General features: G+C 39.9%; 49 protein-coding genes and 1 riboswitch (2 of these 50 cut by a window edge). Of the genes, 30 read left to right on the plus strand and 19 right to left on the minus strand.

The features are described 5' to 3' along the window. Positions 1-422: the start of an NAD(P)-dependent oxidoreductase gene (locus ACRRSQ_RS16750; protein WP_440876920.1), read on the minus strand. 457 nt of this gene lie to the left of the window's left edge; only the first 422 of its 879 coding nucleotides appear in the window; its start codon is at positions 420-422; the stop codon falls past the left edge of the window. Positions 423-1,093: 671 nt separating this feature from the next. On the opposite strand from ACRRSQ_RS16750, the gene pgi reads away from it, so the two are divergent. Then, positions 1,094-2,746, plus strand: coding sequence for a glucose-6-phosphate isomerase (gene pgi, locus ACRRSQ_RS16755; RefSeq protein WP_440876921.1), 1,653 nt, complete (start codon positions 1,094-1,096; stop codon positions 2,744-2,746). 634 nt (positions 2,747-3,380) lie between these two features. After that, on the plus strand, positions 3,381-6,137 hold the full coding sequence (polA, locus tag ACRRSQ_RS16760) for a DNA polymerase I (RefSeq protein WP_440876922.1): 2,757 nt from the start codon (positions 3,381-3,383) through the stop codon (positions 6,135-6,137). Between the two features lie 480 nt (positions 6,138-6,617). On the opposite strand, the gene ACRRSQ_RS16765 is transcribed toward polA, so the two are convergent. After that, entirely contained in the window at positions 6,618-7,715 is a 1,098-nt protein-coding gene (locus tag ACRRSQ_RS16765) for an OmpA family protein (protein ID WP_440876923.1), read from the minus strand. A gap of 275 nt (positions 7,716-7,990) precedes the next feature. Between ACRRSQ_RS16765 and ACRRSQ_RS16770 the strand changes: the two genes are divergently transcribed. The 6 genes from ACRRSQ_RS16770 to ACRRSQ_RS16795 all read left to right on the plus strand — a co-directional run bounded on the left by ACRRSQ_RS16770 (position 7,991) and on the right by ACRRSQ_RS16795 (position 12,569). After that, positions 7,991-9,541, plus strand: a complete 1,551-nt coding sequence (locus ACRRSQ_RS16770) for a phospholipase D-like domain-containing protein (RefSeq protein ID WP_440876924.1) — start codon at positions 7,991-7,993, stop codon at positions 9,539-9,541. A gap of 264 nt (positions 9,542-9,805) precedes the next feature. Beyond that, a complete protein-coding gene (locus ACRRSQ_RS16775; protein ID WP_440876925.1) occupies positions 9,806-10,411 on the plus strand; it encodes an energy transducer TonB in 606 nt (201 codons plus the stop codon). A gap of 14 nt (positions 10,412-10,425) precedes the next feature. Beyond that, positions 10,426-10,989, plus strand: a complete 564-nt coding sequence (locus ACRRSQ_RS16780; RefSeq protein ID WP_440876926.1) for an RNA polymerase sigma factor — start codon at positions 10,426-10,428, stop codon at positions 10,987-10,989. After that, positions 10,986-11,711: an energy transducer TonB gene (locus ACRRSQ_RS16785; protein ID WP_440876927.1), complete on the plus strand. Its 726-nt coding sequence runs from the start codon at positions 10,986-10,988 to the stop codon at positions 11,709-11,711. The genes ACRRSQ_RS16780 and ACRRSQ_RS16785 overlap by 4 nt, the downstream gene beginning before the upstream one ends. Positions 11,712-11,743: 32 nt before the next feature. Beyond that, positions 11,744-12,049, plus strand: coding sequence for a DUF3630 family protein (locus ACRRSQ_RS16790; protein ID WP_440876928.1), 306 nt, complete (start codon positions 11,744-11,746; stop codon positions 12,047-12,049). Between the two features lie 49 nt (positions 12,050-12,098). Next, the gene (locus tag ACRRSQ_RS16795; protein ID WP_440876929.1) at positions 12,099-12,569 is read left to right on the plus strand and encodes a DUF523 domain-containing protein; all 471 of its coding nucleotides are present in this window, start codon (positions 12,099-12,101) and stop codon (positions 12,567-12,569) included. Positions 12,570-12,573: 4 nt separating this feature from the next. On the opposite strand, the gene ACRRSQ_RS16800 is transcribed toward ACRRSQ_RS16795, so the two are convergent. Next, entirely contained in the window at positions 12,574-13,563 is a 990-nt protein-coding gene (locus ACRRSQ_RS16800; RefSeq protein WP_440876930.1) for a GGDEF domain-containing protein, read from the minus strand. A gap of 239 nt (positions 13,564-13,802) precedes the next feature. After that, a riboswitch (cyclic di-GMP riboswitch) is annotated at positions 13,803-13,885 on the minus strand. A gap of 145 nt (positions 13,886-14,030) precedes the next feature. Between ACRRSQ_RS16800 and ACRRSQ_RS16805 the strand changes: the two genes are divergently transcribed. Continuing rightward, a complete protein-coding gene (locus ACRRSQ_RS16805) occupies positions 14,031-15,887 on the plus strand; it encodes a hypothetical protein (RefSeq protein WP_440876931.1) in 1,857 nt (618 codons plus the stop codon). Positions 15,888-15,902: 15 nt separating this feature from the next. Next, entirely contained in the window at positions 15,903-16,391 is a 489-nt protein-coding gene (locus tag ACRRSQ_RS16810; protein WP_440876932.1) for a hypothetical protein, read from the plus strand. A 17-nt stretch (positions 16,392-16,408) separates the two neighbouring features. On the opposite strand, the gene ACRRSQ_RS16815 is transcribed toward ACRRSQ_RS16810, so the two are convergent. Next, positions 16,409-16,663 (minus strand): hypothetical protein, encoded by a 255-nt coding sequence (locus tag ACRRSQ_RS16815; protein ID WP_440876933.1) that lies wholly within the window; start codon positions 16,661-16,663, stop codon positions 16,409-16,411. 158 nt (positions 16,664-16,821) lie between these two features. Between ACRRSQ_RS16815 and tesB the strand changes: the two genes are divergently transcribed. Further along, positions 16,822-17,679: an acyl-CoA thioesterase II gene (gene tesB / locus ACRRSQ_RS16820; RefSeq protein ID WP_440876934.1), complete on the plus strand. Its 858-nt coding sequence runs from the start codon at positions 16,822-16,824 to the stop codon at positions 17,677-17,679. A 294-nt stretch (positions 17,680-17,973) separates the two neighbouring features. Further along, positions 17,974-19,566: an AMP-binding protein gene (locus ACRRSQ_RS16825; RefSeq protein ID WP_440876935.1), complete on the plus strand. Its 1,593-nt coding sequence runs from the start codon at positions 17,974-17,976 to the stop codon at positions 19,564-19,566. Between the two features lie 134 nt (positions 19,567-19,700). Here the strand turns inward: ACRRSQ_RS16825 and ACRRSQ_RS16830 are convergent, their stop codons facing one another. Both ACRRSQ_RS16830 and ACRRSQ_RS16835 read right to left on the minus strand, forming a co-directional pair. Next, entirely contained in the window at positions 19,701-20,945 is a 1,245-nt protein-coding gene (locus tag ACRRSQ_RS16830) for a mechanosensitive ion channel family protein (protein ID WP_440876936.1), read from the minus strand. A 23-nt stretch (positions 20,946-20,968) separates the two neighbouring features. Continuing rightward, the gene (locus ACRRSQ_RS16835; RefSeq protein WP_440876937.1) at positions 20,969-21,865 is read right to left on the minus strand and encodes an acyltransferase; all 897 of its coding nucleotides are present in this window, start codon (positions 21,863-21,865) and stop codon (positions 20,969-20,971) included. Positions 21,866-22,205: 340 nt separating this feature from the next. On the opposite strand from ACRRSQ_RS16835, the gene proB reads away from it, so the two are divergent. From proB to ACRRSQ_RS16850, 3 genes are all read left to right on the plus strand, one after another. Next, positions 22,206-23,321 (plus strand): glutamate 5-kinase, encoded by a 1,116-nt coding sequence (gene proB / locus ACRRSQ_RS16840; RefSeq protein ID WP_440876938.1) that lies wholly within the window; start codon positions 22,206-22,208, stop codon positions 23,319-23,321. A gap of 5 nt (positions 23,322-23,326) precedes the next feature. Further along, positions 23,327-24,586 carry a glutamate-5-semialdehyde dehydrogenase gene (locus ACRRSQ_RS16845; protein ID WP_440876939.1) on the plus strand — a complete coding sequence of 420 codons (1,260 nt, stop codon included), beginning with the start codon at positions 23,327-23,329 and terminating at the stop codon, positions 24,584-24,586. 172 nt (positions 24,587-24,758) lie between these two features. Continuing rightward, complete coding sequence (locus ACRRSQ_RS16850) at positions 24,759-25,286, plus strand: DUF4234 domain-containing protein (protein ID WP_440876940.1); 528 nt, start codon at positions 24,759-24,761, stop codon at positions 25,284-25,286. A gap of 60 nt (positions 25,287-25,346) precedes the next feature. Here the strand turns inward: ACRRSQ_RS16850 and ACRRSQ_RS16855 are convergent, their stop codons facing one another. The 6 genes from ACRRSQ_RS16855 to ACRRSQ_RS16880 are packed head-to-tail and all read right to left on the minus strand — an operon-like array spanning position 25,347 to position 31,960. After that, the gene (locus ACRRSQ_RS16855; RefSeq protein ID WP_440876941.1) at positions 25,347-26,672 is read right to left on the minus strand and encodes a DUF58 domain-containing protein; all 1,326 of its coding nucleotides are present in this window, start codon (positions 26,670-26,672) and stop codon (positions 25,347-25,349) included. Then, positions 26,669-27,646 (minus strand): AAA family ATPase, encoded by a 978-nt coding sequence (locus ACRRSQ_RS16860; RefSeq protein ID WP_440876942.1) that lies wholly within the window; start codon positions 27,644-27,646, stop codon positions 26,669-26,671. Before ACRRSQ_RS16860 ends, ACRRSQ_RS16855 begins: the two co-directional genes overlap by 4 nt. After that, positions 27,643-28,794: a hypothetical protein gene (locus ACRRSQ_RS16865; RefSeq protein ID WP_440876943.1), complete on the minus strand. Its 1,152-nt coding sequence runs from the start codon at positions 28,792-28,794 to the stop codon at positions 27,643-27,645. The genes ACRRSQ_RS16860 and ACRRSQ_RS16865 overlap by 4 nt, the downstream gene beginning before the upstream one ends. Beyond that, positions 28,791-30,326: a hypothetical protein gene (locus ACRRSQ_RS16870; protein ID WP_440876944.1), complete on the minus strand. Its 1,536-nt coding sequence runs from the start codon at positions 30,324-30,326 to the stop codon at positions 28,791-28,793. Before ACRRSQ_RS16870 ends, ACRRSQ_RS16865 begins: the two co-directional genes overlap by 4 nt. Continuing rightward, positions 30,316-31,266: a stage II sporulation protein M gene (locus ACRRSQ_RS16875; protein ID WP_440876945.1), complete on the minus strand. Its 951-nt coding sequence runs from the start codon at positions 31,264-31,266 to the stop codon at positions 30,316-30,318. The genes ACRRSQ_RS16870 and ACRRSQ_RS16875 overlap by 11 nt, the downstream gene beginning before the upstream one ends. A gap of 1 nt (position 31,267) precedes the next feature. After that, a complete protein-coding gene (locus tag ACRRSQ_RS16880) occupies positions 31,268-31,960 on the minus strand; it encodes an RDD family protein (protein ID WP_440876946.1) in 693 nt (230 codons plus the stop codon). A 238-nt stretch (positions 31,961-32,198) separates the two neighbouring features. Between ACRRSQ_RS16880 and yegD the strand changes: the two genes are divergently transcribed. From yegD to ACRRSQ_RS16895, 3 genes are all read left to right on the plus strand, one after another. Then, the gene (gene yegD / locus ACRRSQ_RS16885; RefSeq protein ID WP_440876947.1) at positions 32,199-33,557 is read left to right on the plus strand and encodes a molecular chaperone; all 1,359 of its coding nucleotides are present in this window, start codon (positions 32,199-32,201) and stop codon (positions 33,555-33,557) included. A gap of 262 nt (positions 33,558-33,819) precedes the next feature. Then, positions 33,820-35,226, plus strand: a complete 1,407-nt coding sequence (locus ACRRSQ_RS16890) for a sulfatase (RefSeq protein ID WP_440876948.1) — start codon at positions 33,820-33,822, stop codon at positions 35,224-35,226. Positions 35,227-35,360: 134 nt separating this feature from the next. Further along, a complete protein-coding gene (locus tag ACRRSQ_RS16895) occupies positions 35,361-35,909 on the plus strand; it encodes a CC0125/CC1285 family lipoprotein (RefSeq protein WP_440876949.1) in 549 nt (182 codons plus the stop codon). Positions 35,910-35,984: 75 nt separating this feature from the next. On the opposite strand, the gene ACRRSQ_RS16900 is transcribed toward ACRRSQ_RS16895, so the two are convergent. From ACRRSQ_RS16900 to ilvC, 3 genes are all read right to left on the minus strand, one after another. Further along, complete coding sequence (locus ACRRSQ_RS16900; protein WP_440876950.1) at positions 35,985-36,302, minus strand: pyrimidine/purine nucleoside phosphorylase; 318 nt, start codon at positions 36,300-36,302, stop codon at positions 35,985-35,987. Between the two features lie 57 nt (positions 36,303-36,359). Beyond that, positions 36,360-37,118 (minus strand): sulfite exporter TauE/SafE family protein, encoded by a 759-nt coding sequence (locus ACRRSQ_RS16905; protein ID WP_440876951.1) that lies wholly within the window; start codon positions 37,116-37,118, stop codon positions 36,360-36,362. A gap of 110 nt (positions 37,119-37,228) precedes the next feature. Then, positions 37,229-38,707, minus strand: coding sequence for a ketol-acid reductoisomerase (gene ilvC / locus ACRRSQ_RS16910; protein ID WP_440876952.1), 1,479 nt, complete (start codon positions 38,705-38,707; stop codon positions 37,229-37,231). Positions 38,708-38,931: 224 nt separating this feature from the next. Here ilvC and ilvY point away from each other — a divergent pair, with 224 nt between their 5' ends. Beyond that, positions 38,932-39,810, plus strand: a complete 879-nt coding sequence (gene ilvY / locus ACRRSQ_RS16915) for an HTH-type transcriptional activator IlvY (protein ID WP_440876953.1) — start codon at positions 38,932-38,934, stop codon at positions 39,808-39,810. A 355-nt stretch (positions 39,811-40,165) separates the two neighbouring features. Here ilvY and ACRRSQ_RS16920 read toward each other — a convergent pair whose 3' ends face one another. Beyond that, entirely contained in the window at positions 40,166-41,089 is a 924-nt protein-coding gene (locus tag ACRRSQ_RS16920; RefSeq protein WP_440876954.1) for a hydrogen peroxide-inducible genes activator, read from the minus strand. Between the two features lie 202 nt (positions 41,090-41,291). Between ACRRSQ_RS16920 and ahpC the strand changes: the two genes are divergently transcribed. The 5 genes from ahpC (at position 41,292) to ACRRSQ_RS16945 (ending at position 45,808) form a co-directional block, all read left to right on the plus strand. Continuing rightward, positions 41,292-41,855 (plus strand): alkyl hydroperoxide reductase subunit C, encoded by a 564-nt coding sequence (gene ahpC, locus ACRRSQ_RS16925; protein WP_440876955.1) that lies wholly within the window; start codon positions 41,292-41,294, stop codon positions 41,853-41,855. A gap of 107 nt (positions 41,856-41,962) precedes the next feature. Further along, on the plus strand, positions 41,963-43,516 hold the full coding sequence (ahpF, locus tag ACRRSQ_RS16930; RefSeq protein WP_440876956.1) for an alkyl hydroperoxide reductase subunit F: 1,554 nt from the start codon (positions 41,963-41,965) through the stop codon (positions 43,514-43,516). A gap of 217 nt (positions 43,517-43,733) precedes the next feature. Further along, positions 43,734-44,672, plus strand: coding sequence for a prohibitin family protein (locus ACRRSQ_RS16935; RefSeq protein WP_440876957.1), 939 nt, complete (start codon positions 43,734-43,736; stop codon positions 44,670-44,672). An 80-nt stretch (positions 44,673-44,752) separates the two neighbouring features. Next, on the plus strand, positions 44,753-44,983 hold the full coding sequence (locus ACRRSQ_RS16940) for a DUF350 domain-containing protein (protein ID WP_440876958.1): 231 nt from the start codon (positions 44,753-44,755) through the stop codon (positions 44,981-44,983). A 6-nt stretch (positions 44,984-44,989) separates the two neighbouring features. After that, complete coding sequence (locus ACRRSQ_RS16945; protein ID WP_440876959.1) at positions 44,990-45,808, plus strand: hypothetical protein; 819 nt, start codon at positions 44,990-44,992, stop codon at positions 45,806-45,808. A 76-nt stretch (positions 45,809-45,884) separates the two neighbouring features. On the opposite strand, the gene ACRRSQ_RS16950 is transcribed toward ACRRSQ_RS16945, so the two are convergent. Both ACRRSQ_RS16950 and ACRRSQ_RS16955 read right to left on the minus strand, forming a co-directional pair. Continuing rightward, positions 45,885-47,411, minus strand: a complete 1,527-nt coding sequence (locus ACRRSQ_RS16950) for a di-heme oxidoreductase family protein (RefSeq protein WP_440876960.1) — start codon at positions 47,409-47,411, stop codon at positions 45,885-45,887. Between the two features lie 109 nt (positions 47,412-47,520). Beyond that, a complete protein-coding gene (locus tag ACRRSQ_RS16955) occupies positions 47,521-48,726 on the minus strand; it encodes an imelysin family protein (protein ID WP_440876961.1) in 1,206 nt (401 codons plus the stop codon). A gap of 202 nt (positions 48,727-48,928) precedes the next feature. Between ACRRSQ_RS16955 and ACRRSQ_RS16960 the strand changes: the two genes are divergently transcribed. Next, positions 48,929-49,849 (plus strand): sterol desaturase family protein, encoded by a 921-nt coding sequence (locus tag ACRRSQ_RS16960; RefSeq protein ID WP_440876962.1) that lies wholly within the window; start codon positions 48,929-48,931, stop codon positions 49,847-49,849. 43 nt (positions 49,850-49,892) lie between these two features. Here ACRRSQ_RS16960 and ACRRSQ_RS16965 read toward each other — a convergent pair whose 3' ends face one another. Further along, positions 49,893-51,416, minus strand: a complete 1,524-nt coding sequence (locus ACRRSQ_RS16965; protein ID WP_440876963.1) for a YifB family Mg chelatase-like AAA ATPase — start codon at positions 51,414-51,416, stop codon at positions 49,893-49,895. A gap of 440 nt (positions 51,417-51,856) precedes the next feature. Between ACRRSQ_RS16965 and ilvG the strand changes: the two genes are divergently transcribed. The 5 genes from ilvG to ACRRSQ_RS16990 all read left to right on the plus strand — a co-directional run. After that, positions 51,857-53,521, plus strand: coding sequence for an acetolactate synthase 2 catalytic subunit (gene ilvG / locus ACRRSQ_RS16970; protein WP_440876964.1), 1,665 nt, complete (start codon positions 51,857-51,859; stop codon positions 53,519-53,521). Further along, positions 53,522-53,767: an acetolactate synthase 2 small subunit gene (ilvM, locus tag ACRRSQ_RS16975; RefSeq protein WP_440876965.1), complete on the plus strand. Its 246-nt coding sequence runs from the start codon at positions 53,522-53,524 to the stop codon at positions 53,765-53,767. 132 nt (positions 53,768-53,899) lie between these two features. Beyond that, complete coding sequence (ilvD, locus tag ACRRSQ_RS16980) at positions 53,900-55,756, plus strand: dihydroxy-acid dehydratase (protein ID WP_440876966.1); 1,857 nt, start codon at positions 53,900-53,902, stop codon at positions 55,754-55,756. Between the two features lie 46 nt (positions 55,757-55,802). Beyond that, positions 55,803-57,368, plus strand: coding sequence for a threonine ammonia-lyase, biosynthetic (gene ilvA, locus ACRRSQ_RS16985; protein ID WP_440876967.1), 1,566 nt, complete (start codon positions 55,803-55,805; stop codon positions 57,366-57,368). Between the two features lie 229 nt (positions 57,369-57,597). Then, positions 57,598-57,671 carry the beginning of a peptidylprolyl isomerase gene (locus ACRRSQ_RS16990; protein WP_440876968.1) on the plus strand. The gene runs 592 nt beyond the window's last position, so 74 of the gene's 666 nt are visible here — the first part of the coding sequence; it begins with the start codon at positions 57,598-57,600; its stop codon lies beyond the right edge, outside the window.

Consider the following 57,671-nt stretch of genomic DNA (forward strand, 5'->3'; position numbering starts at 1 on the left):
CCAGAAGCCATAATATTAAGTAAACCGTCTTTTGCGTGAGCAGGAGTACGGCCTAATGGCGCGTCAATCATGCCAGCACCTTTTTTGGCAAGGTCGGCACCAATTTTACGGGTTGATGCTGGAATTGAGGTACCAAAATCAACTAATACTGCGCCTTCTTTAATACCGGCTAAAATGCCGTCTTCAGCATAAATAACTTTTTCTACAATGGCTGATGTAGTAAGGCAAAGCATCACGATATCACTTGCGGCTGCAAGTTCAGCTGCTGATTTTGCTTCAGTCGCACCACGTGCAACAACAGCAGCAACAGCATCTTTGTTAAGGTCCATTACAATTGGTTCAAAACCTTTCTTTTGCAGGTTTTCTACCATGTTGCTGCCCATAAGGCCAAGGCCAATGAAACCGATGACAGGTTTTGTCATATCTAACTCCTACACAATTGGTGTTTATTGTATCTGGCAGTGATTTTAATTCACTTGTTGCTCAGATTGATGCCTGATATAAGTAACCAGTTGAACTAAACCTTATAAATTTCCTTTCACAGGAAAGTCCAGTTCAACCAGCAACCCAATATCTTCAATGTTAATAAATGGATTACTCTATTTATTGGTTCTATTTTTATTAAGATAATTACCACGGTGCTGACCAATAATTTTTGAACTTAACCTTGATACGTATTGGTCAAACGATTTTTAATGAACCAGAAGAGCAATGTTTGACTAATTCTTGGTCTTGTTTTTCTGGTTTTACTAATCGAGTACTAATTATTCTTAATTTTAAGTAACGATTGAATACTAACCAGTGGTAATTGAATTGTCAACCAATTATCTGTAAATTATATTACCAATATGGTTTCTTGGTTATTTCAGTTGTAGAGACGATAAAACTGCGTGCGTAAAAAGCTAATGGTGAACGCTTAATTAAAGCGTCAATAAAGTAGGCTAAAATTTGCATAGATTAGTTTTTATACGCCGCAAAATAATTGGTAATTTGTAAGATATAAATGTTCTTAGTGCGCGCTTGGTTTTGCTATATAGTAAAACAGCTGCATCTTAACGTATGATTTTTAGTTAAATTCTTTTAAGGAAATTAAATGACTTCTCGAGTTTCTCTCCCTAGTTGGCAAGCATTACAAACACATGCTAAAGAAATGAAAAGTCAGCACATGAATGACTTATTTGCTGCTGACACCTCCCGGTTTGACAAGTTTTCTGTGCAGTTACCTGCGATGCTTTTAGATTACTCGAAGAATTTAGTCACTGCAGATACGATGGAAAAATTGATCACCTTGGCCAAAGAGTGCGATGTTGAATCATGGCGCGAGAAAATGTTTTCTGGTGAACAAATCAATAAGACTGAAGATCGTGCTGTATTGCATACTGCGTTGCGTAATCGTGAACAAACGCCTATTTACCTTGATGGTGAAAATATTAGTGACTGCGTTGAAGCGGCACTAACAAAAATGAAGGCTTTTACTGAGCAAGTTCGCCAAGGTAAGTGGAAAGGTTATTCAGGCAAGCGCATTACTGATATTGTTAATATTGGTGTTGGTGGCTCAAATTTAGGCCCGCAAATGGTGACCGAAGCATTAAAACCATACAGTGACGACAGTATTAATGTTCATTACGTTTCTAATGTTGACGGTACTCAAATTGCTAATGTATTGCGTCCGTTAAATCCTGAAAAAGTTCTTTTTATTGTTTCAAGTAAAACCTTTACCACCGCAGAAACCATGACCAATGCCAAAACTGCAGTGAAATGGTTAACGTCGGCGTCGTTTGACCAAACCTCAGTGGCCAAACATTTTGTTGCGGTTACCGCCAATAAAGAGAATGCCGTCGCATTTGGTATTGATGAAGACAATATTTTTGATATGTGGGATTGGGTTGGTGGTCGCTTCTCTTTATGGTCTGCTATTGGTTTGCCAATTGCGTTAGATCTGGGTTTTGAAAAATTTATTGAGTTGCTTGAAGGTGCTCATGATATTGACAAACATTTTTGTGAAACTGAATTAGAAAATAATGCGCCAGTGATTTTAGCGCTACTAAGCTTATGGAATTGCACCTTTTTAGGTGCGCAATCACAAGCTATTTTACCTTATGATCAGTCGTTACACATGTTGTCTGCCTATTTACAACAAGCCGAAATGGAAAGTAATGGTAAGTCGGTTTCATGGCATGGTGAGGAAATTTCGTATCCTACCGTTCCATCAATTTGGGGTGAACTTGGCATTAATGGTCAACATGCGTTTTATCAATATTTGCATCAGAGCAATAACGTTGTTCCAGCTGACTTTATTGGCTCAGTTGAAAGTGTTACACCGGTACAAGGTCACCATGAAACGTTAATGGCGAACTTTTTTGCGCAAACACAAGCATTAATGGCGGGTGTTAACGAAGAACAAGTGCGTGTTGATCTTACGGTAAAAGGGCGCAGTAAAAGCTATATTGACAAAGTGGCGCCACACAAAGTGCACAAAGGTAATCGGCCAACAAATTCAATATTAATGACCCGTATTTCACCTAGATCTATAGGCAGTTTGATTGCTTTATACGAGCACAAAATTTTTGTCCAAGGTGTGTTATTGCAAATTTGTTCATTTGATCAGTGGGGCGTTGAATTGGGCAAAGGCTTAGCCAATGAAATTCAGGCTGAGTTAGAGTCTGAAGAAAATATTCGACCGCACGATAGCTCTACGACAGGCTTAATCAATTTTTACAAGAGCACCTTAAATAAAGCCGATTAGTGCGCTTGTGTTAAACGGTGAAAACTCAACGCAAAGATAAAACGCTCTAGCATAAAAATCGCAATAGGCTGATTGATAATTAATATCAATCAGCCTATTTTTTTGTCATTTATTATCAGTTAAAAATATGAATTTTTTATGACCTAATGCGATGGAATTCTCGCTAGCCATTGCTTTTGCTCGCTTATGTTTTTTGGTTATTTGTAAGCGTAACTTAACTGTAAAAATATTTTAATAATTGTCTGGTAATGGGGGTGAAATCTGGTAATCTCTTAGCTCCAAATTTTTCAAAGACGAGCAATTCGTGATGAGAAAAGATTGGCTAGATAATTTAATTATCCACAAAAAATAAAAATAAAAATATTGTACGTTAAAAGGACTTTTGACTTACCTTTTGCAGTTATATCAATACTTTAAATATGGTTAGCTATATCGACAACTCTGTCTTTATGGCATATTTCTCGTGCTTGTGCACAAACTTATCCACAGAAAGCTGGCTATTTCTTGCTCATATTCTTCATTAACTAATTTTGCTGATGGAAAACTATCTGTCAAAGGAATACTAATACACAGTAGAGAGATGGCAGTGAATGTGGCATGCTTAGCCCACGTTAATTTTAGTTATAAAAACACCATGACAACTTCTGCTTTATCGCCACTCATTTTAGTTGATGGCTCATCATATCTTTTTCGCGCTTATCACGTTCCTTACTTACAAGCTTTGTCTACATCATCGGGGCAACCAACAGGGGCAATAACGGGTGTATTGAATATGATCCGAAGTCTTAAAAAAGACTATCCAAATGGCAATATCGTGGTGGTGTTTGATGCAAAAGGTAAAACTTTCCGCAACGATTTGTACCCAGAATACAAAGCTAATCGCCCACCAATGCCAGACGATTTACGCACGCAAATTGCTCCGCTTCACCAAATAATTGCTGCGATGGGCTTACCTTTATTGGTTATTGAAGGGGTTGAGGCAGACGATGTTATTGGAACGTTAGCAAAACAAGCAAGCGATAAAGGCATTGAAACGGTGATTTCAACCGGCGATAAAGATATGGCGCAGTTAGTTAATGAACATGTTCGACTAATTAATACCATGACCAATGTTGAATTAGACGAAGCAGGGGTTATTGAAAAGTTTGGTGTGCGCGCCGATCAAATTATCGACTATCTTGCCTTAATGGGTGACAAGGTTGATAACATTCCTGGCGTGGTTAAATGTGGACCTAAAACCGCTGTTAAATGGTTAACGGAACATGGCACTTTAGACGAGGTTATCGCCAATGCCGACAAAGTTAAAGGTAAAATTGGTGAAAATCTGCGTGAGGCACTTGAACAGTTACCCTTGTCGTATGAATTAGCAACCATAAAACTCGATGTTGAATTAGAACAAGAAGCTTGTCAGTTGCAACCTGCCGAACCCGATACAGACGCCCTAAAAGCGCTTTATCAAGAATACGAATTAAAACGTTTATTGGCAGACCTTAATAGCACGAAAGAAAGCAATACCAGTTCAGCAAGTGCAGATGTCAATCATGATGACGGTCAAATGGATGTGACAAAAAGCGATATTAGCGCAGAGTATCAAACCATTTTAGACAAAGAAGCGTTTGAGCAATTGTTAACACAGCTTAAAGAGGCAGAGTATTTTGCTTTTGATACGGAAACAACCAGCTTAGATTATAAAAAAGCTGAGCTTGTTGGTTTATCTTTTTGCGCTGAAGCCGGCAAAGCCAGTTATTTACCTGTCGCTCATGATTATGTTGGCGCGCCAGAGCAGCTTGACCGAGACTGGGTATTAACACAATTAAAGCCGATCCTTGAAAGTAAAAGCCAACATAAAGTAGGACAAAACCTTAAATATGACGCCAATGTGTTAGCCAACTATGATATTAAATTACAAGGTATTGCGTTTGATACTATGCTGGAGTCGTATTGTTTTAATAGTGTTGCGACGCGACATAATATGGACGCTTTGGCTGAAAAGTACTTAGATTATAAAACGGTACATTTTGAAGAAATCGCGGGCAAGGGCGCGAAACAATTAACCTTTGATCAAATTGAATTGGACAAGGCGAGCCATTATGCGGCAGAAGACGCTGATATCACCTTGCGCCTGCACCAAGCGATTTATCCGCAACTGGCTAAATTGTCAGGTCAATTATCGGTATTTAACGACATTGAGATGCCATTATTGTCGGTGCTTGCCCGCATGGAACAACATGGGGTTTTAATTGACAGCGACTTACTTGGCCAACAAAGCCAGTACATCGGCACACGTTTGTCTGAGTTAGAAATTGAAGCGCACAATATTGCCGGTCAAAGCTTTAATTTGTCGTCACCTAAACAGCTGCAAAAAATACTCTTTGAAGATCTTAAAATTCCGGTCATCAAAAAAACACCTAAAGGTGCTCCTTCTACCGCAGAAGAAGTATTGCAAGAGCTAGCGTTAGATTATCCACTGCCAAAAATCATTCTGGAAAATCGTGGCTTAAGTAAACTTAAGTCGACCTATACAGATAAATTGCCGCTAATGGTTAATGCCGACTCAGGGCGTGTACATACCTCTTATCATCAAGCCGTAACGGCGACTGGGCGATTATCATCAACGGATCCAAACTTACAGAATATCCCGATTCGCAGTGAAGAAGGGCGGAAAATTCGTGAAGCCTTTATTGCACCGCCTGAGCATAAAATAGTTGCCATTGATTATTCACAAATTGAACTACGCATTATGGCGCACCTGTCTGATGATGTTGGCCTAGTTAGCGCGTTTTCTGAAAATCGTGATATTCACCAAGCAACAGCAAGTGAAATTTTCTCGGTGTCGTTAGACGACGTGACCAGTGATCAACGTCGCAGTGCAAAAGCGATTAACTTCGGTTTGATTTATGGTATGTCAGCGTTTGGTTTAGCAAAACAATTAGGCATTGGCCGAGCCCAAGCGCAAGATTACATGAATAAGTATTTTGAACGTTATCCTGGCGTGCTTACTTACATGGAAGAAACGCGAGAAAAAGCTACCGAGCAAGGTTATGTCGAAACACTCTTTGGTCGTCGCTTATACTTACCTGATATCAAAGCTAAAAACCAAATGCGTAAAAAAGGCGCCGAGCGCGCTGCGATTAATGCACCTATGCAAGGCACTGCCGCAGACATCATCAAAAAAGCGATGTTGGCAGTGGATCAATGGTTAGTCGAAGAAAATGACCCGCGTATCAAAATGACCATGCAAGTGCACGATGAACTTATTTTTGAAATTCATCAAGACATTGCCGAACAAACTACGGCCAAGTTAGTTGAGATCATGAATAATGCCGTTGAGCTTAAAGTGCCATTAATTGCTGAAGCGGGTATTGGTGATAACTGGGAGCAGGCACATTAGTTTGGTCTGACCTCATAATTGAAATTTTAATTCATAAATTTGATTAAAATTATACGAAAAGGCTCTTTTTTGAGCCTTTTTTTATGAATATTTCAAATGATGTAATTTTAAAACGCATAAAACGTAATTTAATTACAAAAAGAGCTTTACTTTCTTAGAGTGGTTGCTCTATAATGAACTTGTTCCTAACGCGAACACTTGTTGTAATAATTTGTATATTCTAGCTCTCCTCATAGCTAATAGGCCGGTGATAATGTCATCGGCTTTTTTTTGTCTGAATTTTGTCTTCATGGAATTTTAGAACATTTGATTGAGTGGTTGACTCGAAGCCGAGTAAACAGGGGAAGTTGAATGGTTAGCCAGATTAGTGCGATAGCTAATCAATAAATGGCCGAGAGAAACGCACAAAAAAGCACTAATACTTAAAAGAATTAGTGCTTTGTTAGTTTATAAAAGAATTGAAGTAGCGTTAAGTATGAGTTAGCGTTTAACGGCTACTTTTTCTTTAACAACAACTTTTGCTTCAATTCTGCGGTTTTGGGCATGGGCTGCAGCAGTATTACTTTGATCAAGTAACTGCTCTTCACCTAAACCTTGCGCGGTTAAGCGATTACTCGCAATGCCAAACTCTTCAATTAAAATTGCCACAATAGCATCAGCACGTTTTTGTGATAACGACTTGTTGTACGCTGCACTACCTTGCGCAGACGTATGGCCTTTAATAATGAGATCTGTATGTGGGTATTGTTTTAAGAAATCAGCAGCTACTTTAATATCGTCAAAGTATTGTGGTTTAACTTCTGACTTATTGTTGTCAAAGTTAACTTGTAGGCTCATTTCTAAGTTCTTTTCGGTGAAAACAGTACAGCCATTTGCGTCAACTTTGTCAGACATTGGTGTATTGCGACAGTTATCTTTGCTGTCAATTATACCGTCTTTGTCACTATCTTTGACAACCGGTGCTGCGGCTACTGCAACTGGCGCAGCGGCTTTAGCTGGTTGAACAGGTTTTGCAGCAACAGGGGCTTTTTTTGCACTATCACCAAAGAAGTAAACAAAACCAAGTTGAGTGGTAAAATCGTCATAATGATCATCAAATTGCTTATGCCATTTACCTTCTAAGTAAACGGCTGATTTTTCGTTAAGGTAATAACGGTAACCGGCACCTAAGTTACTCGATAATTTTGCATCAACAATGTCTAAACGATTAGCACCGGCTAACAAGTAGAAATTTTCTTTGTTTGGAAAATACAGCATATCTAACGCTGTACTTGAACCTGACGGGCCGCTATATGCCGATAAATCAGCAACTAAGTTCATATGTGAGTAGGCAATACGAAATTCTGTTGTTTCAGAAAAACGGTAGCCTAATTCTGCACCAACGCCTGAAGCGTGATCTAAGTCAGATGCTGGGTCAGCGGTAAATTGACGATCATCGTCAATTTTTATGTGTAGAGCATGCAAACCGCCGTAGGTTTTACCGACAAGATCTGCCGCTACTGGTTGTTCACCAGCAAAGGTTGATACAGACAATAATGCACTGCTCACAGCGATTGAGAGTTTTGTTAAAGTACGCATAGTGTTATGTTCCATGTTTTTAGCTAAATTAAATAGGTTTTATTGTTTTAAAAAGGAAAAAGTAGCATGCTAATTATAGAGGCAAATATCCAAATTCACTGGAATAATTTCTTAGCAATCAGCGCGTTAATTGCGCTTATAAAATTGTGCAAGTTAAGCAAAAAACAAGCCTAAATATAGTTGTATGAATTATAAGGCTTTTTTAAATACTGATATTTTTTCCAAGCAAAACTGTAAAAATAACAGACACATTTTGAGACAAAAAAGGACAAAAGTTGAAGTATATACCAACAAAAAACGGACGATTAAGTGGCTTTCTACTGGCGCTATTACTTTGCTCTTTCAATAGCTTTGCAGTTGAGCCTAGGTTCGTCGAAAATGAAGTTGATCATTGCCAAAATGTCGCTCAACAACCTTATGGCAACTTAGCGGAGTTTTTAGCGCCTTATCAACAAAAAATGCAAAGCCATACTGGCGTGTATATTCTTGAGCAAGGTGCTGAGGCGATGATCTCGCGTGCTTGGTTAAGTGACCGCGCCAACAAAACCATCGATGTGCAATATTTTATTTTTTCTACCGATAATATTGGCTTAATTGCGGTCGACTATTTAATACGTGCGGCAGAGCGTGGCGTGAAAGTTAGAGTGCTGGTTGACGATATTATGATAGAAGCTCGTGGCGACGAGTTACTGTTGCTTGCTCAGCATGAAAACGTAGAGATCAAAATATATAATCCGCTGGCAAATGTTGGTAAAAATATTATTGAAAAGCTCTATCACTTAACGACCAAATTTCACCAATTTAATCAGCGCATGCATAACAAAACGTTCACTGTTGATGGCCAAGTTACCATTACCGGTGGTCGAAATGTCGCGGATGAGTACTATGGCTATGATCATCAGTATAACTTTCGTGATCGCGACGTATTATTAATTGGCGGCGAAACGGCTAGCGTTCAGCAATCTTTTCAACAGTTTTGGCAACATGCGTTGAGTGTGCCAGTGCAAAAATTGTTAGAGCAAAATGAAAACGCGACTAAGCCCGACTTTTCCGCGCTACATCAATATGCCTGTAACCCGAGTAATTTCCTACCCGTAATTCGCGATAAAATTAATAATTTAGCGCAAGAGTTTTCAATGATTGAACGAAGTGGTGATTTGCACTGGCTAGACAATGTGCAATATATTTCAGACCAACCCGGTAAAAACAACAAAGGGCAGTTTCTCGCAGGTGGCGGGATTTCCACCGATGCAATTATCGAGCTAGCCAAAAAAGCCAAACATTCCATTACAGTGCAAACCCCTTATTTAGTGACCACAGATTTTGCGCGCGCTATTTTAAAAGACCTCGTTGAGCGCGGTGTTGAGGTGAAAATTCTTACCAATAGTCTCGCTTCGAACGACAATTTAGAAGCCTTTAGTGGTTATCAGCGTGATCGCAAAGCGCTTTTAAAAACCGGCGTGAAACTTTATGAATTTAAGCCTGACGCAAAAATTCGTCAAAAGGTAATGTCAGAAGAATTACAGCAAACCCTTGCTCACGTGCCTATTTTTGGTTTGCATGCCAAAACGATGGTCATTGATGATGAAACGACCGTTATCGGTACCTATAATTTTGATCCGCGCAGCGCAAACTTAAATACTGAAAGCATAACCGTATTGCCTTCAAAAGCGATATCACTAAAAGTGAAACAAGGTATGCTAGAAGAAATGCAGCCAGAAAATGCGTGGCAAGTAACCGAAGATTGGAACCCTGATCATACGGTTGGCGTGATGAAGCGCTTTAAAGTAAAACTGCGCCGTATTGTGCCCAAAAATATTCTCTAGACGTTTATTTCACATTATTTTTAAATCTTTTAACCCCTTTTTAGTCTCCGACACGTTTTATCTATAAGCAAACATTGAATTGGCAATGTTTGCGGTGTGATCACACCAAAATACAATTTCAATATAAGGCAATAATTAGCGCTTGTGGTTTGCTTAATCACAGATAGTGCTTGTTATTTCTATAGGTCCTGTTGCTTGGCTTTTGTGGTTAGCAACGACTTAACTTATTGAAGTTTGAATTTTAATAATAAGTGAGGACACAAGATGAAAACAAGAATTTCGATAATTACCCTAGCGGCACTAATTACCTTGGCATTATTTTCGCTAATGGCATTTTTAGTGAAATTTGACCAAGTAGCGCCAATTGAAGTTAAGCCAGATGTTGTTGTTGATGTTATTGGTCGACAAGAAGAGAGCCAACATACCGAGATAGTGCGTACGTTAAAACTACCGCCAAAACTTGAGCCGCCACAAAGAGCGATTCCTGAGTCGATTGAACCTACAGATAATACTGTGGCGTACCAATATAAACCTGCGTCGCTAACACTTGATAATTCAACTGGGTTAAGCAATATGTTGAAAAATCATAATCAAGAAGCGCGTCCTATAGTGCGAATAAATCCGAGATATCCCGCCGATGCAGCTCGAAATGGTATCGAAGGTTGGGTAATATTAGCGTTTGATATTAATGCACTTGGCGAAGTTGTTAATATTAATATTGTTGATGCTAAGCCCAAACGCATTTTTGATAAAGCGGCGAGAAGGGCGCTAAGCCAATGGAAATATCAGGCTAAATCGGTTGCCGGTAAAATGGTGGCACAGCAAAATTTATCAGTACAGCTCGACTTTACTATCGATCAATCAATCTAGCTAGGGAAAAGCATTTGAAGTTACCATCAATGATCAAAGGTTGGTTTAATCCGCAGCTTGAACCAGAAACCGTATTTGCTAAATATTGTGCGACCGGTAAAGCGCAATATTTAAAGATGCTTGTTCAACAGTTTAATCATCCTTTGTATCATTATTTAGTTACCCAATCTGACGTTGCCACGGCACAAGATGCACTGCAACAAACCTGGTTGAAGGTGATAGAAAATCGTCACAAACAGGCAAGTCATAAGCAAGTTAAAAGTTGGTTATTTACTATTGCCAGAAATACGTTAATTGATGAACTACGCAGACAAAGACGCTGGCAAACAATTGAACTTGATACTGAGCACTTAGTCACTAACTCGCTTGAACATGTATTGGCAGAGTCTGATCAATTGCAGCTTTTTAATGATACCTTAGCTCAGTTGCCTTTTTACCAGCGCGAGGCATTTGTATTTCAGCAAGAAGGGTTTTCTGTTGCTGAAATTTGTCAACTGACACAAGCTAATTTTGAAACGGTGAAAAGCCGACTGCGCTATGCACGCAATACGTTTAAAACGGTATTTGGCGAACAATGATGACCACAGATAATTTTGATAAAAACATTAAGCAGTTGTATCAGCAACGTAAAGCTCAGCTGCATGCACCCGATATTAAGCTTGCAGATTCTTATTCGACTAAAAAAGATCATTCATGGTCGAGTCGAATAGCAATATTAATGATAGGCGGTGTTGCCTCTTTTGGCATTATGGCCTTGGTGAGTCATTTTGCAACTTTACCAGACGCAACAAAAAAGCCGACAACTGAAGTGCATCAGCCTATTGAAATTGCTGAAGTGGTTATTGCCAAGCCAACAGAAGACGCTATTGTTGTGGTGCCTAAACTGCCACCTACGCCACCACCACCAACTTCACCGCCAAGCCAACAAAGCTTATCAAATGGCGCTGAGCAAATTAATGTTAGTGCCGAGCATTTTACTTTTAACCTTGATGAAGCACATGTTGTGGTTTTGCCTGATATCAAACAAGTGAACATGGCGCCTAAATTAATACATAAGGTTGCCCCGATTTATCCGGTGAATGCGATTAAAAACAGACGCTTTGGCAGTATTAAACTGAGCTACAAAATAGATGATTTAGGTAAAGTAGACAATATCGCTGTGGTCGAGAGTAAGGTTAATAAGCAATTAGAAAAGGCCGCAATTAAAGCGTTAGCGCAATGGCAATATCAGGAGAGTGTTTCATCATCAGAAGTACATCACGTGGTTTTTGATTTTCAATTGCCTAAGGTAAAAGGTTAAACTACATACCTACTATTAGGATAGGAAATTAAATGCAAATCAGTGGTTTTACTTTGCTTGAGTCAGGCAGTATCAATATTGCGTTTTCAAGTGGGTGGTTTTTAGAACAAACACCAGAATTGGCTAAACTTGTATGGGATAAATTGCCCACCAGCCGTGTGGTCGAAAGTGTTAATGGCGCAGATCGCGAGTATTTTCGCTTTGAGTGGCAAGCGCAAATGTTTATTTTGCAGTTTGAATCTTATGGACAGTCTTCTTGGATAGAAAGTGAGTGTGGGCTAGGGCAAACATTAATGAAAGACTTACTGCTTACACTTGATGATAAATCGTTACTTTAAGTTTTACTTATCATTTCTATTATTACTGGTTTTGTGATTAGGGGAGGTTATGGAAAAAATACTCATTAGTAGCTGCTTTTTAGGCGCACGAGTACGCTATAACGCCGAGCTAAAGCCATTATTGCACCCGCTTATCGACAAGTGGCAAAAAGAAGGGCGCTTTGTCGCTATTTGCCCTGAAGTGAGCGGTGGTTTGCCAACGCCGCGTGCTCCGGCAGAAATGCAGCCACAAAGCCAATTAATTTTCACCAACAAAGGTGAAGATGTAACTGCTTATTTTAATCAAGGCGCACAATTAGCCTTGGACCTTTGTCGTCAGCATCATATTCGTTTTGCGCTGTTAAAAGAAAGTAGCCCGTCGTGTGGAAGTGGTAAAATTTATGATGGTAGCTTTAGCCAAAAAAAAATTGCGGGTCAGGGCGTCACGAGTGCTTTGTTACTTAAACATGGTATTGAAGTTTTTTCTGAGGAAACTATAGAAGAGTTATCTCGGCAGTTATCTAAACAGGCACTCGATTAAATCATTATTGGTTATCTGAAGATGGCATCTCGAGCAGTTTGCGCGCTTTTTTAATGAGGTTATTGGCTTCTTGATTTGTGCTAAATTGACCAACGCCAACAGAGACATCCAACTTAGGTAATCTAATACCAGACTTACTGCTAACAAATCGTAATTTTTCTACGCCATGGCTAATCTTCATTGCAACTTCTTGGGCGATATCAGTATTTAAATCAGGTAATAAAATTAGAAACTCATCTCCTCCTGATCTTACCGGCAAACCACTGTCATCGACATAACTACTGACTTTTTCTGCTACTTTAGCAAGTAAAACATCACTGATCAGCGGACCAAACCGTTGCGTAAATTGAGAGAAGTGATCAATATTGACCACGATAGCCGCCACCTGTTTATTTTCATCTTGTGCTGTCCAAGCCTCAAGGTGCTTCGATAAGGCTTTACGGTTATAAAAATGAGTGAGTGGATCGAGGAATATTTCTTTACGCGACTCTTCAAGTTCAGCTTTTAATTTACTGGTTAAGCTTTGTGAGTTTTTGAGTTGCTTCTGCAGAATAAGTTGCTGTTGTTTGAGTTTGTTTGATGCTTTTTTCAGTGACAATATTGCCGTTGCTACCACTTTTTTATCATGTGATTGAAAGTGCCCAATATTATTGTCTAAGGTATCAACAAAATAATTTAGGGTATTGGCAGAGTGCTTATTATTAAATTCCACTGCAGAAAGCACTTCTTCAACATCATCAATAATTTCATCTCTAAAATTTGATTGGCCAAGAATATGTTGGCGATAAAATTCTTCAACAGTGAAACTGTCGAGCTCTTTGCCGGTAGATAAGTATTGATCGATGCTTTTGTTGAGAGGCTTGTTTCTATTGCTAGTGTATTCGTAACTTAAGGTGTAGTTAATCGGAGAAGCAGGTAAATTCCAACTCCGCAATAGTTGTACAGATAAGGCCAAAGTTTTTTCGGCTTCTTGAATAGAATCATGATACTTCATTGATCCAATTATTCACCTTACGTTTTTTATTAGTTTTATCTTTCCATTCTCTAGTAAAAAAAATAAAACTACCAGTAAAAAATCGATTAAAAGTACAAAAATATTGACGAAATGTCGATAAATTGAGATTCAGTGAGAAATAGAAGAACTAACAGAGAAAGGCAAGGGAGGCCGCAAAGTGTACCGTGGAAAGCAGATAGCAAAAAAGCTAAAAAAGATAAGCCCCCACTATATCTAAATTTGGCAGTTCCGCTGTCGTAGGTTTCCCCTTAGACCGGTAACTTTGCGTCTCTGGCTTTCACCAGATTTGCCCTTGTCGAGCTTTAGAAGCTCTAAAATCATTATAGGGAGAAATACTTTGATGTAAAGTAAAATTTATAATTGTTCAAGTTGATATAATTTTTATCGAAATTCGGTTACTATTTTTCACTGGTATTTCAAAGGCATTCAAGTATTGGGAGGGTAAAATGAAGCGTATAATTTTTATGGTTTTAATAGCTGCTTTGTTTTGCTCAGTTTCCACTTGGGCACGAGTTACTTCAGCTAATACCAATGCTGACAATATTGCTGGGATTATTGAGCAAGTTGAAAAATATTATCAACTGGATAAAGAGCTAGTGCCCTATGATGAAGTACTTACTCTTTCAACCAAGGTATTGCCCGAACGACAACTTTTCACCACCGACACCATTGCTAAAACCTACTTCTTGTTAGCCGATGCCGCGACAAGAAAAGCTGATATTGCTAAAGCATTTCAATTTGCGACGTATGGCCTTGAGCTAGTCAATATTGACCACCTACTTCGGCTGAAATTTTTACAGAAATTGATGGAAGGCTATTATGTTAATGGCCAGTTTAAAAAAACATTAGATGTGAGTAGTCAAACCGCGGCTTTAGCAAAAAAACCAGAGCATATTCAATATTTACTGGTTGCTTTAGGCTACAGAGCTATGGCCAATGCCTTATTGGGCGATCGGGAAAATGCAAATAAGGATATAGATACCGTAACTGAGCTAATGCAGATTAATGACTTTAATGAAGATACCGATCTGTTGGCGGTATTGTCGTTAGCTTATTTTCATTTGGATCAGTTTGAAGCTGTAGTCGACATGCAAAGCCAACTCATTGGCATAAAGCTTAATAAGGCCAATAAATACAACATAGACCAGAATTACTTCACTTTGGCCAGAGCTTATGAAGCGTTAGGGCGTTTTGACGACGCTTACAATGCTTTTTGGAATGCGCAAAAAATTGCAGAAGAAAAGTCTGCTGTTGTCTTGCTCGGCTATATTGAATTAGGGCTTGGGAAAATGTTGATAAACCAAGAAAAATATCAACAAGCTTATGAAAGCCTTATTAAAGCTGAGCAATATTTTATTGGCCAGAATCAACGTAAGCCACACTTAAGTGTATTAATGTATTTAGCAAAAGTTAGCCAACTATTGGGGCGTGTTGAAGATAATCATGCGTTTTTAATTAAAGCCGAACAACTTGCTCAAGATATTGATGTAACTAAAGCACAAATACAGTTGTATCAACAATTACATGACTTTTATAAGGCTCAAAGCAACTATAAAAAAGCGCTGGCTTTACTCAACCAATATCATCAACTTTATTTGCGTTTTAACGTTAATGAGCCAGCCGATTCTGTTACTCAGCACGCTTTTACAGTAAATGAAGAAAAGCAAGTATTGGCCAGCCGTTTAGTTACTGATGGGCAACTAAAAACGAGTTTCGAACGCAAATACCACAAGCAATATAAGATCATTATCTTACTAACAATCATCGTATTATTGTTGGCATTAATGAGCGTTATGTTATGGCTTAAAACGAGAACACTGCGTTTGGTGACTCATTATAATGAAAATGAACGGCCGATAGATTTTATCTACAACCCCAATCAAACGAAAAACCTTTATCAATCAAATTATAAAAAAGCGCGCAAGTATAATTATTCCTTGGCGATTGGCTATATCACAGTAGATAATTGGAAAGAGCTTTCATTTCAAACTAATAAGAAAGTACTTAACGATGTCGCCCGTGCAATTGCAACCTTGATCAATCAGTCGGTTGGTGAATTTGATTACGTTGGTATGTTAAATGAAAGTGAGTATTTGTTGCTATGCCCTCATCAAAACAATGAAGACATACAAAAGAAACTAGAAAAATTAGTTGCTGCGCTTGAAGTTAATTATTTTGCTAACTTAGGTGGAAGCGCGGTTAGCATAGAATATTCGTTTGATACTCCAACTGTGCAGGACATTGATCCATATATCTTTTTATCGCGATTGAGTGAACGTGTTAGTGCGGAATTTGTAAATTAATAGGTTAATTTTAATATGATTTTTGTGGCATCTATTATTGGTGTTTTTGTTGCTGTCAGTATTTATTTTTTCTTTAGAGCAGAAACGCTACAACGAGAAGTAATACAGGCAAAGCGAGAGAGTAAACAAGCAGATAAAGAGAGCAAAATTTTAGTCGATTCTATGGCGATATTAACTAGTCGTTATGAAGAGTTTGCCAAAAGGCGACTTGATGTTTTGTTTGATAATAAATCGATACCACAAGAGCCATTATTAATTATTGCGCCACTTGTTAATAATTATTCAACCATAGTTAATGATTGTTTGAAGGGAAATGGCCAGCTTAGCAAAGTTGTGTCGAGTATTTATCAAAGCACAGGTGCTAAGGCCTATAGTGATTTTACCACTTTTATTGCTAGCCAAGACAAAAAAACACAGCGTTTATGGTCTAGCAATAAATTTAAAGGTTTTGTTTCTTTAGTGGAAGAGCTATTAACGACACAAGAAAAACAAATTAAGAAATAATTGGTTGTGTCGTATATTTAGTGGCGAATAATAATATCTGGTGACGTGTCTATTTCGCCGTCGTCTGTAATGGTGGCAACCTTGTCATCACATAATAAAATCGCGATACTTTTCGCTTGGCTGTTACGAATAAAGGCTAAATCATAACCAAATTGAGTTAAACTGCTGGCGGCAAATTTTTGAGCAAGCGATAACTTGTCCCATAAAGCTGTTTGTTCTGGAGAATAATGTCTTCGTTCTAATAAGACTTCTCTCTCTTGTAATGCTTGCATTATTTTATCGTCTAAAATTTATTCTAAATTGCACACTACCCTCTTTTTTTTGATAACTCAACAGTTGTGGTTAATTTTTATCACAATCTAATACTGGTTTTACCAGTTAACTATTGTTTATGATAGTATTTATGATTATTTGCTAAAAGAATATTGCCATGAGTAAAGTATTAGATGACCTATCTGCATTATTAAAATTAGAAGTTATTGAACAAGGTTTGTATCGAGGCCAGAGCCAAGATTTGGGCTTTCGCGCGCTATTTGGTGGGCAGGTTATGGGGCAAGCGGTTTCGGCAGCCCAAGAAACCATTGATGCTAGCCGGCACGTGCATTCTCTGCATTCGTACTTTCTTCGTCCGGGAGATGCTTCTAAGCCTGTAGTTTATGATGTTGAAAATATTCGCGATGGAAAGAGTTTTAGTACACGCCGGGTCAAAGCCATTCAAAATGGCAAAGCTATTTTTTACATGACCGCATCTTTTCAAAGTGTTGAACAAGGTGTTGAACATCAAGATACGATGCCCGATGTGCCACCACCGGAAGGTTTAACCTCTTTTAGTGACTTTGTTACTGAAAATCAGCAACATATTCCTTTAGAGATACGCGACAAATTTTTAGCGGAAAAGCCAATTGAAATTCGCCCTGTGCAAAGCTACAACTGGTTAAAGCCTGAAAAATCAGCGCCGGTGACTCAGTTTTGGATCAAGGCAAATGGTCAGCTGCCAAACGATTTGCGTATTCATACTTATATGTTGGCTTACACCTCAGATTTTCATTTTTTACCAACAGCGTTATTTCCACACGCGCTAAGTCATTGGCAACCGAACCTGCAAATTGCCACTATTGATCATGCGATGTGGTTTCATCGTCCATTTCGTTTTGATGATTGGTTGCTTTATTGTGTCGATAGTCCGACAGCTACGGGCGCGAGAGGCTTTGTTAAAGGACAAATCTATAATCGTCAAGGAGAGCTAGTTGCCTCTACTGCACAAGAAGGTGTGATCAGAAAACGTTAATTTTGGCGCGACGCACAGGCAAGCAACGGGTGTTTGCTTGTGAAAATTAATCTAGCTAAATGACTTAATAGGTTAAAAGTAGCGGCTTTAAAGGTAATTTTTTGGCGTAATAAGTCAAGAATGATGTTCAGATATTGCCTAAGATGAGCAATGCGTTTACGTTAAACAGGCTTTTAGTTAAAACATTGACCATGTTTAGTTAGCAAATAATGTGAGTAATACCATACATATAAACGATACCAATAACAAAAATGCAGCTCAGCATAACACCCGCACTTCGATCAAGGATATTCAATGCATACAACAACATCAAACCAATATAACCAAGCAATTAATTTAGCTTCACTTGTTGAGCAGGCAATGCAAAAGCATGGTCAGTCATCCGCATATCAATGCTTAGGGCAAACAACGTCTTTTGCTGAAATTGAGGAAAAGTCGACAAAAATAGCGGCGTACTTGTTAGATGTTGTTAAATTGCAAGCAGGTGATCGTGTTGCAATTCAATTACCTAATTTAGTTCAGTATCCAATTTTTGCATACGCGGTATTGCGGGCTGGTTTGGTTTTGGTCAATACCAATCCTTTATATACCGAGCGAGAAATGAAACATCAGTTTACTGACTCAGGCGCAAAAGTGGTTATTATCCTTACTGATTTATTGCCAAAGCTCGAAAGCTTTGTCGAGCAAACAGATGTTGAGTTAGTGATCACCACTAAAGCGACTGACATGCTATTTGCAGATAAAGAGCCTATTCCAACAGATAAACCTTATCAACTCACTACTTTTGGCGAGGTGCTAAGCCAGGCGGCGAATTTCGACACCATTAATCGCCAAGCTATCTCTGGCGAAGACATTGCGGCAATTCAATACACCGGCGGCACAACGGGCTTATCGAAGGGCGCGATTTTAACGCACAACAATTTATTAAGTAATACCGTACAAACAGCGCAACGTCTTAATACTGTCTTGGCATTAGGCGAAGAAACTTTTATTACGCCATTACCGCTTTATCACATTTATGCTTTCTTACTTAATCTTTGGTTGTTTTCCGATGGCAATAAAAATGTGCTGATCCCAAATCCGCGCGATATCGATGGCTTTGTTGACACCTTAATTACCACACCGCCAACAGGCTTCAGCGGCATTAATACGCTGTTTTTAGGTTTATGTATGCATCCTAAAATAAGTGAAGTGGATTTTAGTCAATTGAAGCTAACGGTCAGTGGTGGAGCGGCGTTAACCACTTCAGCGTCAGACAGCTGGCAAAACCTGACGGGGTGCACCATTTCTGAAGGTTACGGTTTATCTGAAACCTCGCCAGTGGTGAGTTTAAACCCTCCTGGTAACGAGCAAATTGGCACCATAGGTTTGCCTTTATTTGATACTCAAGTTGAAATTTGGGACGACAATAACCAAGAGGTTGCTCAAGGTGAAGCGGGTGAAATTGTCGTCAAAGGACCGCAAGTCATGCGTGGTTACTGGCAACAAGAACAAGAAACACGCACGGTACTCACCGAAGATGGTTGGTTTAAAACCGGCGATATTGCTATTGCACAAGCCGATGGCTATTTACGTATTGTTGACCGTAAAAAAGACATGATTATTGTTTCAGGCTTTAATGTTTACCCAAATGAAGTGGAAGATATTTTAATGTCACATGCTGCCATTTTAGAAGCGGCGGTGGTGGGTGAAAGTGATGCCAAAACCGGTGAGTTAGTTTCCGCATTTATTGTTAAAAAGCCAGATGTATCGCTGACTGAGCAAGAGATTATTGATCATTGTCGCAGCGATCTTACTGCTTATAAAGTGCCGAAAAAAATCACGTTTTTAGCTGAGCTGCCAAAATCGAATGTCGGTAAAATTTTACGTAAAGACTTACGAAAATAAGCCAAGAACATGACTTAATCAATAGCGAATAAAGCACGCTTTATTCGCTATTTTTGTGCCAATCGAAACTGGGTTTGAGTGTTGAAAAATGCGTAATTCAAATATCAAGGCACCATAGCAATAAGCGGTTAAACTTATTCGCTATTTTTGTGCCAATCGAAACCGGTTGGGTGTTGAAAAATGCGTAATTCAAATAATGGCGCCATGGCAAATAAATGGTCAAATATATCCGCTTGAATCCCTTCATAGTTAACCCAATTTTGATCATTGCTGAAAAAATAAAGTTCAAGCGGTAAGCCATTTTCTGTGGCGGGCAACTGCCTCACCATGCAAGTCATTTCTTTGTGCACTTTGTCGTGTTGTGTTAAATAAGCCTCAATATAGGCGCGAAATGTACCAACGTTAGTAAGCTGACGACGGTTTTTTTGATCAAGAAATACTTGCTCTAATTCACTTTCACCATCACTAATTTCTGCTACTTTGGTGGTTAAATAATCAGTAATTAATGCAAATTCTTGCAGGGCATTAATTTGCGCTAACGATAAAAATTTAATGCTGCTGATATCAATTATGATGCTGCGTTTAATACGACGACCACCAGAATTAAACATGTCACGCCAGTTTTTAAACGAATCGCTAATTAGCGCATAGGTTGGCACTGTGGTTACTGTACGGTCAAAATTTTGTACTTTTACGGTATTTAAACCAATTTCCAGCACATCACCATCGGCGCCATACTTAGGTATTTCAATCCAATCACCGGGCGCGACCATGCGATTAGCAGAGATTTGAATGCTCGCCACTAAGCCTTTTATCGTATCTTGAAAAATTAATAATAAAACGGCGGTCAGCGCACCTAAGCCACTGAGCAAATAAATTGGTGAGCGACCTAAAATAAAAGAAATAGCGAGTATCGTTGCCACCAAATAAACGGCTAATTTAATCACCTGAATAGTGGAGTTTAACGGCAAATAGCGCTGATGTGCCTTGTCACGATATAAGCTGTTAATCACGTTCAATGCTGCGCTAATACAGCGCGCGACTTGAAAGCTTATCGCAACTTTGGCAACCACAATGGCAATATTGGTGAGTGCTTTTTCAGGCGCTAAAATGAGTGGTGTCAGAAAAAGCAATAAAATGAACGGTAATAATAAGGCAAGGTGCACAAAGACATTATGCTGAAGAAATAAATCGTCCCATTTGTTTTTAGAGTTAGTGACAAACGCGTGTACAGCACCTAAAAACAAATGTTTAGCGATGTAATAGCTAAGGAACAATAAAACAAAAATAAAACATAAACCCACTAATTGGCTACTTACCGTTAAGTAGCTGCTTGGTATACCTTGTTCAGCTAACCAAGTGATTAACGCTTCATTCATTATTGCTCCTTAATAAAAACGGGCTATTCGCGGTTGTTGTGATAATGCTCAAGCACTTGATCTTTGTCTAACCAAAGTTCATTTAACCAAGTTTGAAAATTATTTTTATGAGTTTTGTCATTAAAATAATCGCCCGACATCGCATCGCTAACGGCAATAGTATTAATAGATACGTTAACACGTTTTACTCGTCCGCAAGCAAAATCTACAAAAGTAGGAATGCCATCTGGATAATGAATTGTCACATCGACTATGGTATTTACATGTTCTTTCATGGCATCTAAAGCAAAGGCTATACCGCCAGCTTTCGGACGTAAAAGGTGTTTGAATTTCGGTTTTTGTTTTTGGTACTTTTCCGCAGTAAAGCGTGTTCCTTCAATGAAATTCATGATGCTTACTGGCTTGTGTTTGAACTTAGCACAAGCTTTGCGCGTGGTTTCTAAATCTTTACCAATTAAATGCGGATTCTTTTTTAAATAAGCTTGGCTATAGCGTTTCATAAATGGGAAGTCGAGTGCCCACCACGCAATGCCTAAAAACGGCACATAAATAAGTTCTTTTTTGAGGAAAAATTTCAAAAATGGAATTTTTCCGTGCAATAAACGCTGCAATACTAAAATATCAACCCAACTCTGGTGGTTACTTACTACGATGTACCAATCGTTCATGCTGAGTTTTTCTAAGCCAGTGACTTGAAAATCAATGCGGCACAGCAACTTTTGAATGCCGGTATTAATTGCTACCCAGTTGCTCGCCATTTGGTCGAGTAAGTAGCTAAATATTTTTTGTGAGAATGCCACCGGAATAATTGCTTTTAAAAATGAAAAAACAATAATCGGCAATAGCCATACTAAGGTATTGATAAAATATAAAGAAAATGACAAAAGCCCAATTAAAGGACCTGGTAAAAAATTAAACATTAAACCGCTCTTTTACTGCACCTAACTAGGTGATGTGTATAAACATATATTCAGGCGAGAGTATAAATGATGAGTCCAAAAAAATATATCATCACATTGCCAAAACTGGTTGCAAAAACAACAAAGCCACCTAAAGGGTAAAAAATAGTCGACTTTATTTAACCTTAGGTAAATTGTGACAAAATGTTCGAGTTAAGCGCATAAAAATAACCTTTAGTTGCCTTTTATAGGCTAAAGGTTATAAAACCAGAACTATTAATCTAAATAAAGCACAAAATATCATTGCCAACCACGACCCGTTTAGGTCATTCTTAACCTTCAAGAATGTAGAGGTAATGTAATGAATTTTAAACGTGCGGTTATTAAAGTAGGTAGTGCTTTAGTTGCCCCAGACGCCAATGGTTGTAGCGGAAAATATATCGAAGCTATTGCGTCTTTTATTAGTAAGTGCCAACAACAAGGCAAAGAAATTATTCTCGTTTCATCGGGCAGTGTTGCCGCTGGTCGAAACTTAATTAAGCACGGTTCACCCATTCCCTCTATTGAAACAAAACAAGCGATGGCCTCTGTTGGCCAAATGCAAATGATGGCTAACTGGCAGCGCTTTTTCAAAATGCCTTGTAGCCAGTTGTTAATCACTCACGGCGATTTAAAAGACCGTCAGCGCTACATTAATATCAAAAATACTATTCGCGTATTATTGGCCAACAGTATTTTGCCAATAGTTAATGAAAACGACACGGTAGCAACAGAAGAGTTAAAAGTTGGTGATAATGACAATTTAGCCGCGTTAGTTGCTTTAGTCAGTGAAGCCGATGCGCTGTTCATTTTAAGCGATATTGATGGCGTTTATGATCAAGACCCGCGTGGCAACCCTAACGCAAAAATGTTGCCTAATATTGATGAAATTACCGAAGAAGTTTACGCCATGGCAGGCACAACCAGTAATCCTATTGCAACTGGCGGTATGAAAACCAAAATACAAGCGGCTGAAAAAGCGGTTGAAAACGGCATTGATACCTACATAGTAAATGGGCATAAAGCTGAGGTCTTTGAGCGATTATTAAACGGTGAAAACCCAGGTACTTGCTTTAAAGCCAGCCAAGCCGCAACAAAAGCCCGTAAACATTGGCTTAAACACACGTTAAAAAGTAGTGGTAAACTACAACTTGATAAAGGTGCTGTAAAAGCGGTGGTTAATAAAGGCGCTTCGTTATTGCCATCGGGTATTAACGGTATTTATGGCGACTTTAGTGCAGGTGATTCGGTAGACATTATTACGAGCGATAACCAACAAGTGATCGCAAAAGGCATTAGTCAGTACAGTTCCCGTGACTTAGCCCGTATAAAGGGTCACAACAGTGAGCAAATTTTTAGTATATTAGGATGCCGCCCTAGTAAAGTAATTATTCATAGAGATGATATGGTGATCATCTCTAAACAAGAGATTGAGTAACGACGATGACGCAAACAACATTTGATATTGCCACAAGTGCAGCACAAGCTAAACAAGCTTCGCGCGTGATTGCGCAATTAACGACGACAGAAAAAAATGCCTTATTAACCGAAATGGCAGCGGCAATAGAAGCCGAAGCGGCAAGCATCATAGCTGAAAATAGCCGTGACATCGACGCCGGTCGTAGCAAAGGGTTAAGTGAAGCAATGCTCGATCGCTTACTGCTAACCGAGCAGCGCGTAACGGATATTGCTGATGCGATTCGTGAAATTGTCACCTTAACCGATCCTGTTGGCGATATTGCCAATTTAGCGTTACGTCCAAACGGCATGCAAGTTGGAAAAATGCGTATCCCGCTGGGTGTTATTGCGATGATTTATGAAGCACGTCCAAATGTGACGGCCGAAGCAGCGGCTTTGTGTTTGAAATCAGGTAATGCGGTTATTTTACGTGGTGGCTCAGAAGCTATTCATTCTAATATTGCCTTAGCCAATTGCTTACATTCGGTATTAGAAAAAAATAACATTGATAAAAATATCATCACTGTTATTCCTGATACCAGTCGTGAAGTGATTGAGCAATTATTGAAGCAACGTGAAAGCATTGATTTGGTGATCCCGCGTGGCGGCGAAGGCTTAATTCGTTATGTTACCGAGCATAGCCAAATTCCTGTGATCCAGCACTTTAAAGGCGTTTGTCATTTATTCATTGATAAGTACGCTGACCTAAACAAAGCGGTTAATATTTTAGTCAATGGTAAAACACAACGTCCAAGTGCTTGTAACGCGATTGAAACGGTTTTAGTGCACCAAGACATTGCTGAACAGTTTTTACCGCTTGCTGCTAAAGCGCTCGTGCCAGCTAACGTGAAAGTGCATGCCTGTGAGCAAAGCTTACCATTTTTTGCTGAAGGCGAATTGGCAACTGATGATGATTATCATGCCGAATATTTAGCCCAAGAAGTGGCGATAAAAACTGTTGAAGGATTTGACGCGGCAATTACGCATATTAATGAATATACCTCAGATCATACTGAAGTTATCGTCACGCAAGATAATAGTCGCAGCCAACAATTTATTCGAGCGATCAACTCATCGGTGGTTATGGTCAATGCATCATCACGCTTTTCTGATGGTGGGCAACTTGGTCTAGGTTCAGAAATTGGTATTTCAACCAGTAAACTTCATGCCTACGGGCCAATGGGGTTAGCGTCGTTAACGACCGAAAAATTTGTCGTTTTAGGTGACGGACAAATACGCGATTAAGCATAAAAGGCTGATAAGTCATAAATATAAAAAATGGGTGTTTAATCAATTGATTAAACACCCATTTTTTTGTATATGTGTTTGTAAAAATTTTTGAAAAACACTATTTTTTTGATTGTTGATTCTGATAGCATGGTGAGTGGGAAAATTATAATTAAATTAAGGAATCTACATGTCAGATAATCAAGCAACGCCTGAAATTAGTGAAGCATTTGCGGCACCAGAAGCCGATTTAGCTAACGTTAAAGAAGATAAGCCCATTTTGAAATTCGAACGATTTTCGGCATGGTGGGTCTTTTTATTGTCATTTATTACCATGGGTATCTATCCTGTTTATTGGTTATATACCAGAATATCCAAAGCTAACGAACTTGCGGTAGAAGACAAAGTGCCTACTTTTCGTTTAAATGCTTTTATTGTATTGGTCATTGCTTACTGGGTTTTATCTTTTGCTGTCGGTTTTACGGCTGATGAAACAGGTGGCGTGCTTGCTATGATTAATGGCGTTGTCTCCATTGCTTATTTTGTCTTATATCTATTAGTGGTTTTTGGTGCTCGTCGAGCAATTCGTGAAATCATTAATGCAGGTACAGATGAGTATGTGCCAGTTAAAGGCATTTTAAGTGGCTTAGGAACGTTTTTTGGAGGTGGTATTTATCTTCAATATAAAATTAATCAAGCAATCGACAACCAAAGCTAATTTTGCTTAATACTTAATAAATGAAAGGACGCGCTAGCGTCCTTTTTTATTTATCGTAGCTTAAAGCATGCCAGCATGCTTTACATTTAAGTAGGTATTGATGACATAAGTGAGTAAATATTGTGGCTGGCAATTAACACAAATTATCCCAGCCTTTTCGATACGCTTTAAATGGGCATTATAACTATTTTTTAATTCTACAGCTGCGCAGTACCTATTAGCGTCATTAACTTGGTTGATATCTGCGTTTAGTGTTTGTGTCAGCGCAACATTTTCAATATTAATTAATGCCACTAAATGATGACGTTGTAAGTTTTTAAGTGCAGGCAGTAGATCGTCAAAACTTTCTTCGCTGAGTGTGGTTACCACTAATACTAAGGCACGCTTACTGCGCTTGGTTAGTAGACTATTCACCGCTTTGTTGTAATCACTGGCATATTCGTCAGGTTGCAAGTCGTAAAAATGATTCATTACCTGAGAGACATTCTGAGCGCCTTTAACAGCAGGTAACCAACGTTCATGTTGATTAAAACTTTGCATACTGAACCAATCACCTTGCTTAAGTACCGTATGGCTAAGCATTAGCAAGGCATTTAATGCTGCGTCGAAGTGCGAGCCGATATCTGTTTCAATATTCATTTTATGACCAGCATCAAGCATGACAATAATTTGTTGGTTTCTCTCTTCTTGGTATTCCTTAGCGATAAGCTTTTGCCGTTTACTGGTGGCTTGCCAATCTATTTGGCGAATGCTGTCTCCTTGACGAAAGTCTCTTAGCTGGTGAAATTCAGTGCCACTACCGCGTTTTTTTCGCTGTTTTAAACCATTAATTGGCAGATTACTAACACCATAAAGTTGTTGTTGGCGCAAACGTTCGAAATTTGGGTAGGTTTTCACTTCAAGTACATCATCGATTAGCCAATAACTTTGCCAAATTTTCCAAGGTGAATGTAGGCATATCTCTATCGGGCCAATATTGGCAGCCCCACGTTGAAGTGGCTGAATTTTTCCTTGAACCAATAACTCTTCATTAGCCGCAAGGGTTTCATTACGAGTAAACCCTTTTAAATTAAAATGAGAACTAACATGATCACGAAGCGCCAATATTAAGTTTGTAGTGCCAGTATTGGTAATTTGGTATTTAATGATGTGCCAATGGTTGAAGCTGAGCTGAGTAGGTAAAACTCGCTTAATGCGCAATTTAGGAAGTGTCTTAGACTTAATTAAGTCCAAAAGTGCAATAGATAATACAGCGACAACAATGAAAGTAAGCCCGTCGGTAACCTGTTGCTCTTCACTTAGCAGCTTTACTATGATGCATAAAAACAGCATTAGCCCAAGGGTAAGCAATGCTTTTTTTGAAGGGCGAAAGGCGGTTCGTCTCATACTCTAGGTGCTTCAGTGCTTTGTAATAATTCTTCAATGACTAGACTTTGATCAATGCCTTCTAATTCTAAGTCAGCGGTTAATACTAAGCGATGTCGCAAAATATTGGGGGCGACAACTTTAATATCATCAGGTAAGACAAAATCTCGATTATTCATTAATGCGTTAACTTTAGCCGCTTTAACTAAATTAATACTCGCTCTAACGCCTGCACCATGAAGTACGCCATGCCAAGTTCTAGATTTAGTAACAATATCTACAGCATAATTATAAATTTGTTCATCAACAGTAATGGTGCATGCTAGCGCTTTTATCTGTTCGATTAGTTGTTGGTTTAGCAAACTAGGCAAGCTTTCAATATTGCGCTCGTTGCTGATTTTTTCGGTATTGAGTTTTAACAACGCAATTTCTGCATCTTTGTCAGGGTAATCAATATTAATCTTCATCATAAAACGATCAAGCTCAGCTTCAGGTAATGGGTATGTACCTTCTTGATCAAGCGGGTTTTGTGTCGCCAGCACCATAAAAGGTGAAGCGAGTACTTGGCTATCTCCGTCAATGGTAATTTGCTGCTCTTGCATAACTTCGAGCAAAGCCGATTGTGTTTTAGCGGGGGCGCGATTAATTTCATCAGCTAACAGTAAGTTGGTAAATGCTGGGCCTTTTTTAGTAATAAATTCACCTGTTTTCATATCATACAGGCTATGACCTAATACATCAGAAGGCATTAAGTCGGGTGTAAATTGCACTCGTGAAAAGTCAACTTGTAAACTCTGCGCTAGTGCTCTTACTAAAAGGGTTTTTCCTAAACCGGGCACACCTTCTAATAAAATATGACCGCCCGCAAATAACGCGGTCAGTGCATTTTCAATAATAGTATCTTGGCCAATAAGCACTTTTGAAATATTTTCTTTGATTGCTTTTACCGACTCAAAAGCTTGCTCTATGCTTAACTGCTGTTCAATTACACTCACAGTGAATTCCTTAACTCTTTAAATAATTTAATAAATTGCAGGCGCTGTTCATCGTCTGTTGGTAAGTCTTGTTCTAATAACATTTCGATAGTCTGACTTGGTTTACCGCTAATCTTACTTAAATGTTGTGCCTGTTTTTGCAGGCTCAGTTGAGAAAAATTTGCGATACGCTTTTCCATCACGGTGTCTAGTTCTCTCATCAATGCAGTTTTTAAACTGTGGTGATGATTGTGTTTGACTAAGAAATTTCCGACGGCTTCTAGGTGTGCTGAAAAGCTATTTTTAGTTTCACTCACTGGCTCTATCGCAGTACCTAATCGCATGGCTAAATGCCAAGTTAAGCCGATAATAAGCAGTGAAAATAGTAATATAATTTGCCATGACCAGTTTATGATTGAGACGAACCAGTTGGACGAAATTGTACTGGGCAGATAAGCCATGTAAGTATTTTTTCCTAATAACCATAATAAAAATTGCCCATGATCTAAGCGTTGAAGATTATTAGTGGCAATTAAATCTATACTCGGCATGTAGGTAATATAGCCTTGTTCGATACTTGCTTGGCAAATTAGTGTTATGTTGGAGACAGCTTCTTTAATGGCGGAATATGGACAGTTTTCGAAATTAAACTGATGGCTTAAATGAATATCAAAATTTTGGTTATTGTCATTAATATTAACATTGGCTGTGGTAGGTACTAAAAAACCGTGTCGTCTCACCGGAGTCTCACTGTCGACTACTGTTAAATTTTCTAACATTAAAGGATTGTAGCTAAGTTCGAGTTGTTCTCTTCGTGGTGACAATACATAAACTAAATGCCCACCACGTTTTACCCATTGCAGTATCGCTTGACCAATTCTAGGGATTTCATTGATAACCCCTTCATCGATGATCAGCGTGGTATTTGTTGTTAAGGTAATTCTTTCATTATTAAAAAATTCATCACCACTCGTGCGGTTAAGTTCTGTAAAACTGGCGTTGTATTTTTCTAGTAACAAATTGGCAGCTAGGAAAGGTTGATTGCGTGCTTCTTTGCTTAGTCCTGTTTCTAATTCAACCTTTTCCCACTCGATCGAAAAAATGGTACCGACAACAAGTAAGACTAATATACCGATAGCAGCTGAGCCGATTAACTTTGCTTTTGTCATATCGCCTCTCGCTCTTGTTCAATAGTTTGAAATTGTGCGATAAGCTGATGTATTTTTTCAGCTTCAACAGGTTTGTGCGCCCAAGCTAATTGAATCCACAAGAAAAATAACTCTTGATAAGGGCTATGCCATTGTTCAGGTAAGCTAGTTAATAAAGCCTGTTCACATTCATTTTCCGTCATGTAGGCATAAATACGAACGGAAGTTTTTGCTTGCGCAAAAGTTAAGGCAAACTTTAGTGTTAACCTTAACGCATAACGAAAGTGTTGTTTATTCACCGCATCTTTCGCTGCTTTGAGTAAATTTTCAGGCCAGTGTTGTTGGTTTAGTTCGCGAATGAAACTTGGCAGTACAGTATCGCTCTTAGTTGTTTGTGCAACTTTTGTTTGTGAAAAGGCCATTAAACCCGACAATGCGCCACTGGAATAAACAACCCAAATTAGCCAAATAGCTAACAATATAATCACTAACCAAAACAGAAAACCGACAATATCGCTCAAGTGCGTGAATGCTGAAAAAAAATCTGCTAACCATTCAAAGTTTGTACTTTGTTTTTGTTCGACAGGTTGCCATGTGGTTTGAATTTCAATAAGTTGATGCGCTTGGTAAATATTATTAATTTGCTCTCGCATTGCCAAATTATCGGCTTGTTGCTGTTTGCTTTGCTCTGTTAATGTTTTTTGCAAAGAGGCTGTATCTTGCTGTTCGATGGCTGATTGCTGTGCCTCTTGCGCGTAAAGTTCATTACTTGGCAAAGCAAAAGTTCCCACCAATATGAGCAAACAAGTCGTTGCAGTTTTGACCGAACGGGCAGCAATTTTTTTAAATGCCAATTCAATGTCCCATGCTTCAATATTTACTCGGCTATTCAAATACATTAAGAAGCCGCCAGTTGCAAAATATGGTGCAACAAGCATTACAGCAAGTAAATAACATGGGTAGTAGATGCTTTCAATTTCAACGAGTACTTGGTCCATGCTATCTATCTGTAAATCGATATTGATGCCTTGGGGAATAAAATTGAAAATTATCGCGGCAAAAAGAAATGCTAATAGCATTTCGATATGAACACAAAAAATCATCCAAAAAGACTGCTTGGCATTGTTGCGATTTACTAAAATGCTACGTCGTTTGGTGCGAGCATTACCCGTAAGTTTTTCGAGTTGCTCAACAGATGCCAGATAAGCGCGGTTTGGCGATAATCTTCGATAGGTCAACATAGCAAGAATATCAACAACTCTTAGGTCCTTAATCACTTTAATACAGCTCCAAGTTGTCGTGGGCTGAGCAAAACTTTGCTTGGCTAAGAAGTCAAGTAGAGGGCGTTCTAGTAAAGGCTTTAGCCACCAAATAATATAGGATGCCGTTGTTAGTGAAAAAAGTTGCCAACTAATGATGGCAATAGGTAAATACAAGCATGCGACAATTTTCATCATGCTAATAAAGTTGGCTCTTACCATCAGTTGACAGAAGTCAAATACTTGCCAAGGTGTTCGTTTTCTCGCGACAAAAGATAACTTACTAATGTCCATAGCGCGTGCCTCGGTAAAAAACGCGTAATACATAAAACCAGCACAAGCTACCTGCGATGTATTTAAATATGCTTGGAATATCCAGTGGCGACCAAAAAGCTTCAATAATTGCAGCAAGCACTAACATGACAAAAGCGCCGACAATTAAGGGTAGTACTGTCTTTCCGGCTTTTTTAACCGCATAAGCACGACTAAACTGTCCCGGATTAAGCAAATTAAAGCCGATTTTACCGCCAGCTGCGCCAGCAATGGTGATAGCTGTTAATTCAAATGAACCGTGCGTAATTACAAAAGAGAAAAATGTTTCTTGATAACCTAAATGCACAATATGAGCGGAAATCGCACCAAAGTAAAAACTGTTAAATAACAGTGGTAATACAGCGCCAAAGCCAAATAGGGCACCGCCACCAAACATCTGAAATGCGATACCGATATTGTTGTAAATATAGACGCCTAACATCATCACATTGGCGCCTGAGCTTCGGGCTTCTTGCTGAACTGAGCCAGCAGGGTCATACATCTTTTCGATGCTTTTGACGCTTTGCACGTCAAGGAAATGATAAACCGCGTTAGGGTCAAATATAACCCATAGGTAAATGATAAATGCAAAACCAAAAAAAGCGCCAAACGAGAGCCACAAGTAATAACGGTTTTCAAATAACCCTTGCATAAAGCTCTGTTTAAATAGTCGATAAATGGCACGTAAGGAAAGATTTTCTCCACGATATAAATGACTTTGGCCTAACGTGACAAAGTTATCTAGTTTTTCAATTAAAGAGGGCGAATAATGGCGAGATCTGGCAATGGCCAAGTCATGGCAAATTTGACGGTATAATTGACCAAAATTTGCAGGTAGCTCTTTACCTTTTTCACCTAAACACAACTGTGAAAAGTTTTGCCAGCGTTGTTCGTTAGTTTTAACAAAATGACTCTGTTTCATACTAAATGCCTTGACCTAGATAGAATCTGGCCATTTGCTTTAGCTGTTGGCTTGCACCTTCTTTATTCGTTAACAGTTGTTTGGGTAATATTTTTGCAAGTTCTTCTTGCCGAGCTGGTGAAAGTTCTTTGCTGCGTTCAGCAAATAAAATTATCGCTTGTTGTTCTTGCGTTGATAGCTGCATTGGTGGTGCAAGTGGTGTGAATTCATCGAATTCTGGATCTTGGTGTTCAGGTTTGGTGTGAACAACCATAGTGCCTGATGCCCAATCGCCAATGCGTTTGAATTTTGTGTTAAAGGCCATAGTAAGAATACCTAAGCAATAAGCAAAGGGAAAGGCATCAGCAGGGCGTAATAAATTTCGAATAATAATGTGGCTTAAATTAGCGGGTAAACCATTGTCTTGCACCACCTGCAGTCGAAACTTTTTTTTACCTGGTGTGTTGCCTGTTCGGGCTTCAAAGAAAATGTAATAACCCCAAGAGATGATAAAAAAAGCAATTAAGGTTAATCCTTCACCTGCTTGTCCTAAAAACCTAAACGCGAGCATAAGTAGTAACAGAATGACCGCACGAATAACAAAATCGTATAGATACGCACAAGCTCGCACGGTTATACCTGCGGGCATAAGATTAATGCTTACCCCTTCAGGTAGTTTTATAAATAACTTGTTATCGAGTTGAGCATGAACCATTTAGCTAGTTGTCTTCCGTGGCAATGAATTATTATTATTTTTCTATTTATAAAATAGTCATTTACAAATTATCACATCTATATTCATTTTTCGAAGTTTTTTCTGTAGCCATTATTTTACATAAGGTTTTTAATACGAAAGACTATCGGATTGGGTGCATGGTTTATTTAGAACTTGTAGTCGATTAGCGAAATAAGTATGCTACGCGGCCGATTTTTAACGGTGTTAAGGTGTGTAAATGTTAGGTTTTGATTACGGTACGTCAAATTGTGCAGTGGCGATTATGGACAATGCTCAGGCAAAAATATTGCCTTTGGCAAATAACAGTGCTTTTTTACCGTCGAGCCTTTATGCACCAAGTCGCGATATGATCGTCAATTGGCTGTTTCAGCAGCTCTCTGTCGCCGAGCAAGGACACTTTAAAGCACAACGGTTAATGCAATTGCAAAAAGGGCAGGTTGCACTTCGTGAATTAAAAGAAGACGGCATGCCAACCGAACTCTTTTTTGGTCACGATGCGTTAGCAAAATACCTCGAAGATCCCGAAGAAGGTTATTACATTAAATCGCCAAAATCTTTTCTAGGCGCCAGTGGTTTATTGCCAGTGCAAATTCAATTATTTGAAGACATCGTTGCTGCAATGATGGCGAATATTAAACAATTGAGTGAAAACTACTTACAACGTGAAGTTACCCAAACGGTTATTGGCCGACCGATTAACTTTCAAGGCTTACAAGCGGATAAAAGTAATCAGCAGGCTTTAACGGTGTTAACCAATGCTGCTAAACGTGTTGGCTTTAAAGAGGTTGAATTTCAATACGAACCGGTTGCCGCAGGTTTTGAATTTGAAAGTACCTTGGCTAAAGAAAGCAAGGTACTCGTGGTCGATATTGGTGGCGGTACAACTGACTGCTCTATGTTATTAATGGGGCCAAATTTTGCCAACAAAGCAGATCGTCATCAGCATTTACTCAGTCATAGTGGTTTGCGTGTTGGTGGTAACGACTTTGATATTCAGTTAGCACTAAAAACTATTATGCCTAGCTTTGGTATGAACGGCTTACTAAAAAGTGGCAAGCCTGTACCAATAAATGGTTATCGCCAAGCCGTTTCGATTAATAATATTAATGACCAAACCGAGTTTTATAGTGCATCTAATCGTCGCTTTTTAGCTGAACTGATTCGTGATGCGGCATCGCCAATAGCGGTTGAACGACTCTTAAAAGTGCACGACGAAAAACTGAGTTACCGCCTTGTTAACGGCGCGGAACGGGCAAAAATTGCGTTAACTGATCATGACCAATATTCAATTGAATTAGCCGACATTGAGCAAGGTTTAGCGGTTGAGGTTAACCGTAACAAAATGCTTGAAGCGAATGTGCGTGAATTAAATCAAATTGCCCAATTAATGCAAGCCGCGGTTGAGCAAGCTAACTGCCAACCTGATGTTATTTTTGTTACCGGTGGTACGGCCAAATCTCCGGTGATTAATCAATTTATTAAGCAGCAAATGCCTAACATTCCAATTGTTATTGGTGATCATTTTGGCAGTGTTACTTCTGGTTTAGCGCGTTGGGCAGAGCGTATTTATTGTTAATAAACTGCTTATCTATTGTTCAAAATTTGTGACCCGATCATCAATTTACAATCTGACAATCGTAATTTTTTAAAGCGACAGTGATATTTAGACCTATTGCGGTTTAGTCATTTAAAGTTGTGAAAGGCTTGTTGGCAAAAAGTAGACTATAACTAAACTGATGTAAAACAGTGTAAATATTATTAATTGTCGTATTTATATTATGTATAGTGCTGATCTGATATTTTTGACTAAACGTGAGTCCTTTATTTAGGCGCAAATTATGATAACAAAACAACTTTTTGACTCGGTGAATGCATTACAAGCGAAATGCAAAGCTGTACTTTTAGCTGTCATTGCTTCACTTGCTTTTGTGAGCGGTATTACCTCAGCTCAAGCAGAGCAAGCACAACCTAATATATTAGTTATTGTGAGTGACGACGGTGGTTACAGTGATTTTGGTTTTGCCGGCGACAAAAACTTCCCGACGCCAAATTTAACCAAATTAGCTAACAGTGGTGTGGTATTTGACCAAGGTTATGTGTCTGCGTCAGTGTGTAGCCCGTCGCGTGCCGGTTTATTAACGGGTCGTTATCAGCAACGTTTTGGTCATCATCATAATTTACCGAATAACCCTGTGGGTAACGACAAAGAAGAAAATTTAGGTATGTCGACCAGTGAATCAACCATTGCCGATTATTTAAAAGCAGAAGGTTATTACACTGGTGCCATTGGAAAGTGGCATTTAGGTCGACTTGATAAGTATCACCCGACCAACCGAGGTTTTGATGAGTTTTACGGTTTATTAGGTGGCTCGAGAAACTATTTCCCCAAAAAAGCGAAACAAAAAGATCACTTAATTTTGCGCAATGGTGATGTGGTTGGCTTTGAAGACTATTTAACTGATGCATTAGGTTTTGAAGCTGAAGATTTTATTGAGCGCAACCAAGAGCAACCGTTTTTCCTTTACCTGTCTTACACTGCGGTTCACGGACCGATGAATGCCAAAAAATCAACTATGGCTAAGTATCCAGAAATCGAAAGCAAAAACCGTCGTAAAATGGCGGCGATGATGGAAGACTTTGATATTTCAGTCGGTCGCGTTATTGATAAGCTTGATACATTAGGTTTACGTGAAAATACCTTAGTGGTGTTTATTAATGATAATGGTGGCAGTAAGCATAATTTTTCAGTGAACTTACCATTAAAGGGCTTTAAAGGTGCGCAAGACGAAGGCAGTTTGCGTGTGCCTTACTTAATGAGTTGGCCGGGGAAAATTCCGCAAGGACTTAACTTTACCTCAATGGTGTCAGCTTTAGATATTGCCCCTACCGCACTTGCAGCTGCTGGCGGAAAAATGCCAACCAAGAAAAAATTTGATGGCGTAAATTTATTACCATTTTTAAATGAAAAAACCGCAAAAGGTGAAGGTAAGCAACCGCACAATGAACTTTTTTGGAACAGAGCACAATTTGCTACCGTGCGAGATGGTGACTTTAAGTTAATTCGTGAGAGAAATGGCGGTACTTATTTATATAACATTGCTAACGACGTGCAAGAGCGTAATAACCTTGTGAATAAGCAGCCTGAAAAAGCTCAAACCTTAGCGGCTAAATTAGACGCCTGGTTAAGTGAGTTGCCAGAGCCAGCATGGGACACCGCGTATACCTTAAAAATGAAGCAAAAATAACGGGTAATATTCAATGTAAAAACGGCAGAATTTCTGCCGTTTTTTTATGGGAAATTTCTAGTAAAACTTTGCTACAGGGATTATTATCATAAAAATCATATAATATAATTCAATAAATATACTCAGGGAAGATCATGAAAACTATGCTTTTAACGCTTGTTGTAGCGACACTCGTTATTTCAGGCTGCGCGCAAAAACAAACACCATACAAGGTGGTTAAGCGTGTTGACTATAACCATAAAACCAGAGGTTTACAGGCGTATACTGAAGGGGTTACTCAAGAAAAAATTTCGGCAACGGAGTATATAATTACCGCAAAATTGAGTAGCAGTAGCGATAAAATCAGATCGCAAAATATGGTGATATACCACGCGGCGATACTTGCTCAGCAATCGGGTTACGATAGCTTTGATGTACTGAAAAGAAAGTCAGGTCAGTGGTGTAACTTTATTAAAAATAGACAAGGCATGAAGAGCTATAACGATGGAGGGTTCAAATCCTCTGTCCGTGTCGTGTTCACAGAAATAGAAGCGCCTAAAAATAAGCTGAAAAAAGTTAAACGTATTAATGTATTAGAAGCAATAAATAGGTTAGAACCAAAAATAAATGCTGTTTGGAGCGATGAAGAGATAGATGCGTTGGAAAATCAGCGTTGGGACTCGTGTTTTAATACTTATCGTTAATACCATGCTGATAATTAAGAATCTCCAAGGCAGGTGATTCTTAATTATCTAATCAAAACTAAGGGCAGTTTTAAGTTATTCAGCAATATATGAACAGCAGTAATCAACGAGTGTTAGCGCTTTAATTTCAAACGACGAATTCGCAGGTACTTCAAAAGATTGTCCGGCATTTATCGTTTGCCAGTTTGTTTCACCCGGCAGTAAAATTTCACATTCACCGGCTAAAATTTCCATTAATTCTTTTTCTTCAGTGCCAAATTTATAATCGCCTTGCACCATAATGCCTAAAGTTTTAAAGCTACCATCAGCAAAAGTGACTTTGCGTGAGGTAACTTTGCCATCGAAATAAACGTTTGCTTCACGGGTAATGGTTACGTTGTTAAATTCACTCATATTGTTTTCTCTATTATAAGTTGATGTTTAAATTAAAAATTAAATAAAAATTTATGTTTAAGTAAGTAGGGCAGCTGCACTGGCAATAACAGTCATCACGAGCACCATTATTTTTAATGTTTTAGGTTTTATGTCTATCGAAAATTTCACTGAAACCATGGCGCCCAATATGCTACCAATTGCTAAATAAATACCTGCCATCCAAGCCACTTGATCACGAAAAATAAAAACCACTAAAGCAATAGAGGTAAAAATTAAGGCTGCGACAATTTTAAGGGCGTTGGCACGTAAGAGATCGTATTGTAATACACCAACAAAAGTGGCAATTAAGACAAAGCCGACACCTGCTTGTACAAAGCCACCATAAAAACCTGCTAATAAGGTGGTGAAAAAGCCAAGTTTGCTGTCGCTGCAACTAACAATATTATTATCTGCTGGGCCAGTATCACTTTTCAGTACAACCCAACACGATACCGCTACCATAGTGGCAAGCAGTGCCGGTTTTAATATTTCGACATCAAGGTAGGATGCGGTAACTGCGCCAATTAACCCGCCCAATAAAGTCGGTACAAAAATATCTTTGATGGAGGCTTTATCAAGCTTGTCGTTAACATAGTAGCCGCGAGTTGCGGTTAACGATTGCATAAATACCGCCACGCGATTAGTCGCATTGGCAACATCGGCCGGCAACCCGATCATCATTAATGCCGGTAACGACAAGTTAGAACCGCCACCGGCGAAGGTATTAATACCACCGGCTAAAAAGCCGATAACAATAAGCATAGTGGCTTGTAAAATATCAACGGACTCGACCATGTTTATACCTTATAGACTTTGACACTACGACTTGCTTAAGCACTAAATTTACGTAATAAAAAAGCGGCAGGAGTTTTCACTACATGCCGCCTTTAGTTGATGTTGTAAGCTTAACCAGCTTCAACGATACGCTTCATGTCTGTCATGTAGCCACGTAATTCTTTACCGATAGCTTCAACACCGTGTGAACGAATAGCTTCGTTTACTTCGATTAAACGCGCATTGTCAACACTTGTCGAACCCGTTAAGCCTTCACCTAATTGTGCTAATGATAACTTGCTTGCGTATTCTTCTAATAATGGCACTGCAGCGTGAGAGAATAAGTAGTTACCGTATTCAGCGGTATCTGAAATTACTACGTTCATTTCGTGTAACATGTTACGTGCAATACAGTTAGCGATTAATGGCGTTTCGTGTAATGACTCGTAGTATGCAGACTCAGCGATAATGCCAGAATCAACCATAGCTTCAAATGCTAATTCAACACCGGCTTTAACCATAGCAACAACAAAAATGCCTTTGTCGTAGTATTCTTGCTCAGAAATTTCAGCGTCAGTTTCTGGCGCTAATTCGAAAGAAGTTTCAGCTGTTTGTGCACGCCATGTTAATAGGTTTACATCGTCGTTAGCCCAATCTTCCATCATAGTTGCCGAGAAACGACCTTCGATGATGTCATCCATATGCTTTTGGAATAAAGGACGTAAAATATCTTTTAATTCTTCTGACATATCAAACGCTAAAATTTTCGCAGGGTTTGATAAACGGTCCATCATGTTAGTGATCCCGCCGTATTTTAAGCCTTCAGTTACGCCTTCAATACCAAATTGTAATAATTTACGAGCGTAAGCAGCGTCAACACCATTGGCGACTAATTGCTTGTGACCTAAAATCGCCGCAGTTTGCAACATACCACATAAAATGGTTTGCTCGCCCATTAAGTCAGACTTAACTTCTGCGATGAATGAAGATGCTAATACACCCGCGCGGTCACCACCAGTTGCACTAGCGTATGCTTTAGCAATAGCCCAACCGTTACCTTGAGGGTCATTTTCTGGGTGAACAGCGATAAGGGTAGGAACACCAAAACCACGTTTGTATTCTTCACGTACTTCAGTACCAGGACACTTAGGCGCAACCATTACAACGGTAATGTCTTTACGGATTTGCATGCCTTCTTCAACAATGTTGAAACCGTGCGAGTATGCTAATGAAGAACCTTCTTTCATAAGCGGCATAACAGCAGAAACAGCTGAAGTATGTTGCTTGTCTGGCGTAAGGTTTAATACTAAATCAGCTGTAGGGATTAATTCTTCGTAGGTGCCAACAGTAAAGCCGTTTTCAGTCGCCCACTGCCAAGATTGACGTTTCTCAGCAATTGCTGCATCACGTAAAGCGTAAGAAATGTTTAGGCCTGAATCGCGCATGTTTAAACCTTGGTTTAAACCTTGAGCACCACAACCAACAATAACAATGTTCCAACCTTTTAAGAAATTACAACCGTCGCTGAATTCTTCACGCTTCATAAAGCGACATTGACCTAATTGGTCTAATTTTTCACGTAAACTTAAAGTATTAAAATAATTGCTCATGTGTTTTTCCTTCAACTCTTTCGAGTAATAATGGTGATCTGCTAATGGTGTGTCAGCCTTTCTGACGATGACTCAAGCATACGACACTAATTATATTGCGTAAAATGATATGTTTGCATCATTATGTTGCGTTTTATGCAATAATGATTTTATGATTCGGCAGGAATATCAGTCGAAGTGGACAAGCGTTAATAAGAAGTCAGCTCAACAATAGCGAGGAAAATATGGATTTAAAATCACTAGCAATGTTTCAACACCTTGCACAGAGTTTGCATTTTGGCAAAAGCGCGCAAGTGTTTCATATTAGCCCGTCTACCCTTAGTCGTGCGATTCAGCGTTTAGAGCAGCAAGTTGGTACAGACTTATTATTGCGAGACAACCGTTCAGTTGTGCTCACCGATGCCGGTAAAAAATTTAAAACTTATGCCGACCAACAATTAGAGCAGTGGCAAGTGTTTAAGCATTCGCTCGAGCACCAGATACAAGCGTTAACCGGAAAACTCCGTATTTATTGCTCGGTAACTGCTGCTTATAGCCACTTACCGCCGTTATTAGAACGATTTCGTCAGCAGCATCCGAAAGTGGAAATTATGTTAACCACCGGTGATGCCTCAGATGCGCTTGAACAAGTTAGCCAGCAAGCGGTTGATTTTGCAATTGCCGCCGATCCGGAAAACCTGCCACGCAGTTATTATTTTCATCCCTTAGCGACCGTGCCTTTAGCCGTGATCGCGCCCACTATGCTGTGCACCGTGCAGCAACAATTGCAGCAACAACCTTTAAAGTGGTCTGAAATTCCAATTATTTTGCCTGAGCACGGACCGGCACGAAAACGTTTTGATTATTGGTATCGTAAAAAACAGCAAGGTAAACCGAATATTTACGCCACCGTTTCAGGACATGAGGCGTTGGTGAGCATGGTGGCGTTAGGATGTGGTGTAGGTATTGTGCCGCAGGTAGTTGTAGAAAATAGCCCGGTAAAAGAGCGGGTCCAGTATTTATCTGATGTGGGTGAAATAGAGCCGTTTGAACTGGGAATTTGTTGCTTGAATCAGTTCCGTCAACAGCCATTGATCAAAGCGTTTTTTGAAGCGATTGGGTAAATGGGTAAATAAAAAACCATTAGCGCATTTAGGCAAGACCTGATGCGCTATAGCAGTAAATCCTTTTTTTCTTAGTGTGGTAAACGTGTGCAAACTTGGTCTCCGTAGTAGTTATTACCATAGTTACAACTAACCACTGTGTCTTGCTGTTGGTTTTGATTTTGGAAAATATGTCTAACGTAATTTATTAAAATCTGCATGATGCTATCCTCGTTTATTAAAAATTTTTCTTCACGGTTTTGCGAAGTCAATTTAATGATGACCGCTTAGTACTGTTTAGTAAATTTTAATAAAACGAAAACAACATTCATAAAAATAGAATGACTTATATCACCTCGCTTTGACCGGTTTTTATTTAGTTTTTCTTTAATTTTTTAATGCCGCAGTGTTTATCAAGCTGTTCAGCAAATATGGCTTTTAAAATACTAATGTCATCGGTTCTTACGTAATTTGGGCGAATTATTAAGGCAATACCGCGGTGTGGCCCTGGTTCGTCTAAATGAATCGCTTGCAGTTCAGACTCGTTATAAATTAATTGATCAATTGCCATTTGCGGTACTAAGGTGGTGCCTAGTTTGCCTGCGACCATTTGAATTAGCGTGTGCAGACTTGCCGAGTCGAAACCTGATTTTTGCTTTTGGCTTTGTAAACTACAAGCCGCTAACGCATGATCTTTTAAACAATGACCATCTTTTAATAACATCAGTTTATCTAACTCTAATTCGTCGCTGGTAATTTCAGTAATGTTATTGGGAAATTCGTCTTTATGGGTGACCCAATAAAAATCTTCTTGCCAAAAAGGGAAGCTCATTAAGCCATCAAGTGGGTAGGGCAGCGCTAATACCGCAGCGTCAATATCTCCTGTGCGCACCATATCGACTAATACATGCGACTGTTCTTCAATAATTTGCAGTTTAAAATCGGGATATTGCTTTCTCACTTCAGGCAATACTTTTGGCAACATGTATGGGCCTATGGTGGGAATAACACCCAAGGTCATCGGTCGCGACAATGGCATTTTATTGGTTTGTGAAAGCTGCATTAACTCATCAATTTCTAGTTTGATGGTTTTTGCTTTATTAAGAATAAGTTCACCGTCGGCGGTAATTAAAACTTGTTTGTTATTGCGTTCAAATACCTGCACTCCTAATTGCTTTTCCAATTCAGTAATCGCGGTACTTAAGGCTGACTGCGAAACGTTACATGCTTCGGCCGCTTTTTTAAAATGTAGCGTCTTCTCTACGGCAAGTGCGTAATTTAGTTGCTTGAGTGAAATCATAGTGATGCCAGTTAATAATAAGTCTTTGTCATTATTTTAACGGTTTGATTTTAGATATCACGCTTTTTATGTTCAGTTTTATAGAATATTGATATCAATTTAATCAAATTTATTAATTGTCGTGTCGATCGTATTATTTCTCCATCGAAAGCAAACACGCTTTCTAACTTAAACAATTTTTACATTATACGAGGAATTACTCATGGCACAGATTGGCAAAACTATCCCAGAATTTTCGGCTCAAGCTTTTCATAACGGTGAGTTTGTTGAAGTTACATCAGAAAGCGTAAAAGGTAAGTGGGGCATCTTTTTATTCTACCCAGCAGATTTTACTTTTGTATGTCCTACTGAATTAGAAGATATGGCGAACCAATACGAAGAGTTACAAGGTTTAGGTGTTGAAGTATACGCAGTATCAACCGACACGCACTTTTCACACAAAGCATGGCACGACTCGTCAGACGCGATTGGCAAAATCAAATTCCCAATGGTAGGTGACCAAACAGGCGTTATTACTCGCGGTTTTGACGTAATGATTGAAGAAGACCACATGGCACATCGCGGCACGTTTTTGGTAGACCCAGACGGTGTTATTCAAGTTGCGCACATTCACGCAGGTGGCATTGGCCGAAGTGCAAAAGACATGGTTCGTAACGTAAAAGCGGCACAATATGTTCGTGATAATGACGGTGAAGTATGTCCGGCAGCGTGGGAACAAGGTGAAGCAACCTTAACGCCGAGCTTAGATTTAGTGGGCAAAATCTAAACCGCTAACTTCACAGTAAAGACTTAATGCGAGGCTTGAGCCGTAATCGAAAGATACGTCTCCCCTCGCTTTTCCCAGTAGATTCTCCAGAAATTTAAGGTAGCACTATGTTAAGCCCAGATATTTTAAACGCATTAAAAACTTATACTGCCAATATGACCAATAAGGTAACTTTGGTATTGCAAACAGGCGCACATCAAAAGCGCGATGAACTTAAAACTTTTTTATCTGAGCTATGCAGTGTATCTGAGAACCTAGTTTTAGTAGAAGCTGACCGTGATCTGCGCAGCCCAATTACTTTTTCGTTAGAAGTTGAAGGCAAAGCCAACGGTATACTATTTTCAGGTATCCCGAGTGGTCATGAATTTAATTCACTGATTTTGGCGCTATTGCAATCAGCCGGAACAGAAAGCAAATTAGACGATACTTTAAAGCGCTTAGTCAGCAATATTAGCGATACTTTACACTTTGAAGTGTTTGTTTCATTAAGCTGTCATAACTGTCCTGACGTGGTGCAGTCGCTTAATCAATTTGCCTTATTAAATAACCATATTAGCAGTGAAATGATCGACGGCGGTTTGTTCCCTGAGTTAATTGAACAGCGCAATATTCAAGGTGTGCCGAGTGTTTATGTTAATGGTGAGCTATTTGCTAACGGTAAAATTGACACCGCGCAATTGGTCGACAAATTAATTGCTCGCTACCCAGACATTGTTAATCAAGGTGAAGTACAAGCATTACCAAAGCAAGACGTTACTGTTATTGGTGGTGGTCCAAGTGGCGTAGCGGCAGCAATATATGCGGCGCGTAAAGGCTTAAATGTGACGATGATCGCCGACAGAATTGGCGGCCAAGTTAAAGATACCGTGGGCATAGAAAACTTAATTTCGGTGCCTAAAACCACAGGTACTGAGCTAACCAACAATATGCTTGCTCACATGAACGACTACACTATTACCAAAAAAGAACATGTGCGTGTCGATAAAATTGAAAAAGCTGACGGTAGTAAAAACATTCATTTATCGAGCGGCGAAGTGATCGATACCAAAACCGTGATTGTTGCAACAGGGGCAAAATGGCGTGAACTGGGCATACCGGGTGAGAAAGAAAATATTGGTAATGGCGTTGCGTACTGTCCACATTGTGATGGCCCGTTTTTCAAAGGCAAAGAAGTGGCTGTTGTTGGTGGTGGTAATTCAGGCATTGAAGCGGCGCTAGATTTAGCAGGCATGGTAGAGCATGTTACCGTATTTGAATTTTTACCTGAGCTAAAAGCTGACCGAGTATTGGTCGAAAAAGCCGAGCAACATGAAAAAATCACCATTATTAAAAATGTTGCAACCAAAGAAATTATCGCTGACAACGGCAAAGTGGTCGCCATTGACTATCAAGACCGTGCAAACAATGCGCTGCATCGTAAAGAGCTATCGGGCGTTTTTGTGCAAATCGGTTTAGTGCCAAACAGTGACTTTTTAAATGGTTTAGTCGAGCGTACTCAGCATGGAGAAGTGATCATCGATGAAAAATGTCAAACCACAGAGCCGGGTGTATTTGCTGCCGGCGATGTAACAACTGTGCCATACAAGCAGATAGTTATTGCGATGGGCGAGGGCGCAAAAGCATCGCTGTCAGCCTTTGATTATTTAATTCGCGAGAGTTAATAAAGCGAGTCAAATAGGTAAACGGTTAAGCGCTTAGTGAGCAATTCACTAAGCGCTTTTTTCTGCCAATTTTTGGCTGTTTAAATCCATTAAAATTTAATAAAAATAGCAAGTTAACTTGACCGTCATTCAAAAGATAAAAATGCATGAATAAAGTTTTGATACCTGTTATTTTAACGAGCACACAAATAATAATTAGCGATACGCAAGGAAAACAATGTCTAATCAAACACCGAACCTACCCGATTTATCTGGTGCCTTTTCAAAAAGTAAAAGTACAATTTTCACCGTAGTGACTATTTTTATCTTATTGCTACTTGCCTTCCAAGCTATGTATACCGTAGATGAAGGTCACGTTGGCATTATTAAACGCTTTGGTGAAGCCACAGAACAAGTGAATCCGGGCTTACATACCAAAATTCCATTTGTTGATACCGTGGAAGTTTTAGAAATTCGTACCCGTAAAAATGTTGAAAAGCTCAATGCTTCAACTCATGAGCAAATGCCAGTGACGGCAGAAGTCTCTATTAACTGGACAGTACTTAGAACTGAGGCGTTTGACTTGTTCAAAAGCTACGGTGGTTTAGTACAATTTGAAGCGCGTATTCTTGACCCTAAATTACGATCAGCGGCTAAAGATGCATTAGCGCGTTACAAAGCGGAAGAGCTTATTCAAAATCGCTCACAAGTGATTGCTCAAATTGAAGAGCTATTGCTAGAAGAAATGAAAGACTATCCGGTGAAACTAGACTCTGCTCAGTTAGAAAATTTAGTTTTACCGGCTAAATACATTCAATCAATTGAAACTAAGCAAACAGAAAAGAACTTAGCTGCCGCAGAAATGCATCGCTTAGAACGCCAAAAATTAGAAGCGCAACGAGAAGTAAATACCGCGCTTGCCCAGCGTGATGCCGCCAAAGCGCAAGCTGACGGTAAAGCCTATGCTATTCGCGCTGAAGCGCAAGCAGAAGCCGAAGCGATTAAGGTGAAAGGTTTAGCCGAAGCTGAAGCGTTAAATGAAAAAGCAAAATCATTAAATAATTCACAAATGATGGTTGAATATGTGCGTGCTCAACAGTGGAATGGCCAAATGCCAACCACCATTATGGGCGCTGATCAAAGTGTTTTGTGGAATATGGAAAGTAAAAAACGTTAAACAATAATAAGTAAATAAATACGTGAATTAACGCTTGCCAACAGCTAAATGGCAAGCGTATTTATACGAGGAAATAAAAGATGGAATGGGATTTTGTTACTGCCAGTTTGGTGAATTTAGCGGTGAATTTAAGCTACACCATATTGGCTTTATTTGTCGCGGTAGTTGCGTTGGTGATCATTGATAAAAAGTTACTGAAAGGTGTCGATATTCAAAAAGAGTTAAAAGAAAATAACCTCGCAGTATCTATTTTTGCTTCATCAATTTTAATTTTTGTCGCCTTAATTATTTGTTTTGGTATGAAGGCGTAATCAGCGATGCGTTGGTGTTTTCTGATAATTTTGTCGATAGTTGTCATTGTTTTTTTTGATAAAAAACCTGTGCAAAATAGTTTTGATGCGCAGTTACTCACTCGAACCGAGCTGATCGCTACGCAAGTTTCGCCAAAATTAATGAGCAACCGGCATCAAAACGGCAAAGTCGTCTTTGCCAATAGCGAGCAGGAACTATCAGAGTGGCAAATTCAACAATCTGTCGCAGATAAGAAAAAGCAAGATCAAGCGCGCCCGTTATTATGGGGAAGAAATAATCAAGTAACCATGAGCGCGATGGGACTTGATTGGAAACATCACTTTGCTAGCAGTTTTTTGGTGGGTATTCGACCATTTGCAGTTGAAAATAATTGGTTGCCGCTATACACCTTGTCGAAACGTAAAACCTATCAACTTGATAATGAGCAATATGGAGCCTTGGATTTATGGCAAAACTCTGCCCAAGCGTTTGTTATGCTCAGAGGAGATTGTGAGGACCATGCAATTGCCTTGGCTGACTGGTTAATTTCTGAAGGTGTTGATGCAAGAGTGGCCGTTGGCCTTTACAAAACCAATGGTCATGCATGGGTTGTTGCTAAGAAAAACAATAAAATGTACGTTTTAGAAGCGACTAACAAACGAAGTGGTAAAGCATGGAATCATTACCCGTTGGCATCTGTGAGTCGTCATTATCATCCGCAATATATGTTCAATCGAGACTCTTTTTGGGTGAATACCGCATCAAGCAATACCACTGACTATTTAGGCGCGCACTGGCAAAAGTCATCCGAGTTTGTGCGTTATAAAATGCCAAAAATTCATTGATCAAAAAAACCTTCAATTACGCCTGATATTGGGCAATTGAAGGTTTCTAATGATGTGTTTTGTCGTAGAGATAAACTTACAAGTCAGACAAAAATGCTAATAAATCAGCGCGTTCAGAACTGCTTAATTTCAAGACATTGTCTCTTGCGGTTTGTGCTTCGCCGCCGTGCCATAAGACTGCTTCTAAAATAGTACGTGCTCGACCATCATGTAAAAAGGTTGCTTCAGTATCAACGGTTTGTGCTAAACCTATGCCCCATAAAGGTGGTGTACGCCATTCACGCGCCGTCGCTAAAAATTCGTACGCCATTTCAGCTGAAGCTGGTTGATTGTCTAAGGTAAAATCCGCTAACTCTTCACCCATGTCGTGCAATAACATATCGGTATAAGGGTAAATTTCTTGCTCAGAAAGCTCAGGATGCTCGCTGCTATATTCAGTGGTGTAAGATGCGGTATGACAACCTTGGCAGCCTAAATTAATAAACAAATCTTTACCGCGTTTAACATCATCATCATAAGCATTTCTGCGCTGTGGCACGGCTAGGTGAGTCGCGTAAAAATCAATAGCCTCTAGAATTTTATCTGATACTTCATAGTCGTAATCATTAACGCTATCGCCGTTGCCATTAGCGGCCTGGGCACAATCAGTTTGATGTGCTAAACAGGATTCTTGCTGATGCAGTCGGCTAGTTAGGCCCATGTCGTTAACAAAAGCACCGGCACTTTGTTCAAGTAAACTGGGCTGACCGGCTTTCCAACCAAAACGCCCTAATTCAGCATTTTCTGCAACAATCGACCACACACGGTTTGCTTTGCCAGAAATGCCATTGTTGTCGCTGTCGTTAATATCTTCGTTGGCAAGAATATCTTGCTCGCTCACGAGTGCTAATAATCCTAGGCCAGTCATGCCCGGTGAAACGCGTGCTGAAAATACGGTGTCAGCATCAAAGTCGTAACCTTGCGCTGCTTTTTTACTGGTTAATTGCCAAACAGGTTTACGTAATTCAACTTGGTAACCATCATCAAATGTTACTGTTGAATGTGTATAGGTAACCGCTAAATCAACTTCTGGCATCACATCTGCAATCGCATCTTGTTGCAATTGACCGCCAACACTGGTGTCGCCAACATTGGCCATTAATGATTGCGACATTTGATAAGCTTGATCTGCCGTTATATCAGATTTTGCCGCACGAAATAAAATACTGCCAAAATCATCGCTGTCTTCATCAGGAGCATGACCACGACCATCGCGAATATGGCAATCTTGGCAAGCATTGTTGTTAAATAATCCACCTAATCCGTCACGAGAAGAGGTGCTAGCGCTGCCGGCAACCCAAGGGTTTGTGAAAAAATCATCGCCTAATTCAAATAGTTGAATACGGTCAACGTCGTCCATTATGCCTGAACGCTGTGAAAAAGCGTCGGCAGTGGTATTAATAACACTGGCTTGACCGCCCGCTAAATGTTCGGTTGAGCTTGGTTGTTCAGGTTCTGTGGTTGGATCAGGTGTTGTCGGCGTTGAAGTGCTATCTTCACCACTTCCGCCACCACCACACGCACTTAATAGCGCGGTTGTTAATAAAATTGAATATAATCGCATATTGTTGTCACACTTTTTAAACGAAAAATGGCACCGATTAAGTGGTGCCATATATTAAGTAACCAAGCGATTCATCACCAAAATCACTTGGCTGAAGTTCTAAGGCTGATTAGTCACCAGAACCACTAGTATCAATGGCTTGAAGTTGTAATAAATTCACTACTTGCTCAAACTCAGTGGTTAAGGCTGTTAACTCATCAACTGCAGCTTCTGCAATAATGCGTTCGGTTGAACTTGAAGATTGACCGATAATTTGATCAAAACGCACTGGGTTAGTTTCACGCTCACCGGCATTATAAATTGATAACATTTTTGCTTCGATGCTGATTAATGCGTTATCAATTGTGGTGTAAAGATCAGCATCTTTTCTCATGATCAAATCGCCAATGCTTTTACCTGATACACTACCGTAGCTACCATAAAATGCATTTTTTACACCTTGGAAGTTATGGTAAATGGCAATATGGCTTAAGTCGCTGAAGCAGTCGTGCTCTTCTTCAGGGTCACCTAACGTTAAACCTGAACCCATGCGCGCGCCAGCTAGTTCATCAGTTGCCATGGCGTTCATCGAACCAACAATGTATTCAAGCGCTAATTCACTGTTTAAAAAGTTATTCGCTAACGTGCCCGCTGTTGCTTGTGCAGCAGGAGACCATTCAGCTTGCATTTCAGTTAAATCGTTAATTAATAATGACGTAGCCGCTGTTAAGTATTGCGCGCGACGCTCACAGTATGTATCTAAACAGTTTACAGTATCAAAATCGCTTGCCGGACGTTCACCTGCACCAGCTTCAGTACCGTGAGTATCAGCACCCCAAAGCATAAATTCAATCGCATGTACGCCAGTCGTTACGTTAGCTTCTTCATCGTCTAGGCCGTTTTGTGCAAGCAATAAATCAATGTTAATCGTTTGCTCGCCTTCAATAATATTGACGATGTGGTTTTCATCTAAAGGCCAAGCATTTACTTGTCCTTCCCAATCATCAACACTAGCTGGGCCACCATCGCTTGCAAGGTTTTTACCTTCAGCGATGCTAGTATCAAAACGCATAATTTCAGATTCTTGATACGGTGCGCGAGCTGCTTTGTAAGCACTACGTGCTGCGGTTAAATTAGCTTCAGTTGGTTCAGCAACAAATGCAGTTACTGCCGCTTGTAAGCTAGTCGCTGTAGTTAACGAGTCAGAATACATGGCATAGGCCATATCGACATAATTTTGTTGAATTTGTTCGGTTGTTGTTAACTCATCGTCTGTACATGCTGTCATTAAAAAAGCAGATGATACCGCCATAAGTGCTGTTAATTTTGCTTTCACGTTTATCCCTCTAGAATTATTTTAGTCGAAATAGTAATCGTTCTTATTTAGATTATCAATGTTATTGTTAATGAAATGTGATATTTTGCAACCTAAGCGCGTATATTTAACTTTATGGCGAGTTTTGACTGATTTTGTTGTGATATATGTCACACCTTGTTGTTTTTGTTGGTTAATATTTGAGAAGAGATTTTGGTGAGCAATGTTTGAGTTGATTGGTGACGGTGTTTTTACGAGTCTGAAAGAGCTAACTGCACCATTATTGTTCGTTTTTAATAATGAAAAACGCATTTTTTGGTTGTACCTAGTGTCAGCTATGGTGTGTGTGTGGTGGGTAAAAAGGCACCGTTTTACAACCTTATTGAAAAAGAGTTTTGCTACTAAATATTGGATTAATCGCAGCACTAAAGTCGACTTTTATTGGATTGCGATTAATCAAGTGTTCAAAGTGCTTGTCGTGACCCCATTGCTTATTGGGCAAGTTGCACTTGCATTAATGCTTTATCGTTTTGCCACCGAGCATTTTGGTCAAGGAGATATGTTCGTCTGGCCGAAATGGTTGGTGATGACATTATTTACATGTGTCTTTTTTCTGTTTGACGATTTTACCCGTTTTTATAGTCACTATCTTTATCATAAAGTGCCTTGGTTATGGCGCTTTCATGCCATTCATCACAGCGCAAAGGTTATGACGCCACTTACGTTATACCGTATTCACTTTGTCGAATATTTGCTAAATAGCTGTCGATTCGTATTGGTTTCAGGTGTTACTAGTGGTGTCTTTATGTATTGCTTTGCGGGCACAATTGGCTTTGTTGAAATATTGGGTGTGAATATTTTCACCTTGCTGTTTAATTTAGTCGGCGCTAATTTGCGCCATAGTCATATCAACATTGGTTTTGGGCGTTGGGAGAAAATTTTTATTAGCCCTGCTCAACATCAAATTCACCACAGCAGCGCTAAGCAACACTTAGACAAAAACTTTGGTGCTACATTGGCTCTTTGGGACAAGTGCTTTGGTGCGTGGCTCGCAAGTAAAAAGGAAAAAGTGAAAGGCTTTGGGCTCTACAAACAAAAAGCACCGCAAAAAATAAGTCAGCAAATTTGGGGCTTAAAGCGCTAATGTCTTCTTTATTGAAAGTGTTATTTAGCAATAACCTCGCGTTTTAAACGGCTACCGCTTCCGTTAAATGTCGTAATATTCGGTCCATGGCACGGTAAGAAAGCGCTTCAATAAGATCTTCATGGCCAATTGCCTTTCTGCCTGCCATGTCTGCTAATGTTCGGGCGATTTTTAAAATTTTATGATGTGCGCGTGTCGATAAACCGAGGCGCTCAACCGCTAACTCTAAAAACTCATGATCATCTCTACTTAACGGACAAAACTGTTTAACCTCTCGGCTGCTTAAATGAGCATTTGCTTTACCTTGCCGTTGTATTTGTATATTTCGACAGGCACTAACACGTTGTTGAATGGTTAAGCTGTGCTCGTTTTGACTGCCATCGGTTGCCCACATGCCTTTTGGCAGTCGTGCCACCTCAATTTGAATATCGATGCGATCTAAAAACGGCCCCGACAATCGTTGCAAATATTTAAGCACTTGCTCTGGCGTGCTGCGATTATCATTATAAAATCCGGTCGGGCTCGGGTTCATTGCCGCCACCAGTTGAAATTGTGCGGGAAAGGTTTGTTTTTGCAGTGCCCGAGAAATGGTCACTTCGCCAGATTCCATCGGCTCGCGCAATACATCAAGTACTTTGCGTTCATATTCAGGCAGTTCATCTAAAAATAAAACGCCTTTGTGGGCTAACGAAATTTCGCCCGGTTGTGGCTGACTGCCGCCGCCAACTAAAGCGGCGGAAGAGGCGGTGTGATGTGGCGCTCTAAAGGGGCGAGTGAGCCATGAATGATGATCTATTTTTTGATGACTAATGGATTGAATGGCCGCCGCTTGTAAAGCTTCTTGCTCGGTCATTAATGGCAATATACCGGCTAAACGTGTGGCTAGCATCGTTTTACCTGTACCGGGCGGACCAATCAATAGTAGGTTATGCGCGCCACTTGCGGAAATTTCTAATGCACGTTTTGCTAATGGCTGACCAACAACATCGGCCATATCTAATTCTGGGTTGGTGGTGATTGGGGCAATTGTTTTGGTTTGGCAAAAAGGCAAACTGCTTTGTTTCGCAAAATGTGGAAAAAGTTGCCCAAGGTGCTCAATCGCATGAATTTTGGCATCTTTTACCCAGCTGGCTTGTTCGGCATTGGCGCTTGGGATGATCAAGGTTCTATTGCTTTCGCTGGTTGCCATCGCCATGGGAATTTCGCCGATGATTTCACGTAGCTCTCCTGACAATGCCAATTCGCCAGCGAATTCATATTGGCTTAAATCGGTTTGCGGCAATTGTTCAGTGGCGGCCAAAATACCTACGGCTATCGGTAAGTCAAAGCGACCACCTTCTTTGGGTAAATCAGCGGGGGCTAAGTTAATTGTGATGCGTTTGGCAGGAAATTCAAAGCCGCAATTTATAATGGCGCTGCGCACTCTGTCTTTAGATTCTTTTACCGAGGTTTCAGGTAAACCAACAATATGAAAGGCGGGTAGGCCGTTTGCAATATGCACTTCTACGGTAACAAGCGGTGATTCAAGTCCAATGCGGGCGCGAGAGTAAACACATGATAATGCCATAAAAATCCTTTTTATTTGGCTAAGATAACAACCAAAGCTTAGTTGCCAAATGTTAATTATGCGAATAATTTTTGCCGCTATATATCATGACCATATACCCCATTGCAAAAAACTATATTAAAAAGCCTTGCTCTGTTTATTAAAGCTATGGTATTAATTGTTTACGCTCGCGTAGAGCCAATAATTTATAATAAAGAAAAGTAGCAACAAATTTTATGCACAACATTAGTTCAGTGATTATTAACATTCTCGTCGTGGTGATTCTAGGATCATCGCGAGGGTATTCGTTGAGCTAAAAAAAAGCTAAAAAATGAATGTTAACCCTCGCTTCGCAAGAACCGAGGGTTTTTTATTATGGGTTCTTATTTTTAACTTAATTAATTGATTTCAGGAGAAAACTAAGTCGTTAGTACGCTTAAATGGCTTAGTTCAACACTTACATGGCAAGCGATAAACCACAAACTGGCGGTTCATTATTATTTGATGTGCTTCAACAGCACGGTGTAAAGCATGTGTTCGGGTATCCGGGCGGTGCAATTATGCCAATTTACGATGCGTTATATGACAGTGACGTTAATCACTACCTCTGCCGCCATGAACAAGGTGCTGCGTTTTCCGCTGTAGGTTTTGCTAGAGCTTCTGGCGATGTAGGTGTGTGTTTAGCCACATCTGGCCCAGGCGCTACTAACCTAATTACTGGTTTGGCTGATGCGCTTGCTGATTCAATTCCTGTTGTTGCTATTACCGGTCAAGTACCTACTGCTGCCATGGGCTCTGATGCTTTCCAAGAAATCGACATTTTTGGTTTATCGCTGGCCTGTACTAAACACTCTTTCCAAGTAACCGATATTAATGATTTGGAAAAAGTTTTACACAAGGCATTTGCAATTGCGCTTGAAGGTCGTCAAGGACCTGTACTTGTAGATATTCCAAAAGATATTCAACTTGCGCAAGTGCCAAGTGATCGCCAGCACTTCTCTCCGCTGAAAAACAAAGTGAAATTACCTCCTGCCGATGTTGGCGCGGCTCAAGCGTTAATGACTTCCGCGAAAAAGCCAATTTTATATGTTGGTGGTGGTGTTGGCATGGCCAATGCGGTTGAAGAATTAAGAACCTTTGCTGACATTACCGGTTTACCAAGCGTTTCTACCTTAAAAGGTTTAGGTGCGTTAGATCCAAACAGCAAAAACTACCTTGGCATGTTAGGTATGCACGGCACTAAAGCCGCTAACCTAGCGGTACAAGAATGTGATTTATTAGTGGTTGTCGGTGCACGTTTTGATGACCGAGTAACCGGCAAGTTAGATGACTTTGCGCCAAATGCAAAAGTGATTCATTTTGACATTGATACTGCTGAAATCAACAAGCGTCGTTTTGCTGATGCCGCCATTTTAGGTGATTTAAAAATTAACTTACCTGATTTAGCAGCACCATTAAGCATTGGTGAATGGCAAGCACACATTCAACAAATGAAAGCTGATTTTGGTTGGGATTATAATCACCCGGGCGAAAATATTTATGCTCCTGCAGTATTAAATGAAATTAGCAACAAAATGCCTGAAAATACTTGTGTAACGACTGATGTTGGTCAGCACCAAATGTGGGCGGCACAACATATGGAATTTGATCACCCAACCAACTTTTTAACCAGTGGCGGCATGGGCACCATGGGCTTTGGTTTACCAGCGGCAATTGGCGCGCAAATTTCTCGCCCGCACGACTGCGTAATTGCGGTAACAGGTGACGGTTCATTCATGATGAACGTGCAAGAGCTTTCCACCATTAAGCGCTTCCAAATGCCAGTGAAAATTGTCTTAATTGATAACGCAAAACTGGGCATGGTGCGCCAGTGGCAAGACTTGTTCTTTGATGGTCGTTTAAGTGAAACTGATTTATCAGACAACCCAGACTTTATTATGCTTGCTAATGCTTTTGATATTAAAGCTAAGCAAATTACCAAAAAGTCTGAAGTCACTGCTGCAATTGAAGAAATGTTAGATCACGACGGCCCTTACTTATTGCAACTTAAAATTGATGCACAAGACAATGTTTGGCCATTAGTGCCACCAAATACTGCCAACGACCAAATGATGGAGAGCTCGTAAATGAATCATTATCAATTAACCATCAAAGCCGATGATAAGCAGGTTGTATTAGAGCGTATTTTACAAGTAACGCGCTACCGTGGCTTTTTAATTAGCGGTATTGAAGCGAAAGTAAATACCGGTACCAATATCGGAACTATCGTATTGTTTGTGCGCAGTGAACGTTCAATTACCTTATTAGTGGATCAAATTAATAAATTAATTGATATAAAAGAAGTTCACGTTGATAAAAGCGTGACTGCCTAAATAATCAATTTTAATATCGGGTTTCGCTTGCCTTCTGGCAGGTTAAACCCGTTACTAAATTATTGTTGAAAACCTATTGCGACAGTAAGTTTTCAACATTAATTTTCGAAACACATACATGGATAAAAGATTATGCCTAAATTAAGATCTGCAACTTCAACTCAAGGCCGTAATATGGCTGGTGCACGTGCCCTTTGGCGCGCAACAGGCATGACTGATGGCGACTTCGGCAAGCCGATTATTGCCGTGGTTAACTCTTTTACCCAATTTGTTCCAGGCCACGTGCATTTAAAAGACATGGGTCAATTAGTGGCTGGCGCTATTGAAGAAGCCGGCGGCGTTGCTAAAGAATTTAATACCATCGCGGTTGACGACGGTATTGCGATGGGTCACAGCGGCATGCTTTATAGCTTACCTTCGCGTGACTTAATTGCCGATTCAGTTGAATATATGGTAAATGCCCATTGTGCGGATGCCATGGTTTGTATTTCAAACTGTGACAAAATCACCCCGGGCATGTTAATGGCAGCAATGCGTTTAAACATTCCGGTAATTTTTGTTTCTGGCGGCCCAATGGAAGCTGGTAAAACTAAGCTTAGCGATCAAATCATCAAACTTGATTTAGTAGATGCGATGATCCAAGGCGCAGATCCTACCGTTTCAAACGAGCAATCTGATCAGGTTGAACGTTCGGCGTGTCCTACCTGTGGTTCATGTTCAGGTATGTTCACGGCAAACTCAATGAACTGTTTAGCCGAAGCATTAGGTTTAGCCTTGCCGGGTAACGGTTCAATGCTAGCAACTCACGCTGATCGCGAGCAGTTATTCTTAAAAGCCGGTAAGCAAATTGTAGAACTAACCAAACGTTATTATCAAGATAACGACGATTCAGCACTTCCTCGTAATATTGCCAGCAAAGAAGCGTTACACAATGCCATGTGTTTAGACATTGCTATGGGGGGGTCAACCAATACCATTTTGCATTTATTGGCGACCGCGCAAGAAGCTGAAATTGACTACACCATGGAAGACATGGACAAATTATCACGCATTGTGCCGCAATTATGTAAAGTTGCGCCGTCAACGCCTGAATACCATATGGAAGATGTGCATCGCGCCGGTGGTGTAATTGGTATTTTAGGTGAATTATCACGCGCGGGTTTATTAAATACCGACGTACCAAATGTATTAGGTACCACGCTTGCTGATGTTATCTCTAAATATGATATCAAAGTGACTGACGATGAAGACGTGAAAAAATTCTATCGTGCAGGCCCAGCGGGTATTCGCACCACCAAAGCTTTCAGCCAAGATTGTCGTTGGGATACTTTAGATGACGATCGTGAAAATGGCTGTATTCGTAGCCTAGAAAATGCCTTTTCAACTGAAGGCGGTTTAGCGGTACTTTCAGGTAATATCGCACTTGATGGCTGTGTGGTAAAAACTGCCGGCGTAAGCGACGATAACTTAGTATTTACTGGCCCTGCACATATTTTTGAAAGCCAAGACGCAGCGGTTGCTGGCATTTTAGACGGTAAAGTGGTTGCTGGCGAAGTGGTTGTTATTCGCTATGAAGGCCCTAAAGGTGGCCCGGGTATGCAAGAAATGTTGTACCCAACCACTTACTTAAAATCGATGGGCTTAGGAAAAGCGTGTGCATTATTAACTGATGGTCGTTTCTCAGGCGGCACCTCAGGTTTATCCATTGGTCACGTTTCACCAGAAGCGGCAAGTGGCGGCACTATTGCCTTAGTAGAGCAGGGCGATATTATTCATATTGATATTCCAACGCGTGAAATAAGCTTACAAATTTCAGATGAAGAACTGCAAGCACGCCGCGCAGCTATGGTTGCCAAAGGCAAAGATGCTTGGAAACCTGAAAATCGTGAACGCCCAATCAGTTATGCGCTTAAAAACTACGCCATGTTAGCCACTAGTGCTGATAAAGGTGCGGTACGAGATCGCGACCTGCTTGACGGCAAAAAATAGCGCACGAATAGCGACCAACTAAATAAGTACAAACAAAGGAAACCCCATGACCGAAGCTGAAAGCTTGGCATTATTAGAAGATAACGCGCTAGGGCTCGACTACTTGCGCCGTATTCTTCTGGCACCGGTTTATGACGTAGCCGTTGAAACTGATTTAACGCCCTTAAATAAACTGTCGGCGCGCTTAAATAATCAAATTTATTTAAAGCGTGAAGACCAACAGCCTGTACATTCTTTTAAATTACGCGGCGCTTATAACAAGCTTGCCAGCCTAACCGAAGAGCAATGTATTCATGGGGTTGTGGCAGCTTCAGCGGGTAATCATGCGCAGGGTTTAGCCTTAGCAGCAAGCAAACTTGGCATAAAAGCGACTATTTTTATGCCAATTACTACCCCTGATATTAAGGTGGATAACGTGCGCCGTTTTGGCGGTGAAGTACGTTTATTTGGCAAAAGCTTTAACGAAGCGCAAGCCGCTTCTGTAAAATGCGCTGCCGAAGAAAAGAAAACTTTAATTCACCCGTTTGACGACGCTGAAGTTATTGCCGGCCAAGGCACAGTCGCAAAAGAATTATTACAGCAACTTCCTAATGCCGAAGTGGTATTTATTCCCGTTGGCGGCGGCGGTTTACTCGCTGGCATGGCGGTGTATTTAAAACAGCTTTGCCCAAGCATTAAAGTGATCGGCGTAGAAGCCGAAGACTCCGCTTGTTTAAAAGCGGCGATGGAGGCTGGCACACCGGTCGACCTTGGCCAAGTAGGTTTATTTGCTGACGGCGTAGCAGTAAAACGTATTGGCGAACATACCTTTGATTTGATCAAACGTTATTGTGATGAAGTGATCACTGTATCAACCGATGAAATATGCGCTGCAATAAAAGATATTTTTGAACATACCCGCGTTATAGCTGAACCTGCTGGCGCCTTGTCGTTAGCGGGCGTGAGTAAATATTGCCAACTAAATGCCGCTGCTGGTAAAGGTGGTAATGAAAATCTTGTTGCGATTTTATCTGGCGCCAACATGAATTTTCACACCCTAAGATATGTGTCTGAGCGCTGTGAATTAGGCGAGAAAAAAGAAGCGGTTTTATCCGTGACTATTCCTGAAGTTAAAGGCAGCTTCCGCCGTTTTTGTCATGACTTAGGTGGCCGTGCGATCACTGAATTTAACTATCGTTATGTCGGTAACGAACAAGCCAATATCTTTGTCGGTGTGCGCTTATCGGGCGATGAAGAGCGCAGTGAGTTAATCACTATGCTTAACGACCAAGGTTATCAGGTAAACGACTTTACTGATAACGAATTAGCGAAATTACACGTGCGTTATATGATCGGCGGTAAAACGCCAATTACCGCACCAGAGCGTATATTCCGCTTTGAATTTCCTGAATACCCGGGCGCGCTAGACAAGTTCTTAGACACCTTGGGTGAGTTGTGGAATATTTCACTGTTTCATTACCGTAACCACGGCGCAGCGTTTGGCCAAGTACTCGCTGGTTTTGCCGTGAAAGACGAACAAGAAAGCGAATTTTTTGCTCACCTAGACGCACTAGGTTATCAATGGCATGAAGAAACGGATAACCCCGCGTACCAAGCGTTTTTGGGGAGTTAAGAAACAAGCTTTAAGTATCAAGTAAAAAGCTATAAGCTAAAAGTTAAAACAAAAAGGGGTCGGTGACAAGTGTGTCACCGACCCCTTTTTTCGCTTTAAATACATTTATATTTGAAAGTACAAAATATAAAACCCTTATTAATCAAAATAATCTTCCCTTAGCTTCTTTACATTCCTTTCAAGCCTGATATTTTATCCGCTAACTTTCTCAATAACCTGATTAATTCCAATGAAATCATTTTTAAAATTATTGCCGCTATGTGCCATGTTGTTTGTTTTTGGCTGCTCAAAACCCGATTTAGC

The sequence above is a fragment of the Thalassotalea sp. PLHSN55 genome (assembly GCF_052030545.1).
GTDB lineage: Bacteria > Pseudomonadota > Gammaproteobacteria > Enterobacterales > Alteromonadaceae > CANMXU01.

Coding starts and splice junctions, on each gene's coding strand:
- ACRRSQ_RS16870 (WP_440876944.1), bottom strand. CDS start 30,326: ATGGACATTAGTAAGTTATCTTTTGTCGCGAGAAAACGAACACCTTGG.
- ACRRSQ_RS16905 (WP_440876951.1), bottom strand. CDS start 37,118: ATGGTCGAGTCCGTTGATATTTTACAAGCCACTATGCTTATTGTTATC.
- ACRRSQ_RS16890 (WP_440876948.1), top strand. CDS start 33,820: ATGATAACAAAACAACTTTTTGACTCGGTGAATGCATTACAAGCGAAA.
- ACRRSQ_RS16835 (WP_440876937.1), bottom strand. CDS start 21,865: ATGTTTAATTTTTTACCAGGTCCTTTAATTGGGCTTTTGTCATTTTCT.
- ACRRSQ_RS16965 (WP_440876963.1), bottom strand. CDS start 51,416: ATGGCATTATCATGTGTTTACTCTCGCGCCCGCATTGGACTTGAATCA.
- ACRRSQ_RS16865 (WP_440876943.1), bottom strand. CDS start 28,794: ATGACAAAAGCAAAGTTAATCGGCTCAGCTGCTATCGGTATATTAGTC.
- ACRRSQ_RS16845 (WP_440876939.1), top strand. CDS start 23,327: ATGACGCAAACAACATTTGATATTGCCACAAGTGCAGCACAAGCTAAA.
- ACRRSQ_RS16945 (WP_440876959.1), top strand. CDS start 44,990: ATGCGTTGGTGTTTTCTGATAATTTTGTCGATAGTTGTCATTGTTTTT.
- ACRRSQ_RS16855 (WP_440876941.1), bottom strand. CDS start 26,672: ATGAGACGAACCGCCTTTCGCCCTTCAAAAAAAGCATTGCTTACCCTT.
- ACRRSQ_RS16850 (WP_440876940.1), top strand. CDS start 24,759: ATGTCAGATAATCAAGCAACGCCTGAAATTAGTGAAGCATTTGCGGCA.
- ACRRSQ_RS16940 (WP_440876958.1), top strand. CDS start 44,753: ATGGAATGGGATTTTGTTACTGCCAGTTTGGTGAATTTAGCGGTGAAT.
- ilvD (WP_440876966.1), top strand. CDS start 53,900: ATGCCTAAATTAAGATCTGCAACTTCAACTCAAGGCCGTAATATGGCT.
- ACRRSQ_RS16825 (WP_440876935.1), top strand. CDS start 17,974: ATGCATACAACAACATCAAACCAATATAACCAAGCAATTAATTTAGCT.
- ACRRSQ_RS16895 (WP_440876949.1), top strand. CDS start 35,361: ATGAAAACTATGCTTTTAACGCTTGTTGTAGCGACACTCGTTATTTCA.
- polA (WP_440876922.1), top strand. CDS start 3,381: ATGACAACTTCTGCTTTATCGCCACTCATTTTAGTTGATGGCTCATCA.
- ACRRSQ_RS16935 (WP_440876957.1), top strand. CDS start 43,734: ATGTCTAATCAAACACCGAACCTACCCGATTTATCTGGTGCCTTTTCA.
- ACRRSQ_RS16800 (WP_440876930.1), bottom strand. CDS start 13,563: ATGAAGTATCATGATTCTATTCAAGAAGCCGAAAAAACTTTGGCCTTA.
- pgi (WP_440876921.1), top strand. CDS start 1,094: ATGACTTCTCGAGTTTCTCTCCCTAGTTGGCAAGCATTACAAACACAT.
- ACRRSQ_RS16950 (WP_440876960.1), bottom strand. CDS start 47,411: ATGCGATTATATTCAATTTTATTAACAACCGCGCTATTAAGTGCGTGT.
- ACRRSQ_RS16815 (WP_440876933.1), bottom strand. CDS start 16,663: ATGCAAGCATTACAAGAGAGAGAAGTCTTATTAGAACGAAGACATTAT.
- ACRRSQ_RS16765 (WP_440876923.1), bottom strand. CDS start 7,715: ATGCGTACTTTAACAAAACTCTCAATCGCTGTGAGCAGTGCATTATTG.
- ilvC (WP_440876952.1), bottom strand. CDS start 38,707: ATGAGCAATTATTTTAATACTTTAAGTTTACGTGAAAAATTAGACCAA.
- ahpC (WP_440876955.1), top strand. CDS start 41,292: ATGGCACAGATTGGCAAAACTATCCCAGAATTTTCGGCTCAAGCTTTT.
- ACRRSQ_RS16790 (WP_440876928.1), top strand. CDS start 11,744: ATGCAAATCAGTGGTTTTACTTTGCTTGAGTCAGGCAGTATCAATATT.
- proB (WP_440876938.1), top strand. CDS start 22,206: ATGAATTTTAAACGTGCGGTTATTAAAGTAGGTAGTGCTTTAGTTGCC.
- ACRRSQ_RS16880 (WP_440876946.1), bottom strand. CDS start 31,960: ATGGTTCATGCTCAACTCGATAACAAGTTATTTATAAAACTACCTGAA.
- yegD (WP_440876947.1), top strand. CDS start 32,199: ATGTTAGGTTTTGATTACGGTACGTCAAATTGTGCAGTGGCGATTATG.
- ahpF (WP_440876956.1), top strand. CDS start 41,963: ATGTTAAGCCCAGATATTTTAAACGCATTAAAAACTTATACTGCCAAT.
- ACRRSQ_RS16960 (WP_440876962.1), top strand. CDS start 48,929: ATGTTTGAGTTGATTGGTGACGGTGTTTTTACGAGTCTGAAAGAGCTA.
- ACRRSQ_RS16920 (WP_440876954.1), bottom strand. CDS start 41,089: ATGATTTCACTCAAGCAACTAAATTACGCACTTGCCGTAGAGAAGACG.
- ACRRSQ_RS16805 (WP_440876931.1), top strand. CDS start 14,031: ATGAAGCGTATAATTTTTATGGTTTTAATAGCTGCTTTGTTTTGCTCA.
- ilvA (WP_440876967.1), top strand. CDS start 55,803: ATGACCGAAGCTGAAAGCTTGGCATTATTAGAAGATAACGCGCTAGGG.
- ACRRSQ_RS16810 (WP_440876932.1), top strand. CDS start 15,903: ATGATTTTTGTGGCATCTATTATTGGTGTTTTTGTTGCTGTCAGTATT.
- tesB (WP_440876934.1), top strand. CDS start 16,822: ATGAGTAAAGTATTAGATGACCTATCTGCATTATTAAAATTAGAAGTT.
- ilvG (WP_440876964.1), top strand. CDS start 51,857: ATGGCAAGCGATAAACCACAAACTGGCGGTTCATTATTATTTGATGTG.
- ACRRSQ_RS16830 (WP_440876936.1), bottom strand. CDS start 20,945: ATGAATGAAGCGTTAATCACTTGGTTAGCTGAACAAGGTATACCAAGC.
- ACRRSQ_RS16900 (WP_440876950.1), bottom strand. CDS start 36,302: ATGAGTGAATTTAACAACGTAACCATTACCCGTGAAGCAAACGTTTAT.
- ACRRSQ_RS16775 (WP_440876925.1), top strand. CDS start 9,806: ATGAAAACAAGAATTTCGATAATTACCCTAGCGGCACTAATTACCTTG.
- ACRRSQ_RS16875 (WP_440876945.1), bottom strand. CDS start 31,266: ATGAAACAGAGTCATTTTGTTAAAACTAACGAACAACGCTGGCAAAAC.
- ACRRSQ_RS16785 (WP_440876927.1), top strand. CDS start 10,986: ATGATGACCACAGATAATTTTGATAAAAACATTAAGCAGTTGTATCAG.
- ACRRSQ_RS16795 (WP_440876929.1), top strand. CDS start 12,099: ATGGAAAAAATACTCATTAGTAGCTGCTTTTTAGGCGCACGAGTACGC.
- ilvM (WP_440876965.1), top strand. CDS start 53,522: ATGAATCATTATCAATTAACCATCAAAGCCGATGATAAGCAGGTTGTA.
- ilvY (WP_440876953.1), top strand. CDS start 38,932: ATGGATTTAAAATCACTAGCAATGTTTCAACACCTTGCACAGAGTTTG.